This window comes from Antarctobacter sediminis (assembly GCF_019218285.1).
In the GTDB taxonomy this organism is placed as follows: Bacteria; Pseudomonadota; Alphaproteobacteria; order Rhodobacterales; family Rhodobacteraceae; genus Antarctobacter; species Antarctobacter sediminis.
Window position 1 is genome coordinate 675,802 of record NZ_JAHUZG010000001.1, and the last position, 56,926, is coordinate 732,727.

The 56,926-nt window shown below is 61.5% G+C and carries 56 protein-coding genes and 1 other RNA gene (2 of these 57 running past the window's edge); 28 read left to right on the forward strand and 29 right to left on the reverse strand.

What is annotated here, in order from left to right; all coding sequences use genetic code 11:
• Positions 1-331, forward strand: partial view of a tryptophan halogenase family protein gene (locus tag KJP30_RS03190; RefSeq protein ID WP_218447556.1) — the final stretch only. It extends 1,313 nt beyond the left edge of the window; 331 of the gene's 1,644 nt are visible here — the last part of the coding sequence; the start codon falls outside the window, past its left edge; its stop codon occupies positions 329-331.
• A 22-nt stretch (positions 332-353) separates the two neighbouring features.
• Here the strand turns inward: KJP30_RS03190 and ssrA are convergent.
• The 10 genes from ssrA to KJP30_RS03240 all read right to left on the reverse strand — a co-directional run bounded on the left by ssrA (position 354) and on the right by KJP30_RS03240 (position 10,808).
• Positions 354-703, reverse strand: a transfer-messenger RNA (tmRNA) gene (gene ssrA, locus KJP30_RS03195).
• Positions 704-760: 57 nt separating this feature from the next.
• Positions 761-1,651, reverse strand: coding sequence for a fatty acid desaturase (locus KJP30_RS03200; RefSeq protein ID WP_343222733.1), 891 nt, complete (start codon positions 1,649-1,651; stop codon positions 761-763).
• Between the two features lie 2 nt (positions 1,652-1,653).
• Positions 1,654-4,269 (reverse strand): AAA family ATPase, encoded by a 2,616-nt coding sequence (locus tag KJP30_RS03205; protein ID WP_218447557.1) that lies wholly within the window; start codon positions 4,267-4,269, stop codon positions 1,654-1,656.
• Complete coding sequence (locus KJP30_RS03210) at positions 4,266-5,399, reverse strand: metallophosphoesterase family protein (protein WP_218447558.1); 1,134 nt, start codon at positions 5,397-5,399, stop codon at positions 4,266-4,268. Before KJP30_RS03210 ends, KJP30_RS03205 begins: the two co-directional genes overlap by 4 nt.
• Positions 5,400-5,451: 52 nt before the next feature.
• The gene (locus KJP30_RS03215; RefSeq protein WP_246594334.1) at positions 5,452-5,838 is read right to left on the reverse strand and encodes a RidA family protein; all 387 of its coding nucleotides are present in this window, start codon (positions 5,836-5,838) and stop codon (positions 5,452-5,454) included.
• Between the two features lie 84 nt (positions 5,839-5,922).
• On the reverse strand, positions 5,923-6,759 hold the full coding sequence (locus KJP30_RS03220) for an amidohydrolase family protein (RefSeq protein ID WP_218447559.1): 837 nt from the start codon (positions 6,757-6,759) through the stop codon (positions 5,923-5,925).
• A 12-nt stretch (positions 6,760-6,771) separates the two neighbouring features.
• A complete protein-coding gene (locus KJP30_RS03225) occupies positions 6,772-7,851 on the reverse strand; it encodes a Gfo/Idh/MocA family protein (RefSeq protein ID WP_218447560.1) in 1,080 nt (359 codons plus the stop codon).
• A 137-nt stretch (positions 7,852-7,988) separates the two neighbouring features.
• Positions 7,989-8,969, reverse strand: coding sequence for a sugar-binding protein (locus KJP30_RS03230; protein ID WP_218447561.1), 981 nt, complete (start codon positions 8,967-8,969; stop codon positions 7,989-7,991).
• A gap of 43 nt (positions 8,970-9,012) precedes the next feature.
• Positions 9,013-10,071 (reverse strand): ABC transporter permease, encoded by a 1,059-nt coding sequence (locus KJP30_RS03235; RefSeq protein WP_218447562.1) that lies wholly within the window; start codon positions 10,069-10,071, stop codon positions 9,013-9,015.
• Positions 10,068-10,808 (reverse strand): ATP-binding cassette domain-containing protein, encoded by a 741-nt coding sequence (locus KJP30_RS03240; protein ID WP_218447563.1) that lies wholly within the window; start codon positions 10,806-10,808, stop codon positions 10,068-10,070. The genes KJP30_RS03235 and KJP30_RS03240 overlap by 4 nt, the downstream gene beginning before the upstream one ends.
• A gap of 540 nt (positions 10,809-11,348) precedes the next feature.
• On the opposite strand from KJP30_RS03240, the gene KJP30_RS03245 reads away from it, so the two are divergent.
• Positions 11,349-14,429 (forward strand): DUF4214 domain-containing protein, encoded by a 3,081-nt coding sequence (locus KJP30_RS03245; RefSeq protein WP_218447564.1) that lies wholly within the window; start codon positions 11,349-11,351, stop codon positions 14,427-14,429.
• Positions 14,430-14,506: 77 nt separating this feature from the next.
• Here the strand turns inward: KJP30_RS03245 and KJP30_RS03250 are convergent, their stop codons facing one another.
• From KJP30_RS03250 to KJP30_RS03285, 8 genes are all read right to left on the reverse strand, one after another.
• Positions 14,507-15,700 carry a cytochrome-c peroxidase gene (locus KJP30_RS03250; protein ID WP_218447565.1) on the reverse strand — a complete coding sequence of 398 codons (1,194 nt, stop codon included), beginning with the start codon at positions 15,698-15,700 and terminating at the stop codon, positions 14,507-14,509.
• Positions 15,697-16,407 carry an SCO family protein gene (locus tag KJP30_RS03255; protein ID WP_218447566.1) on the reverse strand — a complete coding sequence of 237 codons (711 nt, stop codon included), beginning with the start codon at positions 16,405-16,407 and terminating at the stop codon, positions 15,697-15,699. Before KJP30_RS03255 ends, KJP30_RS03250 begins: the two co-directional genes overlap by 4 nt.
• A gap of 61 nt (positions 16,408-16,468) precedes the next feature.
• Positions 16,469-17,782: a methanethiol oxidase gene (gene mtoX, locus KJP30_RS03260; RefSeq protein WP_425515694.1), complete on the reverse strand. Its 1,314-nt coding sequence runs from the start codon at positions 17,780-17,782 to the stop codon at positions 16,469-16,471.
• Positions 17,783-17,815: 33 nt separating this feature from the next.
• Positions 17,816-18,628: an IclR family transcriptional regulator gene (locus KJP30_RS03265; RefSeq protein WP_218447567.1), complete on the reverse strand. Its 813-nt coding sequence runs from the start codon at positions 18,626-18,628 to the stop codon at positions 17,816-17,818.
• A gap of 232 nt (positions 18,629-18,860) precedes the next feature.
• Complete coding sequence (locus tag KJP30_RS03270) at positions 18,861-19,214, reverse strand: c-type cytochrome (protein WP_218447568.1); 354 nt, start codon at positions 19,212-19,214, stop codon at positions 18,861-18,863.
• A gap of 57 nt (positions 19,215-19,271) precedes the next feature.
• Positions 19,272-19,976 carry a hydrolase gene (locus KJP30_RS03275; protein ID WP_218447569.1) on the reverse strand — a complete coding sequence of 235 codons (705 nt, stop codon included), beginning with the start codon at positions 19,974-19,976 and terminating at the stop codon, positions 19,272-19,274.
• A 97-nt stretch (positions 19,977-20,073) separates the two neighbouring features.
• Entirely contained in the window at positions 20,074-20,700 is a 627-nt protein-coding gene (locus KJP30_RS03280; RefSeq protein WP_218447570.1) for an alpha/beta hydrolase, read from the reverse strand.
• Positions 20,701-20,758: 58 nt separating this feature from the next.
• Positions 20,759-21,691 carry a VOC family protein gene (locus KJP30_RS03285; protein WP_218447571.1) on the reverse strand — a complete coding sequence of 311 codons (933 nt, stop codon included), beginning with the start codon at positions 21,689-21,691 and terminating at the stop codon, positions 20,759-20,761.
• Between the two features lie 114 nt (positions 21,692-21,805).
• Here KJP30_RS03285 and KJP30_RS03290 point away from each other — a divergent pair, with 114 nt between their 5' ends.
• Complete coding sequence (locus KJP30_RS03290) at positions 21,806-22,705, forward strand: LysR family transcriptional regulator (RefSeq protein WP_218447572.1); 900 nt, start codon at positions 21,806-21,808, stop codon at positions 22,703-22,705.
• A gap of 57 nt (positions 22,706-22,762) precedes the next feature.
• Here the strand turns inward: KJP30_RS03290 and KJP30_RS03295 are convergent, their stop codons facing one another.
• Positions 22,763-23,548, reverse strand: coding sequence for a TIGR00266 family protein (locus KJP30_RS03295; RefSeq protein ID WP_218447573.1), 786 nt, complete (start codon positions 23,546-23,548; stop codon positions 22,763-22,765).
• 139 nt (positions 23,549-23,687) lie between these two features.
• Positions 23,688-24,230, reverse strand: coding sequence for a rhomboid family intramembrane serine protease (locus KJP30_RS03300; protein WP_343222734.1), 543 nt, complete (start codon positions 24,228-24,230; stop codon positions 23,688-23,690).
• A gap of 188 nt (positions 24,231-24,418) precedes the next feature.
• Between KJP30_RS03300 and KJP30_RS03305 the strand changes: the two genes are divergently transcribed.
• Both KJP30_RS03305 and KJP30_RS03310 read left to right on the forward strand, forming a co-directional pair.
• Positions 24,419-26,266, forward strand: a complete 1,848-nt coding sequence (locus KJP30_RS03305; RefSeq protein WP_218447574.1) for a Na/Pi cotransporter family protein — start codon at positions 24,419-24,421, stop codon at positions 26,264-26,266.
• A 45-nt stretch (positions 26,267-26,311) separates the two neighbouring features.
• Positions 26,312-26,560 carry a hypothetical protein gene (locus tag KJP30_RS03310; protein WP_218447575.1) on the forward strand — a complete coding sequence of 83 codons (249 nt, stop codon included), beginning with the start codon at positions 26,312-26,314 and terminating at the stop codon, positions 26,558-26,560.
• A 24-nt stretch (positions 26,561-26,584) separates the two neighbouring features.
• On the opposite strand, the gene KJP30_RS03315 is transcribed toward KJP30_RS03310, so the two are convergent.
• Positions 26,585-27,520: a LysR substrate-binding domain-containing protein gene (locus KJP30_RS03315; RefSeq protein WP_218447576.1), complete on the reverse strand. Its 936-nt coding sequence runs from the start codon at positions 27,518-27,520 to the stop codon at positions 26,585-26,587.
• Positions 27,521-27,611: 91 nt separating this feature from the next.
• Here KJP30_RS03315 and KJP30_RS03320 point away from each other — a divergent pair, with 91 nt between their 5' ends.
• Genes KJP30_RS03320 through KJP30_RS03330 form a run of 3 tightly spaced genes read left to right on the forward strand, consistent with a single transcriptional unit; the run spans position 27,612 to position 32,032 of the window.
• Positions 27,612-28,940 (forward strand): aminotransferase class III-fold pyridoxal phosphate-dependent enzyme, encoded by a 1,329-nt coding sequence (locus KJP30_RS03320; protein WP_218447577.1) that lies wholly within the window; start codon positions 27,612-27,614, stop codon positions 28,938-28,940.
• Positions 28,927-30,360: an amidase gene (locus KJP30_RS03325; protein ID WP_218447578.1), complete on the forward strand. Its 1,434-nt coding sequence runs from the start codon at positions 28,927-28,929 to the stop codon at positions 30,358-30,360. The genes KJP30_RS03320 and KJP30_RS03325 overlap by 14 nt, the downstream gene beginning before the upstream one ends.
• A gap of 49 nt (positions 30,361-30,409) precedes the next feature.
• Complete coding sequence (locus tag KJP30_RS03330; protein WP_224874269.1) at positions 30,410-32,032, forward strand: ABC transporter substrate-binding protein; 1,623 nt, start codon at positions 30,410-30,412, stop codon at positions 32,030-32,032.
• A 139-nt stretch (positions 32,033-32,171) separates the two neighbouring features.
• On the opposite strand, the gene KJP30_RS03335 is transcribed toward KJP30_RS03330, so the two are convergent.
• The 6 genes from KJP30_RS03335 to KJP30_RS03360 form a co-directional block, all read right to left on the reverse strand.
• On the reverse strand, positions 32,172-32,654 hold the full coding sequence (locus KJP30_RS03335; RefSeq protein ID WP_218447579.1) for a YHS domain-containing (seleno)protein: 483 nt from the start codon (positions 32,652-32,654) through the stop codon (positions 32,172-32,174).
• Between the two features lie 62 nt (positions 32,655-32,716).
• On the reverse strand, positions 32,717-33,565 hold the full coding sequence (locus tag KJP30_RS03340) for a cysteine hydrolase family protein (protein ID WP_218447580.1): 849 nt from the start codon (positions 33,563-33,565) through the stop codon (positions 32,717-32,719).
• 153 nt (positions 33,566-33,718) lie between these two features.
• Entirely contained in the window at positions 33,719-34,039 is a 321-nt protein-coding gene (locus tag KJP30_RS03345) for a hypothetical protein (RefSeq protein ID WP_218447581.1), read from the reverse strand.
• 42 nt (positions 34,040-34,081) lie between these two features.
• The gene (locus KJP30_RS03350) at positions 34,082-35,170 is read right to left on the reverse strand and encodes an AraC family transcriptional regulator (RefSeq protein WP_218447582.1); all 1,089 of its coding nucleotides are present in this window, start codon (positions 35,168-35,170) and stop codon (positions 34,082-34,084) included.
• Positions 35,171-35,230: 60 nt separating this feature from the next.
• Complete coding sequence (locus KJP30_RS03355; RefSeq protein ID WP_218447583.1) at positions 35,231-35,827, reverse strand: pyridoxamine 5'-phosphate oxidase family protein; 597 nt, start codon at positions 35,825-35,827, stop codon at positions 35,231-35,233.
• 10 nt (positions 35,828-35,837) lie between these two features.
• On the reverse strand, positions 35,838-36,302 hold the full coding sequence (locus tag KJP30_RS03360; RefSeq protein ID WP_218447584.1) for a nuclear transport factor 2 family protein: 465 nt from the start codon (positions 36,300-36,302) through the stop codon (positions 35,838-35,840).
• Positions 36,303-36,483: 181 nt separating this feature from the next.
• Between KJP30_RS03360 and KJP30_RS03365 the strand changes: the two genes are divergently transcribed.
• The 3 genes from KJP30_RS03365 to KJP30_RS03375 all read left to right on the forward strand — a co-directional run bounded on the left by KJP30_RS03365 (position 36,484) and on the right by KJP30_RS03375 (position 40,093).
• A complete protein-coding gene (locus tag KJP30_RS03365) occupies positions 36,484-37,077 on the forward strand; it encodes a TetR/AcrR family transcriptional regulator (protein WP_218447585.1) in 594 nt (197 codons plus the stop codon).
• A gap of 233 nt (positions 37,078-37,310) precedes the next feature.
• On the forward strand, positions 37,311-37,778 hold the full coding sequence (locus KJP30_RS03370; protein WP_218447586.1) for a (2Fe-2S)-binding protein: 468 nt from the start codon (positions 37,311-37,313) through the stop codon (positions 37,776-37,778).
• Complete coding sequence (locus KJP30_RS03375) at positions 37,778-40,093, forward strand: xanthine dehydrogenase family protein molybdopterin-binding subunit (protein ID WP_246594335.1); 2,316 nt, start codon at positions 37,778-37,780, stop codon at positions 40,091-40,093. The genes KJP30_RS03370 and KJP30_RS03375 overlap by 1 nt, the downstream gene beginning before the upstream one ends.
• A 55-nt stretch (positions 40,094-40,148) precedes the next feature.
• Here KJP30_RS03375 and KJP30_RS03380 read toward each other — a convergent pair whose 3' ends face one another.
• Positions 40,149-41,063: a LysR family transcriptional regulator gene (locus KJP30_RS03380; protein ID WP_218447587.1), complete on the reverse strand. Its 915-nt coding sequence runs from the start codon at positions 41,061-41,063 to the stop codon at positions 40,149-40,151.
• Positions 41,064-41,178: 115 nt separating this feature from the next.
• On the opposite strand from KJP30_RS03380, the gene KJP30_RS03385 reads away from it, so the two are divergent.
• From KJP30_RS03385 to KJP30_RS03395, 3 genes are read left to right on the forward strand one after another with little or no spacing between them, the layout of a single operon-like run.
• The gene (locus KJP30_RS03385) at positions 41,179-42,165 is read left to right on the forward strand and encodes a TIGR03571 family LLM class oxidoreductase (RefSeq protein ID WP_218447588.1); all 987 of its coding nucleotides are present in this window, start codon (positions 41,179-41,181) and stop codon (positions 42,163-42,165) included.
• 18 nt (positions 42,166-42,183) lie between these two features.
• On the forward strand, positions 42,184-43,008 hold the full coding sequence (locus KJP30_RS03390; protein WP_218447589.1) for an aldo/keto reductase: 825 nt from the start codon (positions 42,184-42,186) through the stop codon (positions 43,006-43,008).
• A gap of 12 nt (positions 43,009-43,020) precedes the next feature.
• Entirely contained in the window at positions 43,021-44,211 is a 1,191-nt protein-coding gene (locus tag KJP30_RS03395) for an MFS transporter (protein ID WP_218447590.1), read from the forward strand.
• Positions 44,212-44,289: 78 nt separating this feature from the next.
• Here the strand turns inward: KJP30_RS03395 and KJP30_RS03400 are convergent, their stop codons facing one another.
• Complete coding sequence (locus tag KJP30_RS03400) at positions 44,290-45,273, reverse strand: AraC family transcriptional regulator (protein WP_218447591.1); 984 nt, start codon at positions 45,271-45,273, stop codon at positions 44,290-44,292.
• A gap of 150 nt (positions 45,274-45,423) precedes the next feature.
• On the opposite strand from KJP30_RS03400, the gene KJP30_RS03405 reads away from it, so the two are divergent.
• The 14 genes from KJP30_RS03405 to KJP30_RS03470 form a co-directional block, all read left to right on the forward strand.
• The gene (locus KJP30_RS03405; protein ID WP_218447592.1) at positions 45,424-46,251 is read left to right on the forward strand and encodes an NAD(P)H-binding protein; all 828 of its coding nucleotides are present in this window, start codon (positions 45,424-45,426) and stop codon (positions 46,249-46,251) included.
• 29 nt (positions 46,252-46,280) lie between these two features.
• Positions 46,281-46,703 carry a DUF4345 domain-containing protein gene (locus tag KJP30_RS03410; protein ID WP_218447593.1) on the forward strand — a complete coding sequence of 141 codons (423 nt, stop codon included), beginning with the start codon at positions 46,281-46,283 and terminating at the stop codon, positions 46,701-46,703.
• A 653-nt stretch (positions 46,704-47,356) separates the two neighbouring features.
• Positions 47,357-48,490, forward strand: coding sequence for a tyrosine-type recombinase/integrase (locus KJP30_RS03415; protein ID WP_343222735.1), 1,134 nt, complete (start codon positions 47,357-47,359; stop codon positions 48,488-48,490).
• A 162-nt stretch (positions 48,491-48,652) separates the two neighbouring features.
• Positions 48,653-48,874 carry a helix-turn-helix transcriptional regulator gene (locus tag KJP30_RS03420; protein WP_218447595.1) on the forward strand — a complete coding sequence of 74 codons (222 nt, stop codon included), beginning with the start codon at positions 48,653-48,655 and terminating at the stop codon, positions 48,872-48,874.
• A 1-nt stretch (position 48,875) separates the two neighbouring features.
• Positions 48,876-49,619 (forward strand): hypothetical protein, encoded by a 744-nt coding sequence (locus tag KJP30_RS03425; RefSeq protein ID WP_218447596.1) that lies wholly within the window; start codon positions 48,876-48,878, stop codon positions 49,617-49,619.
• A gap of 478 nt (positions 49,620-50,097) precedes the next feature.
• Positions 50,098-50,493 (forward strand): hypothetical protein, encoded by a 396-nt coding sequence (locus KJP30_RS03430; RefSeq protein WP_218447597.1) that lies wholly within the window; start codon positions 50,098-50,100, stop codon positions 50,491-50,493.
• A 505-nt stretch (positions 50,494-50,998) separates the two neighbouring features.
• A complete protein-coding gene (locus KJP30_RS03435; protein WP_218447598.1) occupies positions 50,999-51,466 on the forward strand; it encodes a hypothetical protein in 468 nt (155 codons plus the stop codon).
• A 90-nt stretch (positions 51,467-51,556) separates the two neighbouring features.
• The gene (locus KJP30_RS03440) at positions 51,557-53,101 is read left to right on the forward strand and encodes a terminase large subunit domain-containing protein (protein WP_218447599.1); all 1,545 of its coding nucleotides are present in this window, start codon (positions 51,557-51,559) and stop codon (positions 53,099-53,101) included.
• Positions 53,098-53,436 (forward strand): HNH endonuclease, encoded by a 339-nt coding sequence (locus KJP30_RS03445; protein WP_218447600.1) that lies wholly within the window; start codon positions 53,098-53,100, stop codon positions 53,434-53,436. Before KJP30_RS03440 ends, KJP30_RS03445 begins: the two co-directional genes overlap by 4 nt.
• A 2-nt stretch (positions 53,437-53,438) precedes the next feature.
• On the forward strand, positions 53,439-54,074 hold the full coding sequence (locus tag KJP30_RS03450; protein WP_218447601.1) for a hypothetical protein: 636 nt from the start codon (positions 53,439-53,441) through the stop codon (positions 54,072-54,074).
• A gap of 12 nt (positions 54,075-54,086) precedes the next feature.
• Positions 54,087-55,331 carry a phage major capsid protein gene (locus KJP30_RS03455; protein WP_218447602.1) on the forward strand — a complete coding sequence of 415 codons (1,245 nt, stop codon included), beginning with the start codon at positions 54,087-54,089 and terminating at the stop codon, positions 55,329-55,331.
• Positions 55,328-55,915: an HK97 family phage prohead protease gene (locus KJP30_RS03460; RefSeq protein ID WP_218447603.1), complete on the forward strand. Its 588-nt coding sequence runs from the start codon at positions 55,328-55,330 to the stop codon at positions 55,913-55,915. The genes KJP30_RS03455 and KJP30_RS03460 overlap by 4 nt, the downstream gene beginning before the upstream one ends.
• Before the next feature lie 50 nt (positions 55,916-55,965).
• The gene (locus KJP30_RS03465) at positions 55,966-56,472 is read left to right on the forward strand and encodes a hypothetical protein (protein ID WP_218447604.1); all 507 of its coding nucleotides are present in this window, start codon (positions 55,966-55,968) and stop codon (positions 56,470-56,472) included.
• Positions 56,469-56,926, forward strand: the start of a protein-coding gene (locus KJP30_RS03470) for a phage portal protein (protein WP_218447605.1). It continues 556 nt past the right edge of the window; only the first 458 of its 1,014 coding nucleotides appear in the window; it begins with the start codon at positions 56,469-56,471; its stop codon lies off the right edge, out of view. Before KJP30_RS03465 ends, KJP30_RS03470 begins: the two co-directional genes overlap by 4 nt.

Sequence of the window (56,926 nt, forward strand, 5' to 3'; positions counted from 1 at the left end):
CTATGATCTGGAGTTCTCAAGCCTGTTTTCGCATTACCTTTATCAGGCCGTTCTGGTTGGCAAACGGGTCTATGAAACCGACTATGCCGCCCCGAATTTCAATCGGGGTATCGAACTGGATGAAAATGCATGGTGGGATTACGTCGCCCAGATGCGCGCGCGGTTTGACGGTTTCATTGAACGTGCCGCCGATCACCGCCTGTTGCTTCGGGACATGCGGGGCGATCTGACCCGGCGCGAGATCCGGCACATCGAGCGCGGCGAACTGGATCCCGCAACGCTCTACGCCGGAGCGCAGACGCAACCAGCCAGCGCCAGCAGCCTGCTATAATGGTATCTGGTAATTGATTGAAAGTGCAGGCTTCTGTTGCCAGGTGCCTGCGAACCCCGCCTTACGCTGCTAGGCGCAAGGGCTTAGATTTCGGTATTTCTAACTGCTTACGCAGCCAGAGCAACCGGAGCACGATTGTTGTTGGCAATTGTACTTAGCGAACCGATAACGGTGGTATCTCACCGGGACAAAGCTACATCTTTACGCGTTCGTCGATCCTGTTTCGGCCCCATGATCCCCCAACAAAGGATATATGGTGGAGCCGCCGGGTACCGCCCCCGGGTCCGATCCGTTTATTACATGCGCGTTTATGCCCATAGTTCCCGAGGGAACGAACCGAATATAGGCAGTTGTTCGGCCATTGCAAAGAGGCAGTTCACCGTCTGCGGGCCATCGGGCCCAGATTTTTTGTTCTCGCGTGGCGAAAATTCAGCTGAGCCGCCGAAGATAGCGCGTGGTGAACCGGCGATACCCGCGTTCCGTTTCTTTCAGATGGGGTGAAAGATAACGGTGCAATTCGGGCAGTTTGTGGAACGGTACAGTCGGAAAACTGTGGTGTTCCGCATGATAGGGCATGTTCCACGCCAGCCACCGGATGATCCGGTTGGTAAAGGTCGTGCGCGTGTTTTCCAACATGTTCGCCACGTAGGGGCAAAACCCATGTTCGGCCAAAAGATACAGTCGCAAAAAGGGTTGCCCCAGCGCCATCGGAATCAGCCAGACCCAAAGCAAAAACGCACTGCCGCTGGCAAGGCTCGCCAAACTTGCGATCGCGTAGATGGCCAACATGATACGCGCTTCACGCCGGACATCCGCGCGACGGGCCTTTGGCACAAAACCATCAGTGCATCTGTAAAAGGCATTGAGGATGACACCTCGCAGCGATGCGATCCAGACCGGCACCCCGGAGACGTGCAAAACCCATTGCGGCAAGGTCTCGGGCTTGGCGCTGGCCAGTTCCGGATCGCGTTTCGGATCTTGGGTGTAGCGATGATGGGCGAAATGGAACCAACGAAACCAGACCGGCGGCAAAAACAGGACCAGGCCACAAAAAGCGCCGGCCCAACGGTTCAGCCATGTGGTTCGGAACGGCGTATCATGCACGGTCTCATGCAGCAGCGTGAACAGAAAGACCAACAACACTCCCTGCGGAAGCAACAAAAGGGGCCACCCCGGAACACCGATCGCGATCAGGCCACCAAGCGTCAGGATGCCCCCCAGATGCCCGGCCAAATGCCACAAGCCCGGAGCATCGCTGCGCTCTGTCAGCGCGGAACGCGCTTGTGGCGAGAGCGCCGACAGGGCCTCACGATGGTCCACCGTCAGAGATCCAACAAACTGTCCGGTGCCGGCGACAGCGGACGGATCTGCAATTGCTGTCCACCCAGATCCCGAAAGGCGCGCTGGCGACAGGTCAGGACAAGGATCTGCACGTCAGAGGCCTGACGGTGCAGGGCGTCGAACATCTTTTCGATGCGGTCGTCGTCGGTATAGACCAGCGCGTCATCAAGGATCACGGGTGCCGCGCGTCCATCCTGCGCCAGCAACCGGGCAAAGGCCAGCCGGACCAGCAGCGCCAGTTGCTCCTGAGTTCCGCCAGAGAGGATATCCATGGCTTCCTCCTGCCCGTGCCGGATCAACCGGCGCGGCAGCAAGTCCGCATCATCCCAATCCAGTTGGGCCTCTGGCCACAAAAGATGAAGAAGCGGACGCAAGGCATTGGCAACGGGCGTAAAATACTTGTCACGCGCGGCAATTCTGGCCGCTTCCAAAACCGTTTCCAGCCGCTTCAGAACCGCCACGTCCCGGGTGATCCGGGCGAGGTCGGTCTGCGCAATAGCCAGATCCTGCCGCAGTTCTTCCAGTCGCTCTTCGACAGCCCCCTCGGCGCTGCGGCGGACCCGTTCATCCAGCCGCGCAAGATCAAGGTTCAACTGCGCTATCCGTTGTTCCGCCGCTTCATGAGCAGAGCGCGCACGGGTCAGGGCGGCCTGAGTCAAAGCCAGATCCGGCGCATCGGCCTGAGCGGCGGATTGCTCAGCTTCTGCCGTAGCCAAAGCCTGCCTTGCGGCCTCCAATTCTGCCTCCGATGTTTCGGCCGTCTGGGCAAGCGCTGCTCCGGCCCGGTCCAGCCGGTCTGCGGCCGCAAGTGCATCGGATTGGCTGCGGGCCTGCGCGGTGCGGGCTGCCTCCAGCCGGTCGCGCGCGGTTTCAAACCGGATTTCGGCGGCTTGCCGGGCGGCTTCGGCCTTGCTGCGCTGCGCTTCGGCCTCGGGCAACGGCAAGGGGGTGGGCGCATCCTCGGACGCCGGCGCGGGCAGGGCGGCCAGCCGCGAGCGCAGATCCTCTAGCCCGTCCGGAGCAAGGGCACGCAGGCCCGCGGTGGTTTCGGACAGCCGCCGTTCCGCATCGGCACGTTGGCGCGCAGCGCCCCGCGCGGCATCGACATCGGGCAGGTTCAAGGCGGCCAAGGCAGCGGCCAGCGCCTCTTCGGCCTCGGCTGTTGCACCTTCCTGATCGGTGCCACCCGGCGTGAAACGAAGGTGCCCGACACCGGCAACCTCAAGCACTTCGGCCTGCAACAGCGGCACAGCGGTGCCGCCGGGCAGCGCATGTCCTTGCCGGATGACCGTACCGTCACGGCCCGCTTCATAAGTGATCTCCAGCCGCGCCGCGCTGGCGGCCTGCAAGGCACGTGCCTGATCGCGGGCCTGAACCAGCCGGTCGATCCGCGTCATCGCCTCGGGCGCAGGCCCTTTGGCCACGTCCCGGCGCGCTGCATCCGCTTGCGCCTGCAATGCCTCGGCCTGCGCAATGCGGCGGTCGAGCTCCTGTCGTTGCTGTGCGGCTTCAAGAGCGCGCTCCGCGGTTTGCGCGGCGCGCAGCGCGGTTTCCGCCTCTGTCAAAGCTTTGCGCGCCTGTTGCAGCGTGGTCCGCGCCTCTGCGGCTTCGGTCTCGGCGTGCCGCTGCGCGGTTTCCGCCTCTGTCTTGACCGCTTCGGCAGAAGCGACCGATTGCGCCGCCGTGTCACGTTCGACCAAAGCCGCCGCGCGAGTCTTGCGGCGCGTTTCCAGCCCTTCCAACCGCAAGCGCGCGGTTTCCGTGGCCCGGGTCAGCCGGTCCAGCTCCAGAGCATGACGTTCGGCCGCCACCTGTGCTGCGGTTGCCGCCTCCAACCGCGCCTTGCGGTGTTGCTGGCCCTCGGGATCGGTCAGATCCTTCAGTTCATTGCGGGCGCGGTTGCGGGCCGACAGGTCGCTCTGTAGCTCGGCAACGATTTGTTCATGGGTTTCCAGCGCGGCCTGCAATTCCTCGACACGGTCCTGCACAGCCTTCCACGGGCCTGTCTTTAATGGACGCCCGGTTGCGGTGACATAACGGCCGAGTTCTTCGCGGCAAAGTTTGAGGGCCGCATCCATGCGGGCACCGCCGGTCATCGTATCGACCTCACCCGCAATTGAAGACAACAGATCACGCCGCGCCTCGCGCGCCATATCCTGCGCCTTCTTGCCGCTTTCATCGAAACCGGTCAGCCCCTGCCGCACCCATAGCAAACCCGCCGGGCCGCCAGCGTCCGCAGCGGCCAATCGGGTGATCCATTCTTCGGCGGCATCCGCCTGCGCGATCAGTCGCCCGTTCTGAAGGATCTGCGCGCGGGGTTTGGACAGCCAACGTTTGGCCACTGTGAATTGGCCCTGATCCGTTTCTACCTCGGCCAGCACTTCCGGAGCGCCGCCCGCATGTGGTTTCAAGGCGTTTATTTCCTTAGGTTTCTGATTGTGCGCGGTGAAGAAAAGCGCCTGCAATCCATCGAACAGCGTGGATTTTCCCTGTTCATTCGGAGCACTGAGAACGTTCAAGCCATCAGCCAGATCGGTGATTTCCACCGGGGCGGTAAAACGGCGCAGGTTCTGAACGGCAATACGGCGCAGTTTCACGATGCGGGCTCCGTCACATAGGCATACAGGCGCGCCAGTGCCTCCGCGGCGACACCACGGTCCTCCGCCGACAGATCCGGGTCTTCGGCTTCGGCCCTGAGGGTCTCTGCCGCCTGCCGAAGCGCACCCGCGTGGTCGATCGTGTCCAGATCCACCGTTTCCAGCAGCGTTCCCAGCGTGTCGGTCCGCACTTCGAAAAAGGCGAAATCCGGTGCGGTCCGGGCCGCGGCGCGGATCAACTCGGTGCGTTGGGCAAGGCTGGCCCAGCCGGTGGCCCGCAGGCGCATCAGAATGTCCCGTCGTCCGCTGTCGGGCAGGTACGGGGCAAGCGCCTCTGTCCCATCCATACCGGGCTGAACTGGAAGTTCTTGGTCGGTCCAGAAGAACTGTCCGGTTTCAATTTCGGCCACTTTTGGCACGGCACCGGGGCCGGATAGGGTCACGGCAAGACAGATCCCGCGCCGCCCATGTTTGAACCTGTCCTGTTCAGGGCAACCGGGATAATGAGTGCGTGCGTCCACCGAAAGGCGGCCATGCCAGTCGCCCAGCGCGAGGTAGTCCAGCCGGGCGCGCGCCGCCCGGTCAGGCGCGATATGCGCGCCGCTTTCGTCGAAATCGGTCACACCGCCATGGGCAAGTCCGATGCGCAGCGCACCATCGGGCGACGGCATATCATCCAGCACATCCGTCACGTCGCGCCCCGGCGCGCGATGGCTGATCGGTACGGGCAGCAGGCAGGCGTTTTCGGACATCATCGTCGGCGCCGAAACGGTCAGTGGCCGAACATTGGCCGGTGCGTCCTTGGCCAGATGTTCCCACAGCGGCTCCGCGTTGGTCAGATTGTCGTGGTTGCCGGGCAAAAGCCACCACGTCAGCGACGGGTCTTCGGCCATGACACCAAGAGCCTGCCGCAGCACGGTTGGCGACGGGGTTGCCGTGTCGAAACTGTCGCCGGCCAGAAGGACATGGGTCGCTCCCTGATCCCGGGCGACCTGTGCCAACCGTCCGATGGCCGCGTGGCGGGCTTCCATCAGGCGACCGCGGATATTTCCGTCCTCGGGCTGCGGGATGTTGGCAAAACGCCGCCCCAGGTGAAGGTCTGACGAATGGATGAAACGGAAACTGGTCATGGCGCTCTCTTTGCGGCCACTCTTTCAGCCGCATGCGCAGAGTGCAATCGTTTCAGGGCCGCAGCGCCATGACTTCGATTTCGACCAGAAACTCGGGCCGGGTAAAGCCCGACACGATCATCAGGGTGGAGGCGGGCAGAACCTTGGCATCGGCCAGCCAGGCGTCGCGCGCCGCCATGTAGCCCTGCATATCCGCCCGGTCCGTGACAAAGGCATTGATGCGCAGGACGTGATCCTTGGATGTGCCGCCCTCGGCAAGGATCGCCTCGATGTTGGCAAAGCAAAGGTGGGCTTGTGCCTCGGCGCCCACGGGAATGCTTCCATCCTTGGCCAACGGCAGCTGCCCGGAGGTCAGGACAAGGTTTTCCGTTGCAACGCCATGGGCATAGCGTGCAAAGGGCGGGGCGATGGTATCAGGGATAAGGCTGTCGATGGGCATGGGCTTACTCCGCTCTTGGCCAATGGGCCACCCGCAGACGTGTCGCGCGCCCGGCCCCCGGTTGTCAATGCAAGGACATGCGCCTCAGAGCCGATAGAACCCTTCGGCCGTCCTGCCAAAAACCCGGTCGCGGTCCTCGGGCGACAGCCGCGCGGTCAGCCGCTGCGCCATGTCGTGCCATTCCGCATAGTCGCAGCGCAACCGCGCCACGGGCCAGTCTGATCCCCACATGACCCGGTCGGGGCCAAAGACATCCAGCACATGGTCGGTATAGGGCCGCAGCAACTGCTCCGATGGCATCTGATCCGCTTCGGTCACCAATCCGGACAGCTTGCAGAAAACGCCGGTATCTTGCGCCAGCCGCGTCATGCCCTCGGCCCAGCCGGCAAGGTTTTCTGCCGAATGGTCGCGCAACTGTGGCTTAAGGCAGTGATCCAGCACCGCCCGCATCTGCGGATAGCGGCGCAGCAGTTTCAGAAATGGATCAAGGTGGCGCGGGAACCCCAGACAATCAAAACTCAGATCCAGCGAGATGATCTCTTCATAGGCCCACTGCACCTCGGGTTTCAGCATCCAGTTGCTGTCGGGAATATCCTGTATCATCGGACGGACGCCCGCGAATTTCGGATGCCGGGCCAGTCGCCTCAGAACATCCCGCTGACCGGGATCCTCGAAATTGATCCATCCGACAACCTTCGCCACATGCGGCGTGCAATCGGCGATCCCCAACAGATAATCCGTTTCCTGCACCGAAGGCGCCGCCTGCACCAGAATCGTGCGTGTGACCCCGGTGGCGGCCAGGCCGGGCCCAAGGTCAACCGGGTGGTAGGGGCGCGTCAGAACCGGATGATCCACCGGCATCCATCCATAATCTCCACGCGCGGGATGCCAAAAGTGATGATGCGCATCAACTTGTGCCATACAATCCTCCGTCTAAAGCACCAGCCGCCGGTTCGTGCGCGGCAGATGGCGCGCCGTCCCGGGACCGGGATGAGAGGGACGCGCGGGCAAGGCAATCTCCTGCGAACGGCCGCTTGCCATCGCGGCCTCGATGGCGCGCATGATCGCCACATCCGCCATCCCTTCGGCGCCGTCATCCTCGGGCGGGGATCCGCAGAGGATACAATCGCTGAAATAGGCCAGCTGCGCCGCGAAATGATCGCAGTCCTGTCCCACACCGCTCCCGGTTTTCGCACCATCGGAGTATTGGCGAAACATCACATCGGTTTCAAAACGAAACCCCGGGTCCACCTCGATCGTGCCCTTGGTTCCCAGAACCATATAGCTGTCGCGCGCATCCGCGCCGAAACTGGCAACGAACTGCGCCAGCCGCCCCTTCGGAAAGCGCAAGGTCACCGCCACGCTTTCCTCGACTTCCGTGAACCGCGGATCATCATCGCCGAGGGATCCCATCGCGGCAACCTCGACCGGTTCGGCAGCAAAGACATGCCGCGCGGCGTTCAGGCAATAGACACCGATATCCTGCAAGGGCCCGCCCCAGTGCCGCGCCTTCAACCGGTGATTGCCCGCATCCGACTGGAAGGCAAAGACCGAACTGAACACCCGGGGATCGCCAATCACACCCTCCCGAATGCGCGCCAGCACTTCGCATGTGCCCGGATCATGATGCAGCCGATAGGCCGTCATCAAAAACGCGCCACTGGCCTGCGCGGCGGCGATCATCGCCTTGCATTCGGCCAATGTCGGGGCCAGCGGCTTTTCAACCAATGCATGTTTTCCCGCCTTCAAGGCACGGATCGCGAAATCCGCATGCAGCGAATTGGGCAAGGCGATATAGACGGCGTCGATCCTGTCGGAAGCCAGCAGCGCGTCGTAATCCGCATATTCCAGCACCTCGGGGATGCCGTGAAACCCCGCCAGCCGCCCGGCCGCATCCCGGTTGCCGCTGACAATGGTGGCAACCTCTGCCTGGCGGACCTGCGCGACCGCCGGTAAAAAGGCAATCTGCGAAATCCAGCCAGCCCCGACCACCGCATAACGTACCCGTTCCAATAGCGGCCTCCCTGCTTCCTCTTGGCAAAAATACTCCGGGGGAGGCCGCAGGCCGGGGGCAGCGCCCCCTTGCCCGGCCTCACCATGCAAACGGCGACACATTGCAGCGCCGCCGTTCTCCACCTCTGCCTTGCGCCTTACTTCACGCAGGTGTCGATGTTGTCGTTGTTGCAGACATCCAGACCGGTAAAGATCGGATCCTCAACATCTTTGCCCTCGGCAATCTCCTTGAGGATATACATGGCCTTATAGCCCATCTCATAGGGGCGCTGTCCGACCAGCCCGTTGCCAAGACCATCCTTGGTCTGTGCCAGCTGCATTGGCAATGTGTCGGCCACGACAATTGTCAACGCACCGCTGTCCATCTTGCCTTTGTAGGGTTCCGCCGCATTCCGATAGGCATTGTCGAACCACTGGGTAAAGGCCCCCGTCGACAAAAAGGCCGTCAGGTCCGGGTTCGCGGCAAGGATATCCGTCAGACCCTGCACCGCGACATTGCCATCGTCATTGGTGATGAGCGGGCAACCGGCAATTTCGGTCCAGCCATTGTCACCGTCCAGCGGACGGCCCGGCGGATCGCCCAGTTCCATCCCGGCAAGGGTTTCGCGGGCCCCCAGCAGACGCTCATTGTGGTTTGCCGCCGCGGCGCCGCCGGTTTGCAGACAGATCGTGCCGCCATCGGGATGGCGCGCCATGACCAGTTCGGCCAGGTGGACACCGATGTTATAGTTGTTGGTGCCCACGTAGGTGGTGCGCAGCGCCTTGTCCTCGTCCAATAGATCCGAGTCCCAGGTCATCACCGGGATACCGGCGTCCACGGCCGCCTTCAGAACCTTGGCCATGGCGGGCGCGTTCGAAGGCGCGACGGCGATCCCGTCCACTCCCTTGGTAATCAGGTCCTGCACGATCTGGATCTGTTCCAGTTCGGTGTGTTCGCCGGGGCCGATGTATTCGCAGGTCACATCCGCCAGTTCCTCTTGCGCGGCGTAACAGCCATCGCGCGCAAGATCGAAGAACGGGTTGTTCATCGCCTTGGGCACCAGCGCAAATGTATACTCCGCCGAGGCCATCATCGGGGCCATGGCACAGAACGCCGTTGCGATCAGTAATTTCTTCATGAGTATCCTCCCTGGTACATGAAGACTGGTGAAACGGGGATCGTTACTTGCCCCCGCGATTGCGAAGCTGTTCCAGCAGAACTGCAAGAATGAGGAACAGTCCGACAAAGAACTGCTGCCAAAGCGCCGGGATACCGGCCAGCAACAGGGAATTGCGGATCAACTCGACCAAGGCGGCGCCGATGGGCGCGCCCAGTGCATAAACCACGCCGCCCATCAGGTTGGCGCCGCCGATGACGCTGGCGGCGATCACGTTCAGCTCATAGGTGGCGCCCATGCCGTTGGTGGCCGATCCAGTGTAGCCGATGAACATGAAGGCCGCGATGCCGGTGCAGATCGAACAGACCATATAGACCGAGACGATCACCCGCTCGACCGGGATGCCCGAAAGCTTGGCCGCATGGGCATTGCCGCCGATGGCGATCACCCAGCGGCCCCATTCGGAATAGCGCCAGACCCAAAGGAAAAACAGCGTCATCGCAATCAGAACCCAGACGACGTTGGGCACACCCAGCAGACTGCCGCCGCCGATCCATTCAAAGATCTCCTGATCGGGGCCGAATTCGTAAACCATCTTGTTGTTCGAGATCACCATGGCGATGGACCGCGCCATCGCCAGCATCCCCAGTGTCACGACAAAGGGGGCCAGCCGCACATAGGCGATCAGGACCCCGTTGATGAATCCGATCAGCGCCGCGGTGCCGATACAGGCCAGAAAGCCGATCTCGACCCCCCATCCGGCTTGCAGAACCAGTGCAAGATTGATGCCACAAAGCCCCAGCAGCGACCCAACCGAAAGATCGATGCCCGCGGTGCAGATCACAGCGGACATGCCCAGCGCCATGATGCCGAAAAAGGCAAGGTTGCGGGTGATGTTGAACATGTTGCGTTCAGTCAGGAAGGCGTCGGACACAAAGGTCATCACGAAACCGATGGCAAGGATCGCCACGAAAACCCAGAACGGCTGGGTGCGGATGATGGCCCCGATCCCAGACACCTCTTGGCGCAGGGTGATGCTGTCGTCGATGGCGGCATGGTCCACGGTCGGGGTTTGCGCGGTCTTGTCATGCGCCGCTTGCGGGGATTGCGTGCTGTCGGTCATGCTGCCTGTATCGCTCCGATGATAAGACCCGTGACTTCCTCGGGGCTGGTGTCGTCAATGCGTTTGTCGGCGACCTTGGTGCCGCGACGCAAAACCGCGACACGGTCACAAACCTCGAAGACATCGGGCATCCTGTGGCTGACAAGGATCACCGCGTGCCCCGTCGCCTTGAGCCGCTTTATCAGGTTCAGAACCTCGGCCACCTGTCGGACGGAAATTGCCGCCGTCGGTTCGTCCATCAAGACCAGCTTGGGATCGGACAGCCGGGTGCGGGCGATGGCGACCGCCTGACGTTGCCCGCCCGACATCTGTTTCACAAGATCGCGGGGACGGGTTTCGGATTTCAACTCGCCGAACAGTTCGCCGGCTTTCTGGTACATGGCCGCGTGGTTCAGTTGCCGGAACGGCCAGATCCCCGTTTTGATCTCGCGGCCAAGGAACACGTTGGCCGCCGCCGTCAGGTTGTCGCAAAGCGCAAGGTCCTGATAGACGATTTCGATGCCGTTTTCGCGGGCGTCGATGGGTTTCGAGAAATGCACCGGTTTGCCGTCGATGCGGATTTCGCCCGTGGTCGGGGGGAAATTCCCGGCAATGATCTTCATCAGGGTGGATTTCCCGGCACCGTTGTCGCCCATCAACCCGATCGCCTCTCCGGGGCCGATGCTGAGGTCGACCCCGTTCAGGGCATGGATGGCGCCAAAGCTTTTCGTGACCTGTCTGAGCTCCATCAAGCTCATGCGTGTAACCCTCCCAAGTTCTGCACTTCGCGCCGTGCGGAACACACGACGGCGCAAACAGCCAACCGGGCGCGGCCAAGGCGCGCCGGGGGACCCGCGCCTGCAACGGCGCCCCAGAGATCAAGTGCAGTTTTGCCACCTTTGCGGTAGCAGCCTCCCGTTTGTGTACCGGAGTATGCCCAGTTAACGCTAAACCTCAAAGCCTTTAGAGGTCAAAAGAATGATGCGAAACGCATCAATTTTTGACGGGTGAATTCGGGCGCTGTCCCCGGATGGTCCCGACCAGCGTTCAAAAATGCTTGGCAATACTTGCGGATAAGCGGTTTCCCCAACGGTCTTTTGCACCAGCACGGAACGGTTTGAGCGGCCGGGCCCGCATGATCCCTGTGCAAAATCATGCAGGGTTTCCGAAAAAATTGACTCAGATCAATGCTTCCGGCGTGGTTTCGGAAAACATGTCGAAATCGAGATATTTTATTTGCGGAATGTTTCGAGCGACGAAATCACCAAGTACACCGGGAACGGGAGGGATCAGGAACCATGGCCGACCCAACAACCATCACGACGCCAACCTACAGCGTGACGCATGTTTTCAGCACCAACGACGTCACAGGCACCTATGACGGGCTGACGCAGGGAGATATTCCGCCCGGCGACCTGCCGATCGTCGATTTCACGGCAACGCCGATGATCACCAAGGACGGCGTGATGCTGTACCCGGTAGACAGCGAGTTCGGTTTCTACGTGACCGACTGGTCCGGTGCCGAAGACAAGATCCGTGATTATGACTATGCCGAGGGCTATGTCGGAAACCTGACAGGCCCCGCCGGCGAACAGTTGGGGATCGTGGTCTCCGACGCCAAGACCGACACATTCCAGACCCCCGCGGTGCTGGGAACATGGCTGGGCGGGCTTGGCGGCAATACGGTCAAGGCCTCGACCGAGCACTACAGCGTCATGCAACAGGTGCTGTCCGACCAGCGTTACCCGGGGGATCCGGATGCCGAATACCCGCTGGACGACAACCTGATCCTGCTTAGCCAGAACCCGGCATGGGACGGTCAATACGTGGCCGACATCCTTGCTGACCCGGTGGGCTATGGCGTCGTGGACAAGAACAGCGACGGGGTGCTGGACATCCGCGATCTGCTGAACCCGAATGAATCCACCATTGAATATGACATTGCCTACAGCAGCGATTACTCGGTGACGCTCAAGGACGATGGCAAGCTGCTGTATCGCTGGGGCAACCTGGTCAAACGCCCGAACGACATCCGGCTGGAAGCGACGATGGACCTGCCGGAGGAATGGAACGAGGCGGATGCCTCCAGCGGATTGATCCCGTTGTACAAGGTGACAGAGGCAGAACTGGTCACCAACCACACGATCACCAACAATCCAAACGATCAGATCCGCCCCGAAGATTTTGAAAACGAAGCGGCCATCGGCAGGCTGCCAACCTATGCAGTCATTCCCGACTATGATCTGGACGGCAACGGCCCGCGCGAAGTCTGGGTGTCCACAGCTGATTATTATGCCGGCGATGGCACATTGTATCCGGCGGGTACGATCCTCAAGGATGCCTGGCTGGCCGAACAGGCCGCCTTGTCGCCACTGGCGGCGCAGGGGCTTGCCTCGGAAGACATCCTTGAAGGCTATACCAACGCATGGTTCACCACCATGGACCGCGAACCCTTCGAGGCCGATATGGACGCCAACGGCGACTATATCTCTGGCCCGCGCTGGCGCTTGCAGCCGGACAAATACGGTCAGGACCTGCCCGGCGTGGTGATCCCGATCGACCCAAGCGACCCGCTGCCCGTCACCAGCGGAGAAGAGAAATACGTGGTTGGAACGGATGACACCACGGTCATCAACCTGCTGGACTGGGGCACACCCGTTTCGCCGCTGTCGATCAGCGCCGGTTGGCACAACAACAGCGGACTGGTGTCGGAAAACGGGCTGAACATGACCGACGGGTTCGACGTGGCCTTTTACGTCAAGGGCGACATCAAACCGGCAACGCTTTACGACACCACGCTGAACATGGTCTACGAGGAAATCCCGATCCACGACGCGGCCGTTGCAATCAATGGCACCGCCGGGGATGACCATCTGGTCGGGCAGGGCGGCAACACCTTTACGGGCGGCGCGGGCAGTGACCTCTTCGTTTTGTCCTACGGCAAAGACGGCGACACGGTTTATGCCACCAGCACGATCACCGATTTCACCGACGGCGAAGACGTGATCGGCCTGATTGATCTGGATGTGGACGACGTAAACTTCCTGTCCAAGGTCACGCAGGTCGTTGTGAATGGCAATCTTGAAATCTCGGTCAACGGCAACCGGATTGCGGTGCTGCAAGGCGTGACCGAGGCGCTTGGGCTGGAGGACTTCCTGCTGATCAATCGGCAGCCGGACGTGCCCGTCGACGGCACCAGCGGCGACGACCTGCTGGTCGGAACTGTGGGTGACAACATTCTGGACGGAATGGATGGCAATGACACCATTCTGGGTCAGGGCGGCGAAGACGTCCTGCTGGGCGGGGACGACGATGACGAGTTGCTGGCAGAACCGGTCAACGCGATCTTTGACACCGCCGCCGATCAGGTCTTCCGCATGTACCAGACAGCCTTTGACCGGCTGCCGGACCTGTCGGGGCATCTCAGCTGGACGCTGGGCATCGTGTCGGGTTCGCTGGACGTTCTGTCCATGGCGGCGACCTTCCTCAACACGCCCGAAGGCATCGCCACCTTTGGTTCCCTGTCCAACACGGATTTCGTCATCGCGATGTATGAAAACGCGTTGAACCGCCTGCCGGATGCCGGGGGACTGGCCTTTTGGGTGAACCTTCTGGACACGGGCGCCAAGACCCGGGCCGAGATCATGGTTTTCTTCTCGGAAAGCCCCGAGTTCATTGCCAACACCGGCCCCGAGGCGCTGGAGTTTTCGTTGGCGGGCCACCAGCAAAGCTTTACCGACGAGGCGTACCGCCTGTTTTTGGGCACGCAGGGCGTCGAACCGGATGCGGCCAGCATCGAGGCGATTGCGCTGGAACTGGCACAGGGCGACAGTCTGCTGGAGGTCGCCAACGACCTGTTCACCTCGGCAACATCGACGGCGCTGTTCGGTGGCACCACCAACGCCGAGTTCGTGACGCTGGTTTACGACATCTTGCTGGATCGCGGCGTGGATGCCGGCGGGCTTGCCTCGTGGACCGGGCTGCTGGACGCCGGAACACTGACCCGCCCGCAGGTCATCGTTGCCGTGGCACAAAGCGGCGAGGCCAAGACCAAGCTGGCGGATGATCTTGTCGATCACATGCGGGCGCTGGGTCAGGATGACTTGCTGGTAGGCGGGGCGGATGACGACGTGCTGTTTGGCGGCATTCTGTCCGACACCTTCCAGTTTGATGCGACCGAACCCGGTTCGGATGAGGTGGTTGCCATCGAAGCCTGGGACGTGTTGGAGTTCGCCAACTTCGGCTACGGCACGGCGGCGCAGGTTCTGGCCAACATGACCCAGGTGGGCGACGATGTTGTCTTTGCCGATCAGGGCGAAACCATCACCTACCTCAACACCCAACTGGGCGAGATCACCGAGGACATGATCCTCGTTTGATTTGGCCACAGCCAAAAAGGGGTGCCGCGCAGATCGCGCGGCACCTTTCGTGTGTCAGAGGGATGCCCGCGGGCGGGCTAGAAATTGTCCGGCGGGGCAACCCGTGCCTCGGCTGCAAGACAAGGCAGGTCGGGCGAGGTGAGGCTGCCAAGAAAAGCCTCGATATCGTCAATCTCTGTCTCTGTCAGGCCAAGGGGGCGGATGCGCGGATCCTGCTCCGGGTGCCGGACGCCCCCTTGGTTGTAAAAGGTCAAGACCTCGCGCAGCGTACCGAAATAGCCGTCATGCATGTAGGGCGGCGTCATGGCGACATTGCGCAAACCGGGGGTGCGAAAAGCCCAGCGGTCGGCGGGATCTTCGGTCACTTCGTAGCGGCCCAGATCGGCCTCACGCGGCGCGCTGACCGATTTGACAAGCGCAAAATCCACCTGATGCACCACCCCGGGTGCAACCTCGATCGGCAGGGTCAGGGGCGAGGACTGACGCTGATCTTCACGCATGCGGCCATACCCGGTGTCGTGGAACTGCTGATCGGTGAAAAGCCCGTTGTCGACCGTATGACATTCCGCGCATCCAGCCTTGCCGGCAAACAACGCGAAACCGCGGCGGGCCGCTTCGGGCATGGCGTCGGGGTCCGAGCCATCTTGCCAGAGATCAAAGGCACTGCGCCCGGCCACAAGGCTGCGTTGGTACGTGGCCAAGGCCGCGCCGATCCGGTCCAGAGAGGCGGGGGCGCCAAAGGCCGCCTGAAACAACGGCGGATAATCAGGCAGCGCGCGCAGCTTCGCCACAACATGGCCCGCCGATGGGTTCGCCATTTCGTTGATCGCCACAATGGGGCCGATAAACTGTGTTTCCAAAGCGATGTCGCGGCCATCCTGAAACAGAAGATCAAGGTATCCGACGTTTAGAAGCGTCGGTGCCGAGCGCTTGCTGCTGCGCCCCTCGACACCGACCGCGGTCTTGAGTTCCACGTTGGTAAAAGCCTGTTCCGGAACGTGGCACATGGCACAGGAAATCGTGCCATTGATGGAAAGGCGTCGGTCAAAGAACAGTTTGCGGCCAAGTTCGATCTTGGCACGGGTCGGAGGGTTGTCCTCGGGAAAGCGCAGGGTCGGCAGGCCGGCCGGTGGCGTCAGGATCCGGTCCAGCGCCTTGTCCGCCCAATCTTCGCGTGGCGGACATTCGGCCGGGGCCGAAAAGGCGGGACCGCCAAGGCACAGCAGCAAACCAAGGGTGAGCCGGCGCAGCGCAGGAGAAAGGATCGTCATAACCGGCCTTCCTCCATCAGCAGGGTTTCCACATCCGTCATCAAAAGCCGGGGATCGATCAGGCCCAGACCATAAACGTTGCGGATCACGCCATTGCGGTCGACCAGATACATGCGCAGCAGATGGTTCAGGGTCTCCTGATCGTCCGACCTGTCTACCACCTGACCAAACCCGTCAATGATCGGCTGCAACGCGGTTTGCCCACTGGTTGTCAGCACCTCCCAGGGTATTTTTCGGTCGGCGGAGTCGGCGTGGGTGATCGGATAGGCAAAGGAGTCGATGGCCGCGACGGTGTCGCGTTCGGGATCAAAGCTGATGGTCAGCAACTGCACGTTTTCGTTCAGGATCGGGGCGGCGATGCTGGCGTCGTGGATTTCGAACAGGGTCGACATGGCCAACGGACAGCCGTCCGTGTCGCCGCACATAAGATAGACGAAACTGACAAGGGTGATCTTGCCATCAAGGATCTTGGACAGCTGACGTTCCTGCCCATGGACATCCAGCACCGTACCGTCAGGCGCGGTCTTGATCGCATGCAGCGGATAGCTGCCCGGTGCGGGCGGGTCGAAATCGAATTCTGGCCCCACGGGAAACAATGCGGCTAGCGCCGCTGGTTCCGGCTCAGGTTTGAACGGCTGCACGACCCAGGCCGCAAGGGCCGAAACGCTCAGCAACAGGAAAGACAGGATAAGTAGCGGAGTGCGCATGGAACAGGCCCCTTGATACAGGAAACCGGCGGCGCACAATGCACGCCGCCGGACGAGGGGTTTACGAGGTATAAAGCTTGGACGAGCCAAAGCGCATGATATGCGCGCGGCCAAGGTTCAGCTTGTAGAAGTCGATCGAGAAATCCTCGACCAGTTCCGAACCATCCCACGTGTAGGCCTTGAGATACTGTTCGTCCGCCGCGCCTTTCTTGTCCCAGTTGGCCAACAGCGACGAGGTGAAATAGACCCGTTTGCCGTCCCAGCTTTGGCTGACCATGTTGACCTGCGCGCCAATGACCTTTTCGTAAATCTGTTTCGGATTGTGCGGATCGGACACGTCAAAGAGCCGGGTCTTGCCGTCCATGAAGGTGTTCACCCACAGGTGCTGATCGTCTGCGGTGATCGAGATGTCCACGGGCAGCGGAATATCGGCCGGGTTGCCGATATCTCCCACATCCTTGGCCTGCCATTCACCGTCTTCGTCCTCGTAGATCAGCCAAAGCTTTGAGGTCAGCGCCGTCGTGCTGAAGGCGTAGTTTGCATTCGCCCCCCAGGCAAAGCGGATCTCAAGCGGCGCACCCGGCACGTTGAAAACCTTCTTGGGCTGGCGTGTATGCAGATCCCATTGCACGATGGTATTGCCGAAACGCTTCATCGCCTCGGCATCCTGTAGCATCTGGCCAAAATCCATCATGTAATTCGACCAGCCCGTAAAGGACGAGGTCAGCATGACATTCTTGCGGATCAGGGCGCGCACATCATAGCCAAAGCCATCCGCCACCGCGCCGTCGACCTTGACCGCGCCTTGCAGGTCGGATTCCGTCGGGATCGGGTAGGTGGCGATGTATTCCCCGTCGTCATTGTATTCGACAAGAGCCGTGCGACCGCCATGGTCCTGATCGTTCGACAGGGCCGTGATCAGCATGCGTCCCGGCACCGCAAAGAAGGTATGCGGCCCGACAAAGCCACCGCTGTCGCTGACAAAGGTTTCGATGGTCTTGTGCAGGGTCGGCTTGGCCGGGTCGCTATGGACGTCGAAAATGAAGATGCGATTGGTGTCCAACCCACCGGCCCAGTAATAGCGGCGATCCGACGAAAACCCGCCGTGATGCGCCTCGTTCCGGCCCCCGACCGACAGGCTTGCGATCACCTGTCCGCGCGTCGGCGATCCGGGCCGCAGGTCGATCGTCACCAGCTTGTCCTGTTCGTCTCCCATGCCCTCGACGCCCAGCGTCCAGACATAGACGAATTCCTCGTGCCCGGTGATCTTGGGCATGTAGGGCGACTGGCAAGTCTCATCCGCCCGTGCCGCGCCAAAGGCGCTTGCCACCGCGATGGCCGAGGTTGCCGCCATCAGGAAATTTCTTCTGAACATGTTTCTCCTCCCTGTTCAAAACGAATAATCATTTCAATGAGGTCGTCTCGGCACCTCCCTTGCCGAGGCCAATGCCTCGTTATTGGTGGACTCGGCCTCGACGACCGAACAATGCTGGATCGCTGCTGCTGCCCTGACGGCCTCCTCCCGCAGGACAGGCAGGATCCGGTTCTGAATCACCGCCTTGATGCGGTGCGAGGGGCCGACAACCCCGATGCTGAAAATGGCCCCCAGCCGGTCGACGATGATAGGGACCGCGATGCTGCTGACGCCTTCGTCGATTTCCGCATCGCAGATGGCAAAACCCTGCCTGCGGACCTGATCCAGTTCACGGGCGATCAACTCGGGTTTGACGATGGTACGTTCGGTAAAACGAAACGGGTTCGCATCCATCAATTCCGAGCGGATCTCGGGCGCGATGAAGGCGGCAATCGCCTTGGCCGAGGAACAGGCGTGCACCGGGCGGGGGCCCAGGCCCGGATAGATGTACGACACCGCCGGATCACTGGGAATTTCCACATGGATCAGATCGACCCGGCCACCGCGATAGCGCGCCAAAAAGGCGGTTTCCGACAGGTCCGACACCAGCTTGGCGAGGATACTGGACACCGCGTTGACCACATGGGCGTCGGATTTGCCGGTCAGGGCGATACGGATGAACCGCATTCCCAGCACATAGCGCCCGCCTTCGGCACTTTCCTCGACAAAGCCGCAGTCCACCAAAGACGCGATGTTTCGATAGATGCTTGCCCTCGGAACATTGGTCATCCCGGACAGGTCATTCACGCTGACCGGCTTTCCGGCGGCGGCGATGGCTTCGAGGATTTGGATGAGGCGTTCTTGCACGGCGGAGTCTCACGATTCGGACACTCTTATCGTTATTTGAGAATCGAAATCGGTCAACAACTTCTGCATGCAAGCCCGCTCAATGGGCTGGACTACGGTTGCGCCAAAGGCAAATCGCGTGCGAAGAATAGATGAAGAAAGGTTCGTAGTATTTTGCTTTCAAACTATAAAGGCGAAGCTTGACGCTCCGCCATTCAACAGCTTTTGCCGGCAGGCCCCGGGATATTCAGTTCTAATTGTCCGAAGTTTCGAGGGCAGGTGCCGCCATATACCGAATGGCCGCTTCGATGTCGTCGACCGAACAGTCCTCGCACAGCCCCTTGGCCGGCATGGCACCAAAACCGGTCATGGCGCGCCCGATTACATGGTCCAACCCCGGTTCCAGACGAAGGCTCCACTGGGCTGTATTGTTCAGTTTCGGCGAGGACACCATGATGTTTTCCGGGGCGTGACACGCGGCGCAATATTCCTGATACACCTGCTGTCCACGCGCGGTGTCTTGCGCCAGTGCAGGCACCGGAGCCGCAAACCCGATGGTCAATAGCGTCAGGGCAGCCAGAACATGAAGAAGGATCGTGCGGATCATCTTGGGATCTCCTGAAAAAAGACGCCGGGCAATTGTTCTGCCCGGCGTCCGAATGGGTTACTTGCCTTCCTTGGCACCAAACATCTGCTCGGCATAGATCACGCCCAGGCCGTAGCCGCCCGCATGTTCCTTGGCGATGGCCATGGTGCCGGCATAGGTTTCGCCACGCGCCCAGTCGCGCTGAAGCTCAAGAAGGTACTGGACCCAGGTGATCGGGGTGGCACCGGCGTCGATCATGCGCTGAACAGCCATGTCATGCGCCTCGTCAGTCACACCGCCCGAGGCATCGGTCACGATATAGACGTCATAGCCCTGTTCGATGGCCGAAAGCGCGGGCAGGACTACACAGACCTCGGTCCACAGACCGGCCATGACCACCTTTTTGCGGCCGTTTTCCTTGATGACATTGACGACGTTGTCATCTTCCCATGTGTTCATCGTGGTGCGGTCTATCGGCACCTGATCGGGAAAGACGGCCTGAATCTCGGGGAAGATGTAGCCGGAAAAGCTTTCGGCTGCGACCGTGGTCAGGATGGTCGGCACGTTGAACAGCTTGGCGCTTTTGGCAAGGCCAACGGTGTTGTTGCGCAGTTCGGCCACGTCGATTGACTTGGTGGCAAAGGCCATCTGCGGCTGATGGTCGATCAGCAACAAGGTGTGGTTGTCCGGCGTCAGCAGGCTTTCGGCTGGATCAGCGGCCTGTGCGGCGGTGAAGGACAGGGCAAAGGCGACAAGAGTCGCGCCGATTGTCTTGAGTTTCATGGCATTTCCTTGGTTGCAGAGAAGGTTGAGTTGGGAGGGAGGGTGAAACATCCCGCGACCGGTCAGAGATCTATTGGACCGGAGGCGAAATTCGGGGTCAGCGCGCCGAAGCAGCGGCGTTGCGGTTCAGAAAGCCGGCCAGCGCGGTGAATTCCTCGGGGCGGATTTCATGTCCGCCGGGGTGGGTCACAAGATCGACCTGTGCCCCCTGATCGGTAAAATACGCGGCCAGGTCCTGTGTCATCGGGAAGGGGCAGATCGGGTCGCGTTTCCCGGCGGTGATCAGAACATCCTTGCCCGCAAGGCCAGGGTTCGCAGCAGGGCTCCACGGGATCAGCGGATGCATCAACGCCACGCCGTCGAACAGCCCCGCCTGCTGCAAGACCACCGAGGCAAGGATATTGGCCCCGTTTGAATAGCCGACACCGAGGACAGGCACCTGTGGGTGGCGCGCCTTGTGCGCCGCGACAAACCCCGCCATCTTGTCCGTCCGCGTGGCGAGGTCGTCCATGTCATAGACACCTTCGCCGGTCCGGCGAAAGAACCGCTTGGCACCACCTTCGTAGACATCGCCCCGAGGCGATACGACGCCCGCACGCGGTGCCAGTTTGCGGACCAGCGCGGCCAGTTGCGTTTCGTCGCCGCCCGTGCCGTGAAAGGCAAAGATCAGCGGTTGTCCCGACGCCGGAGCGTGGGAGATATGCACATAAGCATCAAGTGACATTGGTCTTTCCCGGTTGAGGCGCCGCCAGACAGGGAACCGGCGGCGCAGAGCCAGTGGATCAGTCCGTCAGGGCCGGCAGGATCTGTTCGATCTGCGGGCGCAGGCGGGCGTGCTGTGTCGGGATCTTCAACGCCTCACCCAGATGGGCGGGGTCTTCGTCGCGGGCGAAACCGGGTTCATTGGTGGCAACCTCGAAAAGAACGCCGCCTGGGGTGCGGAAATAGATCGCCCAAAAGTAATCCCGGTCGATCACCGGCGTGATGTGATACCCCGCCTTCACCAGCGCCTCGCGCACCTCAAGCTGTGCGGCGCGGTCTTCGACGGCAAAGGCCACGTGATGAACCGAACCGGCACCTTCGCGCGCCCGTACCGCGTCCAGCGGCACTTCGAGGTCGACCACATCCGCGCCGTTGCCGTTTTTCATGACAAAGCGGGTCAGGGTGCCCGAGCTTTCGCCAAGGTCGTACCCCATGAACCGCAACAAGTCTGCGGTGGCTTTCTTTTCATGCAGGCGCATGGTGACGCCAAAAAAGCCGCGAATGGCAACATCCGTTGGAACATCGGACCCGTCATAGGGGGCACGCGTATCGCCGGACACCTCCACAAGGGCAAAGCCGTCACCATCCGGTCCGTGGAACCGCAACCGGTTCTGGCCAAAACGCTTTTCGGCCTGAACGCCGCGCACCTGGGCCTTGGTCAGGCGATCCTGCCAGTAGGGCAGCGCACCTTCAGGGACCGCAAAGGCGGTTTCCGAAACCGCACCTGTGCCGGGCTTTCCTTTCACGATGTGCGGAAAGGGAAAGTAGGTCATGATGGTCCCGGCAGAGCCGGTCTCGTCACCGTAATACAGATGGTACACATCTGGGGCGTCGAAGTTGACGGTTTTCTTCACACGACGCAGGCCAAGCAGCTTGGTGAAGAACCTGTTGTTTTCCCGCGCATCCGCCGCCATCGAGGTGACGTGGTGCAATCCTCTGATCTTGTTGATCATTTTCATCTCCGTGCGTCTTGTTCGCTTGTTGAGAGGAGATATAGCGCAGGGTTCTGTTGCGCAGAATGTTCATAATCTTGCATTCACTATTGCGCCGAGTGTAATGGTCGCCGCATGGGTGAACTGGAACAGATCAAGGTTTTTCTGGCGGTGGCCGAGCAGCAGGGGTTTGCCGCTGCGGCGCGTCAGCTGGGCATGACCCCGGCCTCTGTTACGCGGACAGTGGCCGCGCTGGAGGAACGGCTGGGGGTGCAATTGCTGATCCGCACCACGCGGCAGGTTTCGCTGACCTCCGCCGGCGCGGTCTTTGCGGCCCGTGTCGCGCCATTGGCGGAGGAACTGACCGCCGCAACACGGGACACGCGGGATGCGCAGGGCGTTGCCTCTGGCCGGTTGCGATTGAGTGCGCCGATGTCCTTCGGGGAAAAGGTCCTGCCGGAGGTTCTGTCGCGCTTTTCGCAACTGCACCCGAATATCCGGGTGGGCGTGAACCTGACCGACACTTTCGTCGACATCAACGAGGGTGAATATGATCTGGCAATCCGGATCTCTGGCCCTCCGACAGATAAATCGACGATTTGGCGCAAGATCCTGCCGATCCCGCGTGTTCTTGTGGCCTCACCGGCCTTTCTTGAAAAATCCGGTACTCCGGAAACCCCTGAGGATCTGGGGGGCCTTGCGAAACTGGGGTATTGCAACAGCCTGCGGCCCGAGGTCTGGGAGCTGTCCAAAGGGCCCGCGAGGCGCAGCCTGCGGGTCGAAGGTGCGTTGAACTCGAACAACGGCGATCTGCTGGCCAAGCTGGCACTGAACGGTGAGGGCGTTGCGCTGTTGCCGGGCTTCATTATCCGCGAGGCGCTGGCGGATGGGCGTTTGGTCGAGGTGTTGCCAGATTGGTCGACGCCGGAAATCTGGCTGACGCTGTACTATCCACCCTACGACCGGCTGCCGCTGCATGTGGCGACGTTTTCGGATTACTTCCAATCCTGCGTCAAGGATCACGTCACGATCTGACAGATCGCCGCGTCGAATTGGGGGCAGGGTGGCTGGACCCCGCCCCACAAGGTTGGATTACCGGTCGCCGAACATGTCGCCCAGCCCACCCAGAACCGAACCTTCTCCCTTGCTGCCGCCCGGACCGGCAGCGCGCAGCACACGGTCCGCAAGGCGCGAGAAGGGCAGGCTTTGCAAAAAGACAGTGCCGGGGCCACGCAGAGTCGCGAGAAAGATGCCTTCACCGCCAAAGACCATCGACTTGAGGTTCCCGGCGCGTTCGATGTCGTATTGGACGCCGCTGGTCATGGCCGCAAGACAGCCCGTGTCGACGCGCAGGACCTCTCCGGCCTGCAATTCACGCCGGATTACCGTGCCGCCCACATGGATGAATGCCATGCCGTCGCCGTTCAGGCGTTGCAGGATAAAGCCCTCGCCCCCAAAGAACCCGGCCCCCAGTTTACGTTGAAAGGCAATGTCAGTGGTCGTGCCAAAAGCAGCACAGAGAAAGGCATCTTTCTGGCAGATCAACTCACCGCCCATTTCCGCCATGTCGACGGGGATGATCTTGCCCGGGTAAGGCGCGGCAAAGGCCACGCGCTTTTTGCCCTGACCGTTGTTGGTGAAATGGGTCATGAAGATCGATTCACCGGTCAGCACACGTTTGCCAACGTTCAGCAGCGAATCCATGATCCCGCCTGACGGGCGGGCGCCGTCGCCCAGCCGCGTTTCGAAACCGATGCCATCGTCCATATAGTTCATGGCACCGGCTTCGGCGATCACCACTTCGGCAGGGTCAAGCTCTACCTCGACGATCTGCATGTCATCGCCGAAAATCTCATAGTCCACTTCATGACAGCGCATGGCAAAGGGCCTTTCAAATTGGGTCAAAGGGAATTGGCGGGAGCCTAGACCGCCCAAAGCTTTGGTGTCCAGACGGTTCGGGACGGATCAATAACGCCCGGTAACAAGCTGTGAAAGTAAGGTTTTCAGACCTTCCCACCTATGCCGCACCACGCAACAGGCTTGCCGCCAGCACGCCCGCGCCCGCACCGAAAAGGTGGGATTCCCAACTGACGCCCGGCTGGCCGGGCAGCACTCCCCAGATCATCGTTCCATAGACGACGGCCACACCCACGGCCACGGCAAGCGGCCCCGGACGCCGTTCAACCACACCGCGCGCCAGAAGAAAGCCGAACCAACCAAAGATCAGACCCGAGGCACCGACATGGATCGCCGGATTGCCCAGCAGCCAGACGGCAAGACCGCCGACAAAGACGATCACCAGCGTTGCCATGATCGCCACCTGCCGCGCCGTCAGAACCAAGATCCCCCCAAGGACCGCCAGTGGAACGGTGTTTGCGGCGGCATGGGCCACAGAGCCATGCAGGAGCGGCATCAATGCGACCCCGTCCAGTCCGGAAAGGGTTCTGGGCTGCAAACCGAACCAATCGTTCAACCTGTACCCCGTTACGAGGTTGACCGCTTCGACCCCCCAGATCACCGCCAACAGGCCGATCAGCCATCCGAACCGTTCAAACGCCACTGGGCTGTCCTCCTGCTGTTCTTGCTCCGGGCCTAGCATATTCGACAGGATCGCAGAAGCGCCGCAACGGTTGCCTCTCATACGGATTTTGATGTTTGCTGGGTGTCCGGCCTTTTGCCTGACAGACGGCCATTTGGCCGACGCCAGGGCACGGACGGCAAACAGCAAGAACGGGCACAAGGAACCCGATGACACGTTTCTATCTGCCATTCGCCATCGGGGCGCTGCTGGTGGTTTTCTGGCTCAGTCCCGATGTGCAGGAAATCGCCGCCGGAGTCGCGATCTTTCTCTTTGGCATGTTGATGCTGGAAGAGGGGTTCAAGCTTTTTGGCGGCGGTGCGCTGGAGCGACTGCTGGAACGCGCGACACGATCGACAGCGCGGGCGATTTCTTTTGGCGTAATCTCGACTTCGCTGCTGCAATCCAGTTCGCTGGTCTCGGTCATCACGATTTCTTTTCTCAGCGCGGGGCTGGTTTCGCTGATCGGGGGCGTCGGGATCATTTTTGGCGCCAATATCGGCACAACCACGGGCGCCTGGCTGGTTGCGGGCCTTGGGTTGAAGGTGAACATCGCCGCCTATGCCATGCCGATGATCGCGTTGAGCATCCTTCTTGTGTTCCAGAAATCCAAGGCCTTGCGGGGGGCGGGCTATGCGCTGGCCGGGCTGGGGTTTCTGTTTCTCGGCATTCACCACATGAAAGTGGGTTTTGACGCCTTCAAGGACCAGATCGATCTGACCCGGTTTGCACTGGGCGGCCTGTTGGGTCTTGTCGTTTATTCGCTGATCGGGACCTTTGCGACCGTGGTCATGCAATCCAGTCACGCCACGATGGTTCTGCTGCTGACCGCGCTTGCAGCAGGACAGATCAGCTATGACAACGGGCTGGCCTTGGCCATCGGGGCCAATATTGGCACCACGATCACCGCAATCATCGGATCGCTTGGGGCAAATTTTCAGGGCAGACGGCTTGCGCTGGCGCATTTGGTTTTCAACCTGCTGACCGCGGGCGTGGCGCTGCTTTTTATTGCGCCACTGCGGGACATGGTCGACTGGATCAGCCAGATGGTGGGCGTCGCCGATGGTGACTATGCCATGAAACTGGCCGTGTTTCACAGTGTCTTCAACCTGCTGGGCGTCCTGCTGATGCTGCCGATGCTAAACCGCCTGATCCGCTTTCTCGAAGAGCGCATCCCCGAACCGATGCCTGACATCAGCCGCCCGCAGTTCCTGACAAAGGCTGTGGACAGCTTTCCTCAGACGTTGGAGGTTGCCTTGCGCAAGGAGGTTCTGCATCTTTATGAAAACGCGGCCGAACTGATCCTGCATGGGTTGAACCTGCATCGCGACGACGTGTTTTCCGGCGAAGAGATTGGCGGAGTCGTCCGAAACAGCCGCGCTCCGATCGAACTGGACATCGACGCCCGGTACGAAACCCGGATCAAGACGCTGTATGCCGCCATTGTCGAATACACGACCCGGGCAGGGGACAAACGGCTGACCCACGAAAGCGCCGAACGGATCTATGCGCTGCGTGACGTGGCCAGCGATATCGTCCGGGCGGTCAAATCTATCAAACACCTGCGCAAGAACGTGCAACGCTACACAACCCGGTCACAAGGAGCGGTGACACAGCTATACGATGGTCTGCGGGCCGAGATCGCCCGCATCACCGTCGAGATCAGGGCCTTGCAACAGGCCGCCCCCGAAGACCGCAGCGCGCTCTGGCTGGATCAGGAGCGCGCCCAGATCGAGGACGCGGCGCGCAACATGACCGAACGGGTCGACCGGATGATCGGCAGTGGCGAACTCAGCCCAACGGCAGCGACATCGTTCCTGAACGATTCTGCCTATGCCTACAGCGCCATGCGTGACTTGCTGGCCGCAGCCCGCAGCCTGCATCTGGAAACCGAAGGCGCGCTGGCCGAGGTCGAAAGGATCCTCTCTATCGACGAGGACGAACTGGACACAGCCCCCCCTGCGACAGACGCGCCCGGCGACGGTTCGGAACCCGGAGCTGTCACGAAACCGTCATAGAAAATCACAACACTTGTCCCGCCGCCGTTTGCACGGGAGATGGCCATGGGACTAAAGCGACTCGCCGAGAAAATGGCCGCCTACAAGGCGCGGCTGCAAAAGGGCAAGGCACGCAAGATAAAGTCGGGCCATGTCGAAAAGATCCTGCACAAGCTCCGCAAGAAATCCGAGGAACTGGAGCGGGAACTGGCCGCTGCGGACTCCGGCTCTGCCAAGGCGCGCCTGTCGCGAAAACTTGACATTGCACGGGTTCAGATCGAACGCGGCGAATGGCTTTTGAAACAGGTGGATTGAGCGGGCCGCCGTCGGAACTGGCTGTCACGATCCGGTCCGCTCTGCCTTTGCCCAGTAGTTGGTGAACCAGTCGCCGTGATCTCGTGCCTCTTGCAACAACCAATGGCGAAAGGCCGTGACCTCATCGCTGTCCCGGGTGTCGGACGGCCGGACGAGGTAATAGGCGTGATGTGAGGGCAGGCGCACGGGCCAGGGGCAACACAGACGCCCGCTTTCCAGGTAGCCCCGTGTGGAAACTTCGTCTCCGATGGTCACGCCGTCGCTGCAAGCAGCCGCTTCCAGACACAGGGCGCTGAGATTGTAAAGCCGACCGGCGTCCGCACCGGGGGCCTGCCCGCCGACAGACCGCATCACCGCCGACCACCAAAAACGGGTCTGATCGTGGATCAGTTCGCTTTCCCGCAGATCGGACAGGTCCGGCATGTCTTGCCGCCCGGTGCGTTCCGCGTAATCGGGCGCGGCCACGGGAAAGACATGGTTGCGCAGAATCGGCTCGAACCGGCACCCCGGCCAAAGTCCTTCGCCCCAGATCAGGGCGATGTCATAATCCCCGTCCTGCGGCAGATTCATTCCCACCTGCGCCACAAGGTTCAACCGTATGTCGGGATGCGCGCTTTCAAACCGGGCGAGCCTTGGATTGAGCCACAAAAGCAGGAAATCCGCATCACCGACCAGCCGGATCTGCCGCGGACGGTCCCGCGATACGGCGACCAGACCATCCGCCATCCGGTCAAATGCGGCCCGGGCAACATTGGCCACCTCTGAACCAAAGGCCGTGATCTCGACCCGCCGATGATGTCGTAGGAACAGCGGCTGGCCCAGTTCCGCCTCCAAAGCCGCGATTTGCTTGCTGACCGCCGATTGCGTGACGCCCAAACGTTCGGCGGCGGTTGTGAAACTGCCGCTTTCGGCCACTTCGGCCAGAACGCGCAAGGCGTTTAGATTGGGCAGTCGCTGCATTGGATAACCAAAAGGAATGCTAATGCGGAAAATTACGAATTTGACGGAGATTTTGCAATGTGAATTGCTGACCTGAACGACGGAGGTCACCATGGCACAGCTTTACCCCTTCACCGATCCGATCACCGCCCAGCAAGAGCCGCCGCGGCGTATCGTATCCGGCGAAGGGATCCGCGTCACCGACAGCGAGGGCGCGGTCTTCATCGACGCGGTTGCGGCGCTGTGGTGCGCTTCGCTGGGTTTTAGCCCTGACCGGCTGAACGAGGTCATGGAACGGCAAATGGGCCAGTTGGCCTACTACCACAGCTTCATGGGCCGGACCCCGCAGATCACCGAAACGCTGGCAGCCCGGCTGGCGGCTCGGCTTCCGGGGGAGCTCAGCCATGTGTTCTTTGGCACCTCCGGTTCCGAGGCCGTGGAAAGCGCGGCCAAGATTGCCCGGTTCTATCAGTCGGCCCGTGGCAAGCCCGGCAAGTCACGTTTCATCGCGCGCGAGGGCGCCTATCATGGTTCCGGTCAGGTCAGCGCCGCGCTGACGGGGCTTGGGTATTGCCACGACGGGTTTGGCCTGCCGCTTGGGGATGTGCTGCGCACCGGGCGGCCGCATTTCATCCACGATGCCGAGCCCGGTGAAAGCGAAATTGCCTTTTCCAAACGCCGCGCCAGGGAACTGGATGCGCTGATCCGCGACGCCGATCCGGGAACCATCGCCGCGTTCATCGGCGAACCCGCCATGGGCGCGGGCGGGGTGATCCTTCCGCCCCAAGGCTATTGGGATGAGATCCAGAACGTGCTTGTCCGGCACGACATCCTGCTGATCGCGGATGAGATCATCACCGGGTTCGGTCGCACGGGTGAATGGTTTGGGTGTGAGACATGGGGTATCAGGCCGGACCTCATGACAATGGCGAAACAACTGACCGCCAGCGTCTTTCCCATGTCTGCCGTGGCAATGACCGATGAGGTACAGCGCCGCGTCGCCGAACAGGCACACGGGTTCGGCACATTTGGACATGGGGTGACCTATGGGGGCCATCCAGTTGGTGCGGCGGTCGCTCTGGAGTGTCTCGACATCTACGAAGAGATGGACCTACCCCGACATGTACAGCGGCTGGGCGCACAGGTGGCCAACCGCTTGCAGGGGATCGCGCAACTGCCGGGCGTCCGCGACACAAGATGCACGGGTTTGCTGGCGGCGGTCGAATTCGAACCGGGTGCGGGGTTGGGCGACTCGCCGGGTAAAACCGTGGGGGCCGAGGCCGAACGGCGGGGCGTGTTCTTTCGCGTGATTGGCGATGTCTTGGCCATCGCGCCGCCCTACATCACCACAGCTGAAGAAATGGACCAGATCATGGACGTGATGCGGGATGCCATCCTGTCGGTGGCCGAAAGCCGGATGACGGCTGATGTCGCTGTCTGACCTTGCCGAGATCTCTGCCGTCGAGGCTTTGGCGCGGTTCCGTGACCGCTCGCTTTCACCCGTCGAATTGACCAAGGCGGTTCTTGCCCGCGCAGAGGCCACCGAACCGGCCATCAATGCCTTGCCGCTGCGCTATCCCGAGGCGGCGCTGGCTGCCGCGCAAGAGGCCGAGGCCCGCTATCTTGGCCGGGCGGCGGCCCCGCGGGCCTTGGACGGCCTCTGCGTGGCGATCAAGGATTCGACCGATCTTGCCGGACAGCCTAGCGCGGCGGGGTCGCTCCTGTCCGGGGATGCGCCGGCCCAGGGCACTTCGATCGCAAATTCGCGCGTCCTTGCCGCCGGTGGTATTCCCCACGCCCGCAGCGCAACCCCCGAATATTCTTGCGCCTCTGTGACCTGGTCGCGGAAATGGGGCGTAACGCGGAACCCGTGGGACACCACGCGCACGCCCGGCGGGTCCTCTGGCGGGGCAGCAGCGGCGCTGGCAGTGGGCAGCGCCACGCTTGCCGTCGGGTCCGACATTGCCGGTTCGATCCGCATTCCCGCCGCCTGTTGTGGTGTCGTGGGCTACAAACCGCCCCGGGGGCGCGTGCCGCAGGATCCGCCATTCAATTTTGATCCCTACTGTCACACCGGTCCAATGGCGCGCAGCGTGGCCGATGTTGCGCTGCTGCAAAACATCCTGAGTGGCCCGCATGACCGCGACCCGCTTAGCCTGCCGGGCATGGCGCACCCGCTGACGCCGGGCGCGCCGCTGGACGGTCAGAGGCTGCGGATTGCCTGGTCCGAGAACCTTGGCGGATTTGCCGTCGATGATGCAGTGCGCGCGAACTTTCGTGCCAGTCTGGATCTCCTAGCGGACTTGGGGGCAGCGCTGACAGAAGTGGATCCGGGCTGGGGCCCTGATGTGGTAGAGGCTGCACTGGGCCATCTTCGCGGGGTCTTTGGAAACTGGATCGACACGGCGGCAGGTGATCGCCATGACCGGCTGACCAGCTACGCACGAGCCTTTGCAGAGGATGCCCGGGCGCTGCCACCGGGGGCCGAACTTGCGGCGCTGACCAAGGCAGGCGAGATGGGCGAAACCTTTGGCCGGATCATGGCGACACATGATTTGTTCGTATGCCCGACGCTGGCCTGTCCGCCCGTGGCCGCGGAGCACGACCAAAGCCGTGACCGGATCGAAATTTCGGGTATCGCGGTCGATCCGATGATCGGCTGGGTCCTGACCGTCCCTTTCAACATGCTGTCCGTCTATCCCGTCCTTTCGGTTCCGTCCGGGCTGACAGGGGGGGTGCCGCTTGGGCTTCAGATGGTGGCCCGCCCAACGGAGGAAGACCTGTTGTTCCGTGCGGCCCAGAGCTTTGAGGCCCTGCGCGGGCCTTGGTTCAGGGCGGGCACACCCCGGCCAAATCTGTGACTACAACGAAAACCAAGGGCCAAGGGCCAGTACCAAAAGGGAGAAAGCCATGATCCGAAAGACCCATCCTGCTGTCGAGATGTACGCCCAAGAATATCGGGCCGGACAGCTCAGCCGACGCGAATTCATCAGCCGGGCCACTATGCTGGGCGTCACCTCTGCTGCGGCCTACGGGTTGATCGGCGTGGCCGCGCCAACTGCCGCACGGGCGCAAGCCGTCAAGGGTGGAACGCTGCGGATCAACATGGAAACCAAGGCTTTGAAGGATCCGCGCCTGTGGGACTGGACCGAACTGGCCAATTTCTGTCGCGGATGGCTGGACTACCTGACCACCTTCAACCGGGATGGCAGCGTCACCGGATCGCTCTGCGAAAGCTGGACCGTCAACGACGATGCCACGCAGTACACACTGAACCTGCGTCAGGGAGTGACGTGGAACAACGGCGATCCTTTCACCGCCGCTGACGTCGCCTTCAACTTTGAACGTTGGGCCGATGGCACGGTCGAAGGGAACTCCATGGCGACGCGCGTCGCGGCCATGATGGATCCCGAAACCAAGACACTGGCCAGCGGCGCGGTCGAGGTGGTTGACGATCACACGCTGGTGCTCAGCCTTTTGCGGCCCGACATTTCGGTCATGGCGGCGCTGTCGGACTATCCGGCCGCGGTGGTTCACCCCAGCTATGACGGCGGCAATCCGATGGACAATCCGATCGGCACCGGAGCCTATCTGCCCGAAGTCAGCGAGATCGGCGTTCAACAGATTCTGGTGCGTAACCCGGACCACGACTATTGGCGCGAAGGTGGCTATCTCGACCGGATCGAGTTTATCGACCTTGGGACAGACCAATCCTCGATCCTTGCGGCCGCCGACGGCGATGAGATCGACCTGACCTATCGCACCGATGGCGATTTTGTCGAAACCTTCGACGCCATCGGCTGGAGCCGGACAGAGGTCGTGACCGCCAATACGCTGGCGGTGCGTTTCAACCAGAACTTTGCGCCCTACGACAAACGCGAGGTGCGCAAGGCGCTGCAACTTGCCGTCAACAATGCAACCGTGATGGACATCGCCATCGGCGGAATGGGTATCCCGGCAGAAAACCACCACGTCTGCCCGATCCATCCCGAATACGCGGAACTGCCCCCGCTGCCGCATGACCCCGAGGCCGCGCTGGCCGCCTTGCAGGACGCTGGTCTGGCCGACACCGTGTTCGAGTTGCAATCCATCGACACTGAATGGCAGGCCAATACCTGCAACGCCGTGGCCGCACAGCTGCGCGACGCCGGTATCAATGTCGAACGAAACATCCTGCCCGGCGCGACATTCTGGAACGGTTGGACGGAATACCCGTGGTCGGCCACCGAATGGGGCCCGCGGCCGCTTGGCGTGCAGGTGCTGGCACTGGCCTATAAGTCGGGGGTGCCGTGGAATGAATCCGGTTTTGCCAATGCCGAATTCGACAGCCTGCTGGATCAGGCTCTGGGCGTGGCCGACGCGGACGCGCGCCGCGAGATCATGGTCAAAGTACAACAGATCATGCAGGACGAAGGCGTCATGATCCAACCCTATTGGCGGTCGGTCTACAATCATTCCAACGGGCGCTTTGCCAATGTGGATGTTCATCCGTTCTACGAACTGTCGCTGCACGACATTCACATGATCGGCTGACCAGACGCCGAATCCCGCAATGTCCAACGCGGTCTGGATGGACCGCGTTGGTGTATTCGCACCATTCCGCATTGCATTCGGGGCAACGGGCCGGGCCACGCAATACAAACGCCGCCCGGCTTGGATCACGTGCGGCGGATCAGAGATCGCCCACCGGTGTGGCCATGATCTCGGGCCACTTGGCGAAGGCACCGGAAATGATGGTCTCGCGGTCTTCGAGGTACTTGTCAAAGATCGCCTTGTTCACGAAGAGATACAGCTTGCCGTCAACGATGTCGGCATAACGCACGTCTCCGTCCAGTTTCTTGCCCGCGTAGACGCCGAAGGCACAAAAGCCGCCAAACTGCGGCAGCATCGCTGCCGGATCCGCGTCAAAGGCTGCCTTGGTCTGGGTGCTGGCAAAGTAGTAATCGACCCCGTCATGTTCCGAGGTGAACTCGGCATCGCCGATCCGGGGGGCGTCCGATTTGAACATCGAAACCGGATCAAACCCATGCAGGCCCAGCGGATGACCAGTCAGGGTCAACCCGTTGTTCACGTTGTATTCATCGGCGGCGAAAGCAGCCGGGGACAGCGCGATGAGCGTCGCCGAGAGCGCGGCGGCAAGAGTAATTTTGGTCATGTGTCTTGGTCCTTTGTCAGGTTGAAAGGATTGGGGGAGGGGTAGTTCTGGGTGCGGGGCGTTCATGCGCCCTTCGCGATCCGGGAGACGGCGTCATCCGTCCACCAGACACCGTTGGCGACCATCCGGAAGTTGATGATCGCGGCAAGATAGCCGTCGCCTTCGGGCACCTTTGCCCCGGCGGTGGCATCGCGGACAACGGCCACCTCGTACCCCAGTTCCAGCAGCTCGTAGAGATGCGCCTGGGTGCAGAGATTGGCGGACATGCCCGCAAGGATGACCTTGTCGATTCCGCGCTTGCGCAGTTGAAGGTTCAGATCGTTCTGGGCCGGGCTGTAAACCTTGTGCGGTGAACAGATGACCGTTTCGCCGTCCTCGATGTACTTCTTGTATTGCGGCATCCAGTCTGCGCCGGAACCGTCGAAATCCGTCAGGTCCAGCGGACCGGGGCGGTCGAACATGCCGATGGCGTGCATGGTTTTTTCCAGCGTGCCTTCGAACTGCCACTTGTGGTCATGAGGAAAATAGTAGTGCGGCGAGATAAAGACCGGCATACCGGCGGCCTTCGCCGCGGCAAAAAGACGTTCGATATTGTCGACGGTGCCCTGTTCGGTAACGCTTTCGCCGACAACACCCCATGTGACGCCATCTTCGGAAAGGAAGTCGATCTGGGGATCGGTCACCACCAGCGCCGTGCGGCCCGGAACAATGGTCATGTCGACCTGTGGCAGGCCAGGGTCAGCCGGATCAGCATAGAGTGCGCGCGCCTCGGGCGTGGCGGCCTGGGCGGCTGTCCCGGCGATGGCTGCGGCACCGGTGGCCGCGGCGCCTGCCAGCAAACGGCGGCGCGCCAGATCCACGTGTTCGGGCGTGATATTGCATCCGCAGGATGCGTGGTCATCATGTTTCATGGTCTTTCTCCTTTAGGGGTCGGGGTGGTTGAAACGGGCTCCCGCCACGGCGTCCGCCTGAATGGCGGGCACAGCATGACCGGTCGCGGCGCAGGGTTGGCGCCACGGGGTCGGGGAGGGGTGAGGAGGATCGCCTTTTGAGGCGGTCAGGTGTCAGTCGGCCACATCAGGAAGGATGCAGGTACAGACCGGCGGCAGCGCCGGGATCTGCAAGCCGGTGAAGGGCACAAACTGATCGCCCTGTGGCTCTTGTGACAGGTTGGCCAAGGCCGGCCCGGACAGCATCAAAAGCGAGGCGATCCCGCCGGTCACCACGGCTCCGATGATCGCGGAAATCAGCAGCGAGGCCATTTCCTGCGCGTCGCGGTCCCAATTCACAAGACGGCGGGCAGATCGGTGCGGCGGGGCGGGCCGCAACCGAAGCGGATCAAGGCGCATCAGGGCAGGGCGGGGGTGTTCGAAGGGCTGGGTCATGTTGGGTCTCTCAGGGGGCGGTTGCGTTGTCGTGCCCCCAACTTAGGCTGTGGCCGCCCCTGCCGTATCGGCCCGGCCTGCCAGCCTTTGGGCAGGGCCTGCCACAAGGGCAAGGCCGGTCGTGGTGCCGGTCTTGCGGGCGCGGTACTGCGCGGGAGCCTGACCCACGGAGCGCTTGAACGCCCGGCCAAAAGTGCTTTGCTCGGCGAAACCGGTCAGAAAGGCGATTTCCGCAAGGCTGCAACCGCTGGAGTCCAGAAGTTCCTGCGCCATGCGGATTTGCACGTCGCGCAGGACATCGCGATAGGTGGTGCCTTCCTCCGCCAGCCGCCGAAAGAACGTGCGTTCGCTCAACCCCATGTCGCGGGCAAGGGCGGCGGCCTGTGGTGTGCCGCTGCTAAGCGTATCCCGCAGGCGTTGGGCCACTTCGGCACGCAACGAGCTTTGCCGGACCAGCGGTTCAAGCTGTTGTTCCAGATGACCGGTCAGAAAATCGGATACCGCCACATCGCCCAACCGGTTGGGCAGATCCAGCGCCTCGGGTGGAAAGAGGATCGCATCCCGCTCCGCACCGAAGGATACCGGACAGCCGAAAAGCTGTGAATAATCCTTGGGGTCGCCGGTGGGCGCATGTCGGAAGGTGACGCCGGCAGGCACCAGCGGATCACGGACAAAGCCGCGTGCATTTCGCAGGAAGCCGGCAAAAGCACATTCGTTGCGCAGGGTCAGTGCCGGATGACTTTCGGTGCATCCCTGAATGACAAGGGCGGGCACGGGGCCTGTCTCATCCAGACGGTAGATCGCTGTATCGGTCAGCAGGCGGAAATACCGCACCATCCTGATCATCGAGGCGCGCAGCGTAGGCGCAGTTTTCATCGCAAGCCCCAAGACCCCCAGATCGTCCAGCCGGATAGCCTCGGCATAGGCCGAAATCAGGCCATTCCGGTCGGGGTGAAGCGCCTCGATCCGGGAAATGAGGTCGAAAAAACCCTGATCGCCGAACTGGCCATCGGGTTTCGGGGTCAATTGATGGATCACATGCGTCCCGGACAGAACCTTGCCATCCGGTGACAGGGAGAGCCCGGCAGCGCGGGTCATGGCAATTGCAAAGGCGGCGGTGACAGAGGGCATGGCAGGCTCCGTGTCATTGCGGGGAAAGGGAAAGCCGCCCCGGTGGGGCGGCTTGGCGTATCAGGCAGAGGCAAAACGCTGCTGTTCCAGTTCAGCTATCCGGTCGCGCAAACGGCGGATTTCATCGCCATGCTCGGCATCGGTCCGGCGGACCGGAATATGCTGCGGACAGTTCCAGTCAAAGGCCGCGATATGGATCAAAACGGCGCGTTCGACCTGTGGAGCATCGGCAAGACTGAGGGCTTGCATGATCTTCGGATCTTCACAGATCTCGGCCTCACCCAGAAGTTTCAGCCTGCGGCCTTCGGCAAAATCCATCACAAGCAGGGATATGCGGCTGTTGCCGCGCAGGTTGCCCGTGCTGATGTACTGGCGGTTTCCGCGGTAGTCGGCATAGGCGATGGTCTGCGGGTCAAGCACCTTGAGAAATCCCGGCGACCCACCGCGAAACTGGACATAGGGCCACCCGGTTTCCGAGAGCGTTGCCTGAAAGAACCCGTCCCGTTCTTGTAGGAAACGCGACTCGACGGCGGACAATCGGGCCCCGTCCCGGCGCTCTTGGGACAAGACCCGGCCATAGATGTCGGCCGACCCATGGCGCGCCTGTTCAGCCCGAACGCGACCGGTGAACGCGATATCTGCAAAAGCATTCGCCATTCCGCCGCCCCTATAACCCGAGATCCGACAAGCCGGGATGATCTGCTGGGCGCGGGCCTTGCGGCCAACGCATCAGGCGGTCGCTTTCATGGATCGGCATGTCGTTGATCGAGGCGATACGGCGCTGCATGAGACCGTCCGGCGCAAACTCCCAGTTTTCGTTGCCATAGGCCCGGAACCACGACCCGCTGTCGTCGCGGTACTCATAGGCGAACCTGACCGCAATGCGGTTGCCGTCATGGGTCCAAAGCTCCTTGATGAGGCGGTAGTCATGTTCGCGGGACCATTTGCGGGACAGGAAAGCGACGATCTTGTCACGGCCGGAAAACTGTTCGGCCCGGTTCCGCCATTGGCTGTCGACCGTATAGGCCTGCGAGACTTTCTCAGGCTGGCGTGTGTTCCATGCGTCTTCGGCCATGCGGACCTTTTGCACGGCGGTGGTTTCGGTAAAGGGCGGGAGAGGAGGACGTGTCATTTCAGGGTCTTTTCTGTTGGGGAGGCACATTTTGATACCCACTATATAGGCAGACAGGTCTGTATATTTGTCAAACCCTCTTCACTATGGAGTGATCCGATCTCCCCTCGATTCCACCGCAAAGACATGCAATATATGCATTCATGATAGACAGAACTGTCTGATAACTTTGGAGCCTTGCGTGAAATCTCGCCGCGACGATTTGGTCGAAACCGCCCTGAAACTTTTCTACCGCCACGGCTTCAACGCCACGGGGATCGACCGCATCCTTGCCGAATCGGGCGTCGCCAAGATGACGCTGTACAAACACTTTCGGTCCAAAGACGAACTGATCCTTGCCGCGCTGCAATTGCGCGATGAACGGTTTCGCAACTGGCTGATGTCCGAAATGGAAAAAGCCTCTGCCGATCCCGAACAAAGGCTGCTGGCGATGTTCGACGCACTGGAAATCTGGTTTTTGGGCAAGGCTTTCAAGGATATGGGATTTTCGGGCTGTGCGTTCATCAATGCCGCCGGAGAGTTCGCGGCGCAGGATCACCCGGCCCACCGTCTGTCGTCCGAGCACAAGCAACGCATTGTCGACTATCTTGAAAAGACCTGCCAAGAGGCCGGGCTGCCGGACCCCGCGCAAATGGCCGAACGTCTGGCGTTGCTGAAAGAGGGGGCAATCGTCACCGCCCATGTCCGCAACATGCCCGAAGCCGCCCATCAGGCGCGCGAGATGGCCAGGATCTTGATCGCGGCCGCGCGGCGGGACGGGCAGACCGGCACCTAAGCCTTTGGCGAGCCCCGGCTTGAAAAAATCTTCATCAGGCGAACCTCGGCGCCGGCGGTTTTCACGGTGTCAGAGCCATAATGGCTTGGCCGAGGCACCTTCTGTGAATTCAGTTCCAATCTGTTTTGAAGTCCCAAGGGGTTCAGAGATCTGGCAGCGGACCCATCTGCCCCTGCGACCGAGAGGCGCAAGCCAGACCTTAAACGAGCCAGCGTTCCAAAACAGGACTTCTCATGATCAACTTCAAACTCAACGGGAAAGATGTCAGTCTTGACGTCGATCCCGACACCCCATTGCTTTGGGCAATCCGCGATGACATCGGTCTGAAAGGCACCAAGTTCGGCTGCGGTATCGGCATGTGCGGCGCCTGCACCGTTCACATTGACGGCTATGCAACGCGCTCCTGCGTGACCCCGATCTCGTCGATCGAAGGCAGCGAAATCACCACCATCGAAGGGCTGGATCCGAACGGGGCGCACCCGGTGCAGGAAGCATGGCGCAACCTGCGCGTGCCCCAATGTGGTTACTGCCAGTCGGGCCAGATCATGCAGGCCGCTTCGATGCTGGCGGACACACCCAACCCGACCGACGAAGACATTGACGCGGTCATGACCGGCAACCTCTGCCGCTGCATGACCTATCCGCGTATCCGCCAAGCCGTGCGCGAAGCTGCACAGGCAATGCAGGGAGGGGCGAACTGATGGGAGAGATGCAGCGACACCTCGCCGCCAAGGCCGCCTCACAGATGACGCGCCGCGGTTTCCTTGTCTCCATGAGCGCCCTTGGCGCAACCTTTGGGTTCCCGACAGCCTCGCGCGCGGCCATGGACCCGGGTGCGGCGGATGGCGTTCCCGTCACCGCGAATGGTGAACGGTTCGAGCCGAGCCTGTGGTACTGGATCGACGCTGACGGTACGGTGAACGTCAACATCATCCGCGCCGAGATGGGGCAGCACGTCGGCACCGCCATCGCCCGCATCCTTGCCGACGAACTGGGCGCAAACTGGGACGACGTCCGCATCACCCATGTGGACACAGACCCCAAGTGGGGCTTCATGGTCACCGGTGGCAGCTGGTCGGTCTGGCAAAGCTGGCCGGTCTATCGTCAGGCCGGTGCCGCTGGCCGCGTCGCCCTGATCGAGGCTGCGGCAACCAAATGGGGCGTCGACCCCGCCAGCTGCGAAGCCCGCGACGGCGCGGTTCATGCCGGCGACCAGTCGATTTCCTTCGGGGATCTTGTGGCCGAAGGGCTCGACCGCAGCTTTACCGAGGAAGAGCTGAAAGCGCTGCCGCTAAAGCCCGTGTCCGAACTCACCATGGTGGGCAAGGACGTCAAGGCGCTGGACATCGACAACAAAACCACCGGTCAGGCGATCTATGGCCTTGATGCCGAGATCGACGGCATGGTCTATGGTGCGCCGCTTTTGCCGCCCACACGGTATGGCTGCACCGTCACGAACATCGACGACAGCGCCGCGAAATCCGTCAAAGGTTACCGCCAGACGCTGACCATCGACGATCCCACCGGCACCGTGCCCGGCTGGGTCGTGGTCATCGGCGACAGCCTTTTCGCCGCGCGCAAGGCTGCCGAGGCCATTTCGGTTGAATGGTCCACCGGACCGGCATCGACAGTGTCGGAACAGGACATTCTGGATGAGGCACGCCGCCTGATCGGAGATACGGCGACCGGATCCATCCTGCACACCGAAAATCACCAGACGGCCCCGGTCTTTGATGCGGCTGCCGATGTGATCGAGGCAGAGTACACCACCTCGACCGTTCTGCACTTTCAGCTGGAGCCTACCAACGCGACCGCATTCCAGAACGCCGACGGCGTCTGGGAAGTGCACACTGGCAACCAATGGCAATCGCTGATCCTGCCGACGCTGGCTCAGGCCATCGGCGGGAGCGAGACCGACGTCATCCTGCGCAGTTACATGCTGGGCGGAGGCTTTGGCCGTCGCCTGAACGGCGACTACTGCGTGCCCGCGCTTTTGGCTTCCAAGGCCTTGGGCGGCAAACCGGTGAAACTGGTGCTGTCGCGCGAACAGGACGCCCATTTCGACAGCCCGCGGTCGGCCTCGGTTCAGCAGATGCGCATGGCCTTTGACCCCGATGGCACCGTCACCGGCATGGAACACCACGCGGCCGCAGGCTGGCCCACGCAGATCCTTGCCCCGGGTTTCATGCCCGAAGGGGCCAATGGCGTGCCCTATGATCCCTTTGCCATCGACGGTGCGGATCACTGGTACAGCGTCGGCGCGCATCAGGTTCGGGCAATTTCGAACGGTCTGGCCAATGACACCTTCCGTCCCGGCTGGTTGCGCTCGGTCGGACCGGGCTGGACCTTCTGGGCGGTCGAAAGCTTCATGGATGAGGCGGCACGCAAACTGGGTCAGGACCCGGTGGCGTTCCGTCTGGACCACCTGCGCGCCGAAGGCATCAACGCAGGTTCGGCACCCAATGCCGTGGGCGGTGCGGACCGCCAAGCCGAGGTGCTGCGCCGCGTGGCCGAGATGTCGGGCTATGGCAAGGGCGATCTGCCTGCGGACAGCGCCATCGGCATCGCCACCACCTTTGGCCAGTCGCGCCAGATGCCGACATGGATCGGCGGCGCGGTAAAGCTGCACGTGGATCGCGAAAGCGGCGATGTGTCGGTCGAAAAGATCTGGCTCGCCGTGGATTGCGGTGTGGTTGTCGATCCTGACGGCGCAAGGGCCCAGTGTGAAGGCGCGGCGCTTTGGGGTCTGTCCATGGCTCTGCACGAAGGCACCGAGTTCGAAAACGGCGCGGTTCGGGATGTGAACCTCGACACCTACACGCCGCTGCGGCTGGAGGATGCGCCCGAGATCGAGATCACCTTTGTCGAGAACGAGCACGCGCCCGTCGGCCTTGGTGAACCGGCGACGACAGTGATCGCACCGGCCATCGGCAATGCCATCGCCGAGGCTGTTGGCGTGCGGATGCGCAGCCTGCCGATCACGCCGGACAAGATCCTGGCGGCGCTGGCTGGCTAAGTCTTTGTCTACGAAACCTCAGGGGGCGGGCGCGCCCCCTGATTTACATTGCGGCTCAGGCCGCTTCGGCCCCGGACAAATACCCACGCAGCCGTGCCGTGGTGAAATCGAGAAACGCGCGAACCCGGTTCGGCACACGTTCGCCACCCAGAAAGACGGCATGAACCTCTTCGGTGTCGCCCTCGGTGGCCCCGGCCAGAACCTCGACCAGTCGACCGGCCTTCAGATCCTCGCGCACGTGAAATTCGCCGATCCGGGCCAAACCCATTCCCGCCACCGCCGCCCGGCGCACCGTTTCGCCGTTATTGGCGATCAGCGGCCCCTCGACCATGCGATCCACGATGCGCCCGCTGTCCTTCAATGGCCAGACCGCGTTGGTCCGGCGAAAATTGAAACCAAGACACTCGTGATCTTCCAGATCATGGACCGACGCCGGTGTGCCGTGTTGTTCAAGGTAATCCGGGCTGGCCACGATCATGCGCTTGGCGGTGCCCAACCGGATCGCCGTCATCGAGGAATCCGGCAGTGGGCCAACACGAAAGGCCACATCGGTCCGGTCAAGGTACAGATCGACGATCTCATCCGAGAGCGAGAGATCGACGGTGATCCTTGGGTGCAGCCGCCGAAACTCGGGCAAAAGCGGCTCCACTCCCAGCATTCCGAACCCCACCGAACTGCTGACCCGAACCCGGCCGCCCAGACAGGAAGAGCCCTGCGACAAATCCCGTTCCACTGCCGCCATTTCATCCAGAACGTCGCGGCTGCGTTCGTAATAGATCCGGCCTTCCTCCGTCAGCGCAAGTCGGCGGGTCGACCGTTCCAGCAGGCGCACGCCAAGCCGTTCCTCCACCCGCGCCACCAGTTTGCTGACCGTAGAGGGGGTCATGCGCAGCGTGCGCGCGGCCTCGGAGAAACTGCCGCTGTCCACCACCTGCAAAAAGACCTGCATCTCGCCCGCGCGATTGTCCATACGCCCCACCTTTGTGAATTCACTTCACAGATAATGTGGAGCGTCGATCCGTTATCAAGACCCCGGGCCACAGCTATCTCGCACCTATCCAATTCAGGACGGAAAGGGCGCGGAAATGCTGAAAAAGACATCACTTGACCTGATCCGCAAGTCGGATCGCATGACGCTGGGCATTGAATTGCCGCTGGACAACGATTGGTCCGAGGCCGGAACTCGGAAACGTCAGGCCGAGGGCCGCCCGTTTGGCGTGCCGGACCTGTCGCGCCAGACAGAGCTTGTCCGCAAAATCGACGACACGGGTTTCAGTGCCGTCTGGGCACGGGATGTCCCGGTCTTTGACACCGTTAACATGGGCGACGCGGGGTCGGTCCATGATGTCTTTGCGCTTATGGGCTATCTCGCGGCCATCACGCGCAACGTGGCGCTCGGCTCTGCCGCCGTGGTGCTGCCGATCCGCCATCCGATGATGACGGCCAAGGCCGCCGCTTCTGTCGATGTGCTGTCCGGCGGGCGCCTGATCCTTGGTGTGGCGTCCGGAGATCGCCCCGTTGAATATCCCTTGTTGGGGCTGGATTTCGACGCCCGCGGCGAAAGCTTCCGCGACGCGGTCGATTACATGAAAATGGCATGGCAAGCTGGCGGATTGCCGGTTCAGGGCGCGCGCGTGCCGGAATACGACCTGCTGCCGCGTCCGGCGCAGGACAGTATTCCTCTGGTCGTCGCCGGACAGGCCCGCCAAAGCGACGACTGGCTGGCCGAGCATATGCAGGGGCGTTTCGTTTATCCCGGCGGCGTCGGACGGATGACCAAACAGGCCGAAGCATGGCGGGACGCCACGGGCGGGCAGGGTGCGTTCATCTCGGCCTTTCACCTCGACCTGCTGGCCGATCCCGATGCCCCCCAAACACCGCTGCGCTTTGGCGGACGCATGGGCCGCCACAGGTTGATCGACCTCTTTCGCCGCTTTGCCGCGGCGGGTGTCGACCATATCGCCATCAACCTTCGTCAATCCTCGCGCGATTTGCCCGAGGTGCTTGATGAACTCTCGACCGAGGTCATCCCCGCGCTTGCGCATAGCAAATCCGCGTCGATGGCTGCCTGACAGACAAAGGAAAGACCCATGGAAAAAGTAAACGCCAACGGACATGACATCCCGGCCCTCGGCTTCGGCGTGTTTCGCATGTCCGACGAAGAAGTCGACCGGGTGATACCGGCCGCGTTGGAGGCCGGATTTCGCCACTTCGACACGGCACAGATCTACAAGAACGAGGCCGCCCTCGGCACCACGCTTGAGGCCGCAGGGGCCAAGCGAGAGGATTTGTTCCTGACCACCAAGGTCTGGGTCGATCAATACACTCCCGACCGGTTCATGACTTCGGTCAGGGAAAGCCTGGACAAATTGCGCGTGGATGCCGTGGATCTGCTGTTGTTGCATTGGCCGGGTCATGACGTCCCTGTGCCGGACCAGGTGGCCATGTTGAACGACGTTCAGTCTGCCGGGTTGACCCGGCTCATCGGTGTCAGCAACCAGAACGTCCAGCAGATGCGCAGTTCTGTCGCCGCAAGCGCCGCGCCGATCGTGACCAATCAAGTCGAAGTACATCCCTACCTTGACCAGAGCCGTTTGGCCAAGGCCGCTGCGGATCTGGGCGTGGCCATCACCGGCTATTACGGCATGGCCGACGGGGCGGTTCCCAAGGATCCCACCCTGCAAGCCATCGGTGCCACCCACGGCAAGACCGCCGCGCAAGTGGCTCTGCGCTGGGTCGTTCAGCAAGGTTTCGTCGCCCTCTCGAAAACGGCGACGCCCGCGCGTGTGGCCGAGAATGCCGCGATCTTTGATTTCACCCTGTCCGACAGCGAAATGGCCACCATTTCCGCGCTTGCCCGGCCCGATGGCCGGATTGTCAGCCCTGACACACTGGCCCCCGATTGGGCCCTTTGAGGAACGTCCAAAATGGCTTCGCCAAAAACTGAACCCACGGCGCGATCCGGATTGATCCTGTTCGCTCTGGCCATCGGTGCCTTCGGCATCGGCACCACCGAATTTTCGCCCATGGGACTGCTGCCCGTGATTGCCGAAGGGGTCGATGTTTCGATCCCGACCGCAGGTCTTTTGGTCAGCGCCTATGCCATTGGTGTCATGGTCGGCGCGCCGATCATGACGCTGATCTTCAGCCGTTTCGGCAAGCGGGCGGCGCTGATGTCGCTGATGGGGATCTTTACCCTCGGCAATATCCTGTCGGCGCTGTCCCCTGATTACTGGAGCCTTCTTGCCGCGCGCATCGTCACCTCGCTCAACCACGGAGCGTTTTTTGGCCTTGGCGCAGTGGTGGCCGCCAGCGTCGTTCCGAAGGACAAACAGGCCAGCGCCGTGGCCACGATGTTCATGGGTCTGACCATCGCCAATATCGGCGGGGTTCCGGCAGCCACATGGATCGGCCAGCAGATCGGTTGGCGGATGGCCTTTGCGGGCACCGCCGGTCTGGGACTGATTGCCATTCTCGCACTGTGGGTCGCGCTGCCGGTGGGCAGCCGGGGCACACGCCCGGACGTCGGCAAGGAACTGCGGGTTCTGACCCGTGCGCCGGTGCTGTTTGCCTTGGCAACGACCGTCATGGGCGCCGCCGCGCTTTTCGGTGTGTATACCTATGTCGCACCGCTGTTGCAGGACCTGACCGGTGCCACCGAAGGCTTTGTGACCGCCATGCTTGTCCTTGTCGGGATCGGCTTTACGCTGGGCAATTGGATGGGCGGCAAGCTGGCGGATTGGTCCCTTGACGGGGCGACGATCCTCTTTCTTGCTGCGGCCGCGGCGCTTAGTGCTCTGATGCCGTTTGTTCTGGGCACTCAAATCGGTGCGGCGATCATGCTGACCGTCTGGGGGGCTGCGGCCTTTGCCATGGTTCCGCCTGTCCAGACTCGTGTCATGCAGGCCGCATTCGAGGCACCGGGCCTTGCCTCTTCGATCAACGTCGGGGCCTTCAACCTTGGCAATGCGATTGGCGCGGCGGTGGGCGGCTGGGTCATCCACGCGGGGCTTGGCTATGCGGCGGTTCCGGTTGCCGCAGCCGTGATGGCCGCAGCAGGCGTTGCGCTGGTGCTGGCGGGACGCAGCCCGGCGGTTGCCCGTCCTCTGGCCGCGTGAACCCAACGCCATGAAACGAACCATTTCCGCTGTCCGCTGGACCGGGGGGAATGACACCGCAAAAGGACGGGCCGACCGCTACGCGACCGCGGCATCCCCCCTGCGCCGGACCTGACCGGGCGTTGTGCCAAAGACACGTTTAAATGCGCGGTTGAACGCAGGTTCCGATTGATAACCAAGATCCGCCGCGATGGTGCCGATAGGTAGCCCGGTCTCTCGCAGCCTTTGACGCGCAAGGTTCATGCGCCATTCCGCAAGGTACTGCATGGCTGGCGTCCCCACGAGGCTGGTGAACCGCGCGGCAAAAGCCGACCGGGATTGCCCGGCCACAAAGGCCAGCCGCTCTACCGTCCAGTCCGCAGCCGGATCGCGGTGAATGGCGACAATGGCGCGACCGATCTGAGGATCGCGCGCCGCCTTGAGCCAGCCCCGATTGGCATCCGGCGAACGGGTCAACCATCGCCTGATGGCCTCGATCACGACAACGTCCGCCAATCGCGTGATCACGGTTTCGCCACCGGGTCGCAACGCGCCGGCTTCGCGCGCGATGAACCGCAATGTCCCCTGTAACCAACTGCCAGCCTCTTCGTCCCAAGGGTCAATCCTGAGAACATCGGGCAGCAGCGCCATCAGCATCGGGCTGGAGGCATGATCCAGCCGGGCCAGCCCGTACATGATGCTGGATGGCTCACCGCCACCGCCGAATTCCACGGTTTCATATAGCTCGGTAACCTTGCGGATTGGCAGTTCTTCCAGCGTCATCAACCGGGCCTTTGGATCGCTGCACAGCGCGACAGGCGCGCCATGCGTCATCAGCACAAGATCACCCTTGCGCACCTCGAACGGCGCATCATCGCCAACCTTCAACCATGCCCGCCCGTCGATAACCACGACAAAGCTCATCACCTCGGGAAAGCCCGGAATGGCAATCCCCCAAGGAGCGGTCATCCGCGACTGGCAATAAAAGGTGCCTGTCAGTTTGAGAAGATGCAGGACCTCACCCAAGGGATCGCCGATGGGTTGGGCCAAAAGGGACGGGTCGGGAACATGTGGCTTTGTCATGGGGCCAGAATGCGTCAGGACTCGCCTCTCGTCCAGAAATTGTGGACGTTCGGATAATATCGCCGGACGTTCGGGAATGGTTTGTCCAACCTGAACAGTCAATCTTGGGGCATCGACATTGACGATCATACAAACCCAAGGAAATGACCCATGCAAATCAACCCCATCCTTGTTCTCGGCGCCACCGGCAAGACCGGTAGCCGCATCACCGACCGCCTCGAAGCGCAGGGCGTTGCGGTCCGTCGGGGGTCGCGCAACGCGGACCGTCCCTTTGATTGGGCCGCGCCCGAAACATGGGGACCGGTTCTGGACGGCGTTTCGGCCGTCTATATCTCGTACTACCCGGATATAGCCGTTCCGGGTGCCGTAGAGACGGTCACGGCTTTCGTGGACAATGCCCGCTCCGCCGGGGTGCAAAAGCTGGTCCTGCTGACCGGTCGCGGCGAACATCACGCCCAACGCGCCGAGGACGTGGTCCGCAACGCTGGCATCCCCTTTACCATCGTCCGTGCGGCCTGGTTTGCGCAAAACTTCTCGGAGGGTGCCTTGCATGCGCCTGTCATGGCAGGTGTCCTGCCGATGCCCGGCGGCGACGTTCTGGAACCGATCGTTGATGTTGACGATATCGCCGATGTGGCCGCTGCCGCTCTGTTGGACCCGGGGCATGACGGTGAACTTTACGAGGTAACGGGACCGCGCCTGATGCGCTTTGCTGACATGGCCGCGGCGCTTTCGCAGGCCACGGGGCGAAGCATCGCCCATGTGCCGATCACGTTCGAAGAATTCCACGCCGCGCTCACCCGCGATCAGGGCGTGATGATCGCCGATGTGCTGACCGGCATTGCCCGGGAAACGCTGGACGGGCGCAACGCCCATCTGGCGGATGGGGTTCAACGCGCTTTGGGCCGCCCGCCGCGGGACTTTGCCACCTTCGCCACTGAGGCCGCCCGAAAGGGTGCATGGTCCAGCGCCGCATAACCCGGCCCGCCAACCAAAGGAGCATTGATATGACACGACTTGCCAAACTGACCATTGGCGCAGCCGGTGTGACCGCACTGGGCATCGGGCTTGCCATCACATTCGTCCCACAGGGTTTTTACGCGGGCTACGGTATCACGATCAGCACCGCGCCAGCCGCGCTCAGCGAATTGAGAGCCCCCGGTGCAAATCTCGCAATGCTGGGCGCCGTGATCCTTTCCGGCGTTGTCCGACCAGAGATGTCCCGCCTGTCGGCGGCTTTGGGTGCGCTGGTGTTTCTCGCCTTTGCTATTGGACGCATGATCTCGGTGGTGCTGGACGGCTGGCCCGGCGATGCCATTGCCGGAGCCATGGCCATCGAACTGGTGTTCGGCCTGTTCTGTGCCCATGCCTGGCAGCAGCTTGGCCGTGAGGTTGCGCAGCTTCCGCAAACCGCCGGACAGCCGGGGTGACAGCCGTCGGGGCAGGGGCCATGGAAGCCTTGCCCCGACACATCACAAGGACGGGCGCAGAACCGGTTCAAAAGGACCGCCCGGGCGGCTGGCGGAATAGGTGGGATGACTCAGGCCACGCCCGGCCCGCCCGGCTGAGCCATTTACCAAGCGCGCCATACGAGGACCAATCACAGCACGTTCTGCGGACAAAGACCTTTGGTCATGATTTCGAGAGCCCTGCAAATGGAGCGCCGGACGTCTCGGTTCGACAGGCGTTCGTGCTATCTGTATCTTGGTTTACACGGCATGACCGGCTCCACTGTGCCAAGCGGAGTGCCAAGAATTGTGCCAAATCGCCGAACAGCGACTCCCGAGGGAGTTTTCTGTTCTAATCCAATGGGTTGGAAGATTTGGCTCCGGCGGTAGGGATCGAACCTACGACCAATTGATTAACAGTCTAGGAAAGCCGATTTTTCGTCTAAGACCACAAAGCATCTCACAGCCCCATAAACGTCATAAAAATAGGGGCTTAACGCTCTTGTTTTTGATTCTTGTAGCCCCTAGTTTTATCGTGAAACGCCACGGAGGGTGCCTACTAAATGCCTACTAAAAAGCTGACAGCCCAGTTTGTACGTGACCTGCCCCTTGCTGAGGGCGGGCAAATCCTTTTCGTGGATGAGGCCCTTCCGGGGTTCGGGGTGAGGGTAGGTAGCAAGTCAAAAAGCTACTTCGCAGAGGGCAGGGTGCGGGGCAAAACCCGCCGCGTCACCATCGCCAAGACGGACAAGCTGACCCTGAACGATGCCCGCAAGCTGGCCAAAAAGGCGCTGGCCGAAATGGCGAACGATGTAGACAGGAATGCCGAAAAACGCCTTGAGCGCGCCAAGCTGATGACGCTGGGGCAGGCGGTAGAAGGATGGCTGTCGGAAAGGAACCTTCGCCCCAGCACAGCGGAAAGCTACGCCACGACCATGCGCCGTGAGTTTGGCGATTGGTATGAAACCCAACTGCGCCAGATTACCCCGGCCACCTTCCAAAAGCGATACATGCAAATCCTTGACCGCACTTCTGCCGGGGCAGCATTGGCCGTGCGCACATTCAAGTCATGCTGGAACTGGGCGCGGGCCGACCTGACAGACGGGGCAGGGAACCCGCTCATTCCCGAGTGTCCCGCCGACATTGTGTCCCGCAAGAAAATCCTGCCGAAACCCAAGCGCAAGGCGACCTACGTGCACGATTGGGCCGCGTTCTTCGATGCCCTCGACAGTCTCGAAACCAACTCGAACCGGCACCGGGACGCAGGCGAAAACTTCCGGGCTTTCATGGAACTGCTGGCCCGCTCTGGTTTGCGTCAGGCTGAGGCTGCAAACATGCGCTGGGAACATGTGGACATGAAGCGCGGCACCTTCGTCATTCCAGCCGAACGCGCCAAGAACGGGCAAGAACTGGTGCTGCCCATGTCGGACCAAACGCGTGCCCTGTTTGAGCGCCTGAGAGAGCGCACAGAGGGCCTTCCGTATGTCTGGGGAGACACCCCCCTGCGTGATCCTCGCAAGACCCTGACGCGCTTCCGTGAGGCTCTGGGGTGGGATGTAGGTTTTCACGACATGCGCCGGAGTTTCGCAGTCGTGGCAACCGTACTCGACGTGCAGCAATCGAAGGTGAAACGCCTGCTGAACCATGCCACAGGCAATGACGTTACAGCGGGCTATCAAGTACTTTCAGACCCTGAAATCCTTCGCAACTCCGTCCAGCAAATATCTGATTGCATTGACGAAAAGCGAATCGCGAAGATAGCTTCTTGACGTTTTAGGCCGCAATGGCCATTCTTTGCACGCGCTTGATCCACGGAGGGAACGCCGCGCGCCGGAAACCACAGCCTGCGGGCTTGGGAATGAGGCTTAGGCACTGGCGCAGCGAACCCTCAACCCCGGCACAACCTGTGCCCGCACTCCGTGGATCATGTCATGACACTGAAACTCAAGAAGACCACCCGCCACCTTCTGACCAGCGCAGAAGCCGCCGAAATCATGGGCGTGAGCAAACGCTTCCTTGACCTTGACCGGCACGAAAGCCGCGCCAACGGCACTCCGCCCAAAATCCCGTACACCCGACTTGGCCACCGGAGCGTCCGCTATCGCTATGAGGACGTGAAGACGTACATCGACGCCAACGTGGTCGGGGGCTGACATGGACCTTTCGACAATCAAACTCTGGACGGAGCCTGACTGGCCACGTGATAGACTGGGCAAGCCCTATGACTTCGCCCGCATGGGCGATTACATCACGCGCGGGCTAATCCTGTCTGCGCTTGTGCCGAAATCAAAGGAAGGACGCAGCCGCTGGGGACATGTCCATGTGCTCGACGTGCTGCATCATCGCCTTTTCCGGGCCACCCGCAGGCAGAAGCGTAAGGATCATCCCGCATTCGGAGATTACATGTTCACGTGGGACGCTCTCGGCACCTTGGCTGAGCAAGCCGCAATGCCGGTGAAGTCCTTCCGAAACACGATGCAGGACCTCAAGCGCTGGGGCATCGTCCACGTGGCACAGGCCAGTTTGTCGGAGCCAAACAGCTATCGCTTGACCGACCAAGCTTTTGCCGTGGCCCAGTGCCTGCAAGCCCTGCCTCTGGCCGTGGAATGGCTGCTTCAAGACCTCGACAGCCTCGACACCCAAAAACGCCAGCGGGTGATTGATCTGGGCGACCGACTGCCCGCCGGGAATTGGCAAAAGCTGTTTCCCAAGTGGATGGCCGAACCTGAGACGCAAGCACTGATCCAAAAATGGCACAAATCCGACGATGGGGGCGGGCGCAGGCTCTGCCCAAGTCAAACCGGTTTGCAATCCCATGCCCGCGATCTGGTGGCCGCCGCGCTGGACACATCACCGGAAGAACTGGCCTCGATACCGGGCCTGAAAGTGGTGGCCTAGGAACCGTCTACGGTTCCTGCAATGAACTGTCTACGGTTCCTAGGGGGGAACTGTCTACGGTTCCTTGCGGGAACCGTCTACGGTTCATTCTGACTTCACTTCACTTCAAGTCATGCCTTCAAATCAGACTTCATGCGTTCCCGGCAAGCCGGACAACGCGAAGAACCTCCGGCTTACGCCTTCGGAAGAAAGTAAGGCTCCCCTTCGGGAAGCCCCCCAAACCCCCAAACCCCCTTTCCCCACGCGGGGGCTGGCATCGTCAGGCATGACGCGGCATAGTCTCGACGTACGACCAACCGTGTTATTAAGGCCTGTTCATTTGACCGACCAAACAGCCCAGGACGATCAGTCTTCCGCGCCAAAGAAGGATTGTTGGGACAAGCTTGAGGTTATCTCGAAATTCGTGGCACCGGCTGTCGTGGCGTTCGCTGCATATTGGTTAAACAGCCAAGTGAGCACTAGGCAGACTAGCGCGGACATGGCGCAGATCGCGGTGGGCATCCTCAGCAAAGAACCCGAGTACGATCTGAGTGACACCGAGGTTGATCCTTTGAGAGAGTGGGCCATCGCCGCGCTTCAATCTCCGGGGGCGGTGATCCCATTGACCGAGGAGGCGGCGGACCGTCTCAGACAGAAAGGGCTGCCAGTCGCAGGGTGGATGAAGGACGTGTGGGGTTCGCCGAGTACGCGTGTGTTTTCCACGGTCGAAGAATGCCAAAACTACTTCAAGGGCGACAAAGGCCTATTGTTCGGTTTGATGACGGAACTGGGTTCGGATTTTGATCTTGACGAGCACTGCAAGGAACGTGTCCGAGTCTATCAGTCGTTGCAGAGCATGATCCAGTCCTTCGCCGACCCTAACGGTTCGCCCTAGCACCGCGACACCGCGCTAGGTCCTTGCCCCAACAAATTAGTTGGGGTATCAATATACCGCTCCGATCTGTCGCAGGATCATCCACTGCCGTGGGCACGTCCGAACCAAGCGATGACGCCAACACCGTGAACAGCGGATAGAGGCTGAGCGGTTCGGACAAGCCACGACAAGCCAAGACGACAGGCCAGAGCATTCATCCAGACAAGCCCCAAGGGAACCCTGCCCGCCAAAGGGGGGACCACCGCAACTATCGGGGGGGCTGGGGGTAGGTAGATAGAGGCTTGCCGCCAAGTTTCAGGTGAGGCTAACTGGCGTCATGAGTAGCAGAGACGATTTTAGAAAACCGATCGTTCGCGAGATTGCCCAGCGGTCTGGTTACAGATGCGCCAACCCGACGTGTCTTAGGCCAACGATGGGACCGGACGGCGACCAAGGTTCCGCAAGCATCGGAGTGGCGGCGCACATAACTGCTGCGTCAGAGGGCGGGCCTAGGTACGACCTTGACATGACGCCCGAAGAAAGGAGCGCCCCCGAGAACGGTATCTGGCTCTGTCAGACTTGCAGCCGCCTGATCGACGTGGACGTGCCCAGCTACCGGGCTGACTTGCTTCGTGAATGGAAGACGCTGGCCGAGATGCGCGCCTATCTGGGCCTACGCGGTTTCGCTATCGTGGTCTCAAGAAGCTTCGACAAGCTGGAAGAGAAGATGCCTGACCTTATTGCCGAGATGCGGAAGGACATTGCTGATTTTCCGTTTTCGCGAACTTGCGTCGCTATGTCGAGCAAAGCGGCCTTCAACGGCGATCCTGACAACCCGACGTTGATCTACTACACCGACAAATACGAACATCTCGTTTCCAAGATGAAGGTCATGGAGAATTACGCAGCTTTGGTCGATGTGACGACCAAGGTGCACACTCCTAAGTTTGAGCTGACCGAAGACTTCGTGGAATACCTCCAACTGCCCAGATAGACCTTCGGTTTGGCAACCCCCTTGAGCCACTAGGACCGATTCGGACCTATTTTTGTTGACCTGCTCGAATCTGGGATTCATGCCAAGTGCATGGTCCTACGCTTCAAGAAACCCAAGGTGTCAACACCGGTCCACCATACTAAGCCTGTGGACGCTCTGGCTTCGTGGCTGGAAGCGAACTTCGTCATCCCGAGCGGTATCAGCCGGGGCCAGCCCTTCGGCCTCCACGACTTCCAGCGCGCCTTCCTCGCTGACCACCTCGCCAACGCCGACGACAACGGGCCAGCCTATCGAACGGTGATCCTGTCGTGCCCGCGCAAGCTGGGCAAAACGTCTCTGCTGGCCGCGCTTGTCGTGGCCTACATGAGCGAGGACAGCCCCCTGTTTGTGCCCGGATGGCGCGGGGCTATCGCAGGCCCGACCGAAGCACATGCCCAGATGCTGCTACAGGCCGTTGCTGATCTGCTGGACGTGAACGGGCGCAGCAACATCAAGTATCGCCGCAGCCCAAAGCCGGGCAGTCTCGTGGGGGATGGCGGCACCAGCTTTCAGGCTCTGACCGGATCACCGACCCAAGGTCACGGGCTGAGCCTCGACCTTGCCGTGATCGACGAAGCGGGCCTGCTCAAAGAGAACAGCGAGGTGATGCAGAACCTCTTGGACGCCTGCGCCGCCCGCGATGGCCGCATGGTGATTACCGGCACGCGGGGCACCTCAGCCCAGTACCGCGAAAAGCTGGAACGTCCCGACCCCTCGACTTGCGTCCATCTCTACAGCGCCTCACTCGACGCTGATCCGGGCGACCGGAAGCTGTGGCACGCGGTCAATCCCGGTTTGGGCGACATCAAGTCGGAACGCTTCATGGCCGACGCCTATGAGCAAGCCAAGGCCGCAGGAACCACCGTCGCCTTCATGGCGTGGCAACTCAACGCTCCGGTTGATCCCATGCGCCAGATTGTCATTGAGTATTCGGACCTGTCCGCCTGCTACGACGAAGACGCAGAACCGATACCGGGTGAGCCGGTTTGGCTGGGGCTTGATCTGGGCGGCGCTGCCAGCATGACCGCCGCCGTGGCCGTCTTCGAAAGCGGCGTGATCCGAAGCGTGGGGGCCTTCCCGTCCGCAGCCATGACACTGGCCGAACGTGGCAAGCGCGATGGCGTGGGCCTGACGTGGCAGGAATGCGCGAAGCGTGGCGAACTCAAGGAAACGACCGGACACGTCTCCGAACTGACCGAGTTTGTCCCGCATGTCCTTGAGATGATCCAAGGTCACCCTGTCGTCAGTGTGACTGGCGACCGCTTCCGAGATGCGGAACTGCGTAACGCTCTGGCCAAGTGCGAGGTGACATGGCCGCTTCAACTCCGGGCGACCGGTCCGAAGGACGGCAACGCCGACATTCTGGCGCTGCGCCGGTTCTTCCTCGCCCGCAAGGCCCGCCTGAAACGCAGCCTTTTGCTGGAAGCATCGCTTGCCGAAGCGGATTGCCGGGTGGCCGCAACGGGTGCCCTCAGCCTCGACCGTGCCCACCGTGATGGCCGCAACGATCTTGCCGCCGCCCTGATCCTCGCCGCAGGTAGCCGAATGCGGGACCTCGACCGACCACAAGCCGAGGTGGAGGTGCACGTGCTATGACCCGCCAGCAAGACCGCAGCACAATCGACACCGCCCGCTGGGCAAGGGTTCGCCACGCTGTCGCCGAACGTGCTGCCTTCCGCTGTGAGTGCTGCGCCCGCTTCGTGGGTCTGCATGGTCAGGCCGATCACGTAGTGCCGCGCAGCCGATGCGAAGCCGAAGGCATCGACCCTTTCGACATGGCCAACCTGCAATGGCTATGCGCCGGGTGCCACAGCCGCAAGACAAATGCCGAAAAGATGGAAGGCCGGACCCGCAAGGACCGCACCGCCGTGCGCCGTTCCCGCGTCGTGGGCCGGGGTGCGTATCTGTCTGCATTGCAGAACGGGGGGTAGACATGACCGGCCCCCTCAGCTTTCAGCTTCGACAAGGCGGCCAAACCACCGATGCCAAGACCGGCCTTGATCTGCTGGCCGACCGTTTCCGCGAAGGCCAGGACGAACTGGGCATCCCCGTAAGCCGGGAAATGCGCCGCTTCCTCGAAGAACAGATGCAGGAACTGGCAAGCCGTCACGGGGGCAGCATCACGACTTCCACCACCTTGGCCCGACGCTCTGGCAAGCTTGTTGCCGCTCTGCGCCGTGCTGCCCGAGTGAAGGACGTGAAGACGCTGGGCAGGGTGACGGGCCGGGTGAAGCTTCGTGCCGACCGGGCCGTGCATGAAGACGGGGGCAGGATCAAACCGACCTCAGGCCAGTATGTCACGGTCCCGCTGCCCGCTGCTCTCAATGCGAACGGCACGCCCAAGAAGCAACGTGCCCGCGACTGGCCCAACACGTTCACGGCCAAGAGCAAGGCGGGCAATCTGCTGATTTTCCAGCGTAGGGGCGGAAAGCTGATACCGCTCTATGCCCTCAAGAAATCCGTCACCGTGCCAGCGAGGCTAGGTGCGGTTCGGAGCGCCCGCAATGACGCACCGATTTTCGCCGACCGTGCTCTGAGCGCGATCATTGACCATCTCCTAGAAGACTAGAAAGGCGCTACCATGCTGAAAAGTCAAGAAATCCAACTGGCGCAGTCGAAGCGCCGTGAACGTATGGCCGAAATCCAGAAGGCCGATGAAATCTCCGATGAGGGCCGCACCGAACTGCGTTCCCTGACCGACGCCTACAGCAACGCGGAAACGGAGTTTCGGGCCGCTGTCATCATCGAAGACGCCGAACGGGCCGCGATGCGCGAACCCGACAAGGCCGCGTCTGACTTCGACGCCGAATGCCGCGCGTTCAACATTGCCGCAATGGTCGAAGCCCTCGAAGGCCAGAAGCCGCTTTCGGGCCGTGAAGCCGAAGTTTCGCAGGAACTCGAAGAACGCCACGGCGCTGCCTCGAAAGGCGTCCGGTTTCCTTGGGAAGCCCTGCTTGAAACCCGCGCCGACGCCACAGTGACCGCGCCGGATGCGTCCAGCGGCGACCTCGCAACCCGGCCAACGATGAAGGCGCTGGAACGAATCTTCGAATCCAGCGCCGCCGCCCGCTTTGGCTTCCGCAACATCGCTGTGACCGGACAACCCCGCTTCCCTGAACTGACCGGGGGTGCCTCTGCATCGTGGGTGGCAGAGGGTGAAGGCGCTGACGCAGCCGCGATCACCACCAGCGTCACCAGCCCCAGCATCAAGACCCTGACCGCGCGCTACCTGCTGAGCCGTCAGGCGATCCGGCAAAACGCCGTGCTGGAAACGATGCTGCGCCGCGATCTGTCCGAAGTGCTGCGCGAAGCACTGGACCTTGCAGCCTTCCGGGGCACCGGGGCTGACAATCAGCCGTCTGGCCTCGACACCCTGCTGACGGGAACATCTCTTGGCGCTGTGATCGGCTACGGTTCAATTGTCGATTACTGCGTCGATCTGATGACCAGCACCAAAGCCTCCCGAATGGACGGAATAAGCGTTGCCGCTGTGCCCTTCGTTCTGGGCAATCTGATGAAGGCGACCTACGGCTTTTGCACCGAATTTGAGATGGCCAAGAAACTTGTGCCCTCCCTGACGTTCTCAAGTCAGGTGTCCGAGGTGACCGCCGGTCCTCCTGAAAGCGCAACGATGTATCTGGGTGCGCCCGCTGGTCATGCGTGGGTGCCGACATGGGGCAGCCCGGAACTGCTGGTTGATCCCTACAGCGAGAGCAAGACGGGCAAGGTGGCCCTGACCGTGTTCAGCTTCACCGACATTCTGGTGCAGCGTCAGGCGACGCACTTCATGAAGATAACGGACGTGCACCGGGGCGACGGAGCATGATTGAAAGCCGCGCCGTCTGGGCCGCGTCCCTTGAGGTGCGGCAACAGGAAGGGCGTCCCGCGATCACGGGGCGCTTTCCCTATGGCGAACTGGCGATCATCTCCGACAGAGGATCAGTCAGGAAAGAGACCATTGAACCGGGGGCGTTTTCCTACGCCCTCGAAGACCCCGACCGGGAGATTCACCTGCTGTCGGGCCACGACTACGGCAAGCCGTTGGCATCGAAGAAAGCGGGTAGCCTCGAACTGCAAGACAGCGCTGATGCTCTGACCTTCCGCGCCCTCATTCCAGCGGGTGCAGAGAAGATCACCCACGTTGCCGACGCTCTCGCAATGATCGGCGCGGGCTTGGCTGTGGGTGTATCTCCGGGATTCCGCGTGCCTCCCAAAGACGTAGTGCCCGACGCTGAGACCCTGAAACCCGAACCCGGCAACCCCGGCGTGATGATCCGGCAACTTGCGGCTCTGGTGCTCTATGAACTCTCAATAGTAACCCGACCGGCCTATCCCGCAACATCTGCTGAACTGCGCAATATGTCGTGCAATCAGTTGCACGCGCCACAACGGAAGGTGCTTCTACCGTGATAGAGCTACTTGAATCTTCGTATACGTTCGGCACCGACCCCGCTTCGCCTGTGGCAAGTGACGTTGCTCTTGAAGCTGGCAGTACAGAGGCAGAGGCCGAAGCCATGCTGAGCGCGGCTTGGCAGCAAGTGGAAGCATTCACCGGCAAGACGTACCGCACCACGACGAGCGGCACCGTTATCGTGAAGGTTTCCAGCCCGACCGTCTGGACGTGGCCGCGCTATCCGTTCCCTGAGGCTCTGACCATCGAAGCCTATAGCCAAGGCGCTTGGGTGGCATGGTCCGAAACCTACATCGCCGCCGCTGGCCTGATCGAACTGGAACCCTTCACGCTGTACCGGCTGAGCCATACGGACAACGTGCCCGCTGCCACGATCACCCCGGCGGTCACGCAGGCCGTCCACAACCTTGCCCTGTATCAGCTTATCCAAGGCCCCAGCCGCAGGGAGTTTAAGAGCCAGCAAGCCGGTGACAGCGGGTTTACCCGCGAACAACTCATGCCGGTGTTCTACGGCTCTGGTGCTGGGGCACTGCTGGCAAGCGAGGTGCGTCTATGATCTGGCCCTTCCGAAAGAAGCAACCCGACCTTGAACAGCGCGCCAGCCTTGGCGTGACCCTCGACTATATGAGCCACCGCCGAAAGCAGGTGCTGACCGACGCAGGCGTGCCATTGACCGCCACCGTGGGCACGGCAACGCATTACTGGCAGTCCGGCTTCGCCATGCTGAACGATGCCACCGGAACCTTGCGCCCTGACGTACTCGCCCAGATGGGCCGCGATCTGTGCATGAAAGGCGAAAGCGTCTGGCACATTCGGGCCGATGGCTCTGCCCTTGATCTGCTGCCCGTGGCCTATTGGGATGAACTGGGCCGGGGCAAGTATCACCTGCACATTGCCCGCGTGAACGAAACAGAGACCGTCAAGGCGCTGGCCGGGGAGGTGCTACACCTCAAGATCAACATGGACCCGGTGCAGCCTTGGAAGGGCAGAAGCCCGTGGCAGATGATGGG

Coding starts and splice junctions, on each gene's coding strand:
- KJP30_RS03210 (WP_218447558.1), bottom strand. CDS start 5,399: ATGACCAGTTTCCGTTTCATCCATTCGTCAGACCTTCACCTGGGGCGG.
- KJP30_RS03215 (WP_246594334.1), bottom strand. CDS start 5,838: ATGCCCATCGACAGCCTTATCCCTGATACCATCGCCCCGCCCTTTGCA.
- KJP30_RS03220 (WP_218447559.1), bottom strand. CDS start 6,759: ATGGCACAAGTTGATGCGCATCATCACTTTTGGCATCCCGCGCGTGGA.
- KJP30_RS03230 (WP_218447561.1), bottom strand. CDS start 8,969: ATGAAGAAATTACTGATCGCAACGGCGTTCTGTGCCATGGCCCCGATG.
- KJP30_RS03235 (WP_218447562.1), bottom strand. CDS start 10,071: ATGACCGACAGCACGCAATCCCCGCAAGCGGCGCATGACAAGACCGCG.
- KJP30_RS03240 (WP_218447563.1), bottom strand. CDS start 10,808: ATGAGCTTGATGGAGCTCAGACAGGTCACGAAAAGCTTTGGCGCCATC.
- KJP30_RS03245 (WP_218447564.1), top strand. CDS start 11,349: ATGGCCGACCCAACAACCATCACGACGCCAACCTACAGCGTGACGCAT.
- KJP30_RS03250 (WP_218447565.1), bottom strand. CDS start 15,700: ATGACGATCCTTTCTCCTGCGCTGCGCCGGCTCACCCTTGGTTTGCTG.
- KJP30_RS03255 (WP_218447566.1), bottom strand. CDS start 16,407: ATGCGCACTCCGCTACTTATCCTGTCTTTCCTGTTGCTGAGCGTTTCG.
- mtoX (WP_425515694.1), bottom strand. CDS start 17,782: ATGTTCAGAAGAAATTTCCTGATGGCGGCAACCTCGGCCATCGCGGTG.
- KJP30_RS03270 (WP_218447568.1), bottom strand. CDS start 19,214: ATGATCCGCACGATCCTTCTTCATGTTCTGGCTGCCCTGACGCTATTG.
- KJP30_RS03275 (WP_218447569.1), bottom strand. CDS start 19,976: ATGAAACTCAAGACAATCGGCGCGACTCTTGTCGCCTTTGCCCTGTCC.
- KJP30_RS03280 (WP_218447570.1), bottom strand. CDS start 20,700: ATGTCACTTGATGCTTATGTGCATATCTCCCACGCTCCGGCGTCGGGA.
- KJP30_RS03285 (WP_218447571.1), bottom strand. CDS start 21,691: ATGATCAACAAGATCAGAGGATTGCACCACGTCACCTCGATGGCGGCG.
- KJP30_RS03290 (WP_218447572.1), top strand. CDS start 21,806: ATGGGTGAACTGGAACAGATCAAGGTTTTTCTGGCGGTGGCCGAGCAG.
- KJP30_RS03295 (WP_218447573.1), bottom strand. CDS start 23,548: ATGCGCTGTCATGAAGTGGACTATGAGATTTTCGGCGATGACATGCAG.
- KJP30_RS03305 (WP_218447574.1), top strand. CDS start 24,419: ATGACACGTTTCTATCTGCCATTCGCCATCGGGGCGCTGCTGGTGGTT.
- KJP30_RS03310 (WP_218447575.1), top strand. CDS start 26,312: ATGGGACTAAAGCGACTCGCCGAGAAAATGGCCGCCTACAAGGCGCGG.
- KJP30_RS03315 (WP_218447576.1), bottom strand. CDS start 27,520: ATGCAGCGACTGCCCAATCTAAACGCCTTGCGCGTTCTGGCCGAAGTG.
- KJP30_RS03320 (WP_218447577.1), top strand. CDS start 27,612: ATGGCACAGCTTTACCCCTTCACCGATCCGATCACCGCCCAGCAAGAG.
- KJP30_RS03325 (WP_218447578.1), top strand. CDS start 28,927: ATGTCGCTGTCTGACCTTGCCGAGATCTCTGCCGTCGAGGCTTTGGCG.
- KJP30_RS03330 (WP_224874269.1), top strand. CDS start 30,410: ATGATCCGAAAGACCCATCCTGCTGTCGAGATGTACGCCCAAGAATAT.
- KJP30_RS03335 (WP_218447579.1), bottom strand. CDS start 32,654: ATGACCAAAATTACTCTTGCCGCCGCGCTCTCGGCGACGCTCATCGCG.
- KJP30_RS03340 (WP_218447580.1), bottom strand. CDS start 33,565: ATGAAACATGATGACCACGCATCCTGCGGATGCAATATCACGCCCGAA.
- KJP30_RS03345 (WP_218447581.1), bottom strand. CDS start 34,039: ATGACCCAGCCCTTCGAACACCCCCGCCCTGCCCTGATGCGCCTTGAT.
- KJP30_RS03350 (WP_218447582.1), bottom strand. CDS start 35,170: ATGCCCTCTGTCACCGCCGCCTTTGCAATTGCCATGACCCGCGCTGCC.
- KJP30_RS03355 (WP_218447583.1), bottom strand. CDS start 35,827: ATGGCGAATGCTTTTGCAGATATCGCGTTCACCGGTCGCGTTCGGGCT.
- KJP30_RS03360 (WP_218447584.1), bottom strand. CDS start 36,302: ATGACACGTCCTCCTCTCCCGCCCTTTACCGAAACCACCGCCGTGCAA.
- KJP30_RS03370 (WP_218447586.1), top strand. CDS start 37,311: ATGATCAACTTCAAACTCAACGGGAAAGATGTCAGTCTTGACGTCGAT.
- KJP30_RS03375 (WP_246594335.1), top strand. CDS start 37,778: ATGGGAGAGATGCAGCGACACCTCGCCGCCAAGGCCGCCTCACAGATG.
- KJP30_RS03380 (WP_218447587.1), bottom strand. CDS start 41,063: ATGGACAATCGCGCGGGCGAGATGCAGGTCTTTTTGCAGGTGGTGGAC.
- KJP30_RS03385 (WP_218447588.1), top strand. CDS start 41,179: ATGCTGAAAAAGACATCACTTGACCTGATCCGCAAGTCGGATCGCATG.
- KJP30_RS03390 (WP_218447589.1), top strand. CDS start 42,184: ATGGAAAAAGTAAACGCCAACGGACATGACATCCCGGCCCTCGGCTTC.
- KJP30_RS03395 (WP_218447590.1), top strand. CDS start 43,021: ATGGCTTCGCCAAAAACTGAACCCACGGCGCGATCCGGATTGATCCTG.
- KJP30_RS03400 (WP_218447591.1), bottom strand. CDS start 45,273: ATGACAAAGCCACATGTTCCCGACCCGTCCCTTTTGGCCCAACCCATC.
- KJP30_RS03405 (WP_218447592.1), top strand. CDS start 45,424: ATGCAAATCAACCCCATCCTTGTTCTCGGCGCCACCGGCAAGACCGGT.
- KJP30_RS03410 (WP_218447593.1), top strand. CDS start 46,281: ATGACACGACTTGCCAAACTGACCATTGGCGCAGCCGGTGTGACCGCA.
- KJP30_RS03420 (WP_218447595.1), top strand. CDS start 48,653: ATGACACTGAAACTCAAGAAGACCACCCGCCACCTTCTGACCAGCGCA.
- KJP30_RS03425 (WP_218447596.1), top strand. CDS start 48,876: ATGGACCTTTCGACAATCAAACTCTGGACGGAGCCTGACTGGCCACGT.
- KJP30_RS03430 (WP_218447597.1), top strand. CDS start 50,098: ATGGCGCAGATCGCGGTGGGCATCCTCAGCAAAGAACCCGAGTACGAT.
- KJP30_RS03435 (WP_218447598.1), top strand. CDS start 50,999: ATGACGCCCGAAGAAAGGAGCGCCCCCGAGAACGGTATCTGGCTCTGT.
- KJP30_RS03440 (WP_218447599.1), top strand. CDS start 51,557: ATGGTCCTACGCTTCAAGAAACCCAAGGTGTCAACACCGGTCCACCAT.
- KJP30_RS03445 (WP_218447600.1), top strand. CDS start 53,098: ATGACCCGCCAGCAAGACCGCAGCACAATCGACACCGCCCGCTGGGCA.
- KJP30_RS03450 (WP_218447601.1), top strand. CDS start 53,439: ATGACCGGCCCCCTCAGCTTTCAGCTTCGACAAGGCGGCCAAACCACC.
- KJP30_RS03455 (WP_218447602.1), top strand. CDS start 54,087: ATGCTGAAAAGTCAAGAAATCCAACTGGCGCAGTCGAAGCGCCGTGAA.
- KJP30_RS03460 (WP_218447603.1), top strand. CDS start 55,328: ATGATTGAAAGCCGCGCCGTCTGGGCCGCGTCCCTTGAGGTGCGGCAA.